At 62.2% G+C, this 52,306-nt stretch carries 49 protein-coding genes; 16 read left to right on the top strand and 33 right to left on the bottom strand.

Going from position 1 to position 52,306, the window contains the following annotated elements; genetic code table 11:
• Positions 1-543 precede the first annotated feature (543 nt).
• Positions 544-753: a DUF1059 domain-containing protein gene (locus tag ACTJLB_RS32015; RefSeq protein ID WP_020070665.1), complete on the top strand. Its 210-nt coding sequence runs from the start codon at positions 544-546 to the stop codon at positions 751-753.
• Positions 754-870: 117 nt separating this feature from the next.
• Here the strand turns inward: ACTJLB_RS32015 and ACTJLB_RS32010 are convergent, their stop codons facing one another.
• Positions 871-1,191 carry a hypothetical protein gene (locus ACTJLB_RS32010; RefSeq protein ID WP_013589753.1) on the bottom strand — a complete coding sequence of 107 codons (321 nt, stop codon included), beginning with the start codon at positions 1,189-1,191 and terminating at the stop codon, positions 871-873.
• A 384-nt stretch (positions 1,192-1,575) separates the two neighbouring features.
• Here ACTJLB_RS32010 and ACTJLB_RS32005 point away from each other — a divergent pair, with 384 nt between their 5' ends.
• Positions 1,576-2,418, top strand: coding sequence for a class I SAM-dependent methyltransferase (locus ACTJLB_RS32005; RefSeq protein WP_440785628.1), 843 nt, complete (start codon positions 1,576-1,578; stop codon positions 2,416-2,418).
• Position 2,419: 1 nt separating this feature from the next.
• Here the strand turns inward: ACTJLB_RS32005 and ACTJLB_RS32000 are convergent, their stop codons facing one another.
• Together ACTJLB_RS32000 and ACTJLB_RS31995 are read right to left on the bottom strand one after the other, a co-directional pair.
• Positions 2,420-2,974, bottom strand: coding sequence for a DUF1415 domain-containing protein (locus ACTJLB_RS32000; RefSeq protein ID WP_408424078.1), 555 nt, complete (start codon positions 2,972-2,974; stop codon positions 2,420-2,422).
• Positions 2,975-3,214: 240 nt separating this feature from the next.
• Entirely contained in the window at positions 3,215-3,883 is a 669-nt protein-coding gene (locus ACTJLB_RS31995; RefSeq protein WP_440785627.1) for a TetR/AcrR family transcriptional regulator, read from the bottom strand.
• Between the two features lie 151 nt (positions 3,884-4,034).
• On the opposite strand from ACTJLB_RS31995, the gene ACTJLB_RS31990 reads away from it, so the two are divergent.
• Positions 4,035-5,318, top strand: a complete 1,284-nt coding sequence (locus tag ACTJLB_RS31990; protein WP_440785626.1) for an MFS transporter — start codon at positions 4,035-4,037, stop codon at positions 5,316-5,318.
• 155 nt (positions 5,319-5,473) lie between these two features.
• The gene (locus tag ACTJLB_RS31985) at positions 5,474-6,067 is read left to right on the top strand and encodes a nitroreductase family protein (RefSeq protein WP_020070670.1); all 594 of its coding nucleotides are present in this window, start codon (positions 5,474-5,476) and stop codon (positions 6,065-6,067) included.
• A 70-nt stretch (positions 6,068-6,137) separates the two neighbouring features.
• Here the strand turns inward: ACTJLB_RS31985 and ACTJLB_RS31980 are convergent, their stop codons facing one another.
• Positions 6,138-7,613, bottom strand: a complete 1,476-nt coding sequence (locus ACTJLB_RS31980) for an MFS transporter (RefSeq protein WP_440785625.1) — start codon at positions 7,611-7,613, stop codon at positions 6,138-6,140.
• A gap of 221 nt (positions 7,614-7,834) precedes the next feature.
• Between ACTJLB_RS31980 and ACTJLB_RS31975 the strand changes: the two genes are divergently transcribed.
• On the top strand, positions 7,835-9,085 hold the full coding sequence (locus ACTJLB_RS31975; protein ID WP_440785624.1) for an Hsp70 family protein: 1,251 nt from the start codon (positions 7,835-7,837) through the stop codon (positions 9,083-9,085).
• Positions 9,086-9,199: 114 nt separating this feature from the next.
• Here the strand turns inward: ACTJLB_RS31975 and ACTJLB_RS31970 are convergent, their stop codons facing one another.
• On the bottom strand, positions 9,200-9,403 hold the full coding sequence (locus ACTJLB_RS31970; RefSeq protein WP_007180251.1) for a cold-shock protein: 204 nt from the start codon (positions 9,401-9,403) through the stop codon (positions 9,200-9,202).
• Positions 9,404-9,831: 428 nt separating this feature from the next.
• Here ACTJLB_RS31970 and ACTJLB_RS31965 point away from each other — a divergent pair, with 428 nt between their 5' ends.
• The gene (locus ACTJLB_RS31965; protein ID WP_440785623.1) at positions 9,832-11,427 is read left to right on the top strand and encodes an APC family permease; all 1,596 of its coding nucleotides are present in this window, start codon (positions 9,832-9,834) and stop codon (positions 11,425-11,427) included.
• A gap of 130 nt (positions 11,428-11,557) precedes the next feature.
• On the opposite strand, the gene ACTJLB_RS31960 is transcribed toward ACTJLB_RS31965, so the two are convergent.
• From ACTJLB_RS31960 to ACTJLB_RS31930, 7 genes are all read right to left on the bottom strand, one after another.
• Entirely contained in the window at positions 11,558-12,343 is a 786-nt protein-coding gene (locus tag ACTJLB_RS31960; protein ID WP_408424071.1) for a DODA-type extradiol aromatic ring-opening family dioxygenase, read from the bottom strand.
• Positions 12,344-12,558: 215 nt separating this feature from the next.
• Positions 12,559-13,158 (bottom strand): UbiX family flavin prenyltransferase, encoded by a 600-nt coding sequence (locus ACTJLB_RS31955; RefSeq protein ID WP_410802927.1) that lies wholly within the window; start codon positions 13,156-13,158, stop codon positions 12,559-12,561.
• Between the two features lie 40 nt (positions 13,159-13,198).
• The gene (gene grxD, locus ACTJLB_RS31950; RefSeq protein ID WP_006052757.1) at positions 13,199-13,510 is read right to left on the bottom strand and encodes a Grx4 family monothiol glutaredoxin; all 312 of its coding nucleotides are present in this window, start codon (positions 13,508-13,510) and stop codon (positions 13,199-13,201) included.
• 138 nt (positions 13,511-13,648) lie between these two features.
• Positions 13,649-14,518, bottom strand: a complete 870-nt coding sequence (prmC, locus tag ACTJLB_RS31945) for a peptide chain release factor N(5)-glutamine methyltransferase (protein ID WP_440785622.1) — start codon at positions 14,516-14,518, stop codon at positions 13,649-13,651.
• Positions 14,519-14,524: 6 nt separating this feature from the next.
• Entirely contained in the window at positions 14,525-15,607 is a 1,083-nt protein-coding gene (prfA, locus tag ACTJLB_RS31940) for a peptide chain release factor 1 (protein WP_027779442.1), read from the bottom strand.
• A 119-nt stretch (positions 15,608-15,726) separates the two neighbouring features.
• Complete coding sequence (hemA, locus tag ACTJLB_RS31935) at positions 15,727-17,013, bottom strand: glutamyl-tRNA reductase (RefSeq protein ID WP_088176509.1); 1,287 nt, start codon at positions 17,011-17,013, stop codon at positions 15,727-15,729.
• Between the two features lie 65 nt (positions 17,014-17,078).
• Positions 17,079-17,789 carry a response regulator transcription factor gene (locus ACTJLB_RS31930; RefSeq protein ID WP_020070679.1) on the bottom strand — a complete coding sequence of 237 codons (711 nt, stop codon included), beginning with the start codon at positions 17,787-17,789 and terminating at the stop codon, positions 17,079-17,081.
• A 201-nt stretch (positions 17,790-17,990) separates the two neighbouring features.
• Between ACTJLB_RS31930 and ACTJLB_RS31925 the strand changes: the two genes are divergently transcribed.
• Genes ACTJLB_RS31925 through ACTJLB_RS31915 form a run of 3 tightly spaced genes read left to right on the top strand, consistent with a single transcriptional unit; the run spans position 17,991 to position 20,761 of the window.
• Positions 17,991-18,254 carry a hypothetical protein gene (locus ACTJLB_RS31925; protein WP_440785621.1) on the top strand — a complete coding sequence of 88 codons (264 nt, stop codon included), beginning with the start codon at positions 17,991-17,993 and terminating at the stop codon, positions 18,252-18,254.
• 19 nt (positions 18,255-18,273) lie between these two features.
• Entirely contained in the window at positions 18,274-20,088 is a 1,815-nt protein-coding gene (locus tag ACTJLB_RS31920; RefSeq protein WP_440785620.1) for an aminopeptidase P family protein, read from the top strand.
• Between the two features lie 49 nt (positions 20,089-20,137).
• On the top strand, positions 20,138-20,761 hold the full coding sequence (locus tag ACTJLB_RS31915) for an HAD family hydrolase (protein ID WP_020070682.1): 624 nt from the start codon (positions 20,138-20,140) through the stop codon (positions 20,759-20,761).
• A gap of 125 nt (positions 20,762-20,886) precedes the next feature.
• Here ACTJLB_RS31915 and ACTJLB_RS31910 read toward each other — a convergent pair whose 3' ends face one another.
• From ACTJLB_RS31910 to ychF, 8 genes are all read right to left on the bottom strand, one after another.
• A complete protein-coding gene (locus ACTJLB_RS31910) occupies positions 20,887-22,011 on the bottom strand; it encodes a DUF748 domain-containing protein (RefSeq protein WP_440785619.1) in 1,125 nt (374 codons plus the stop codon).
• A gap of 302 nt (positions 22,012-22,313) precedes the next feature.
• Positions 22,314-23,981, bottom strand: a complete 1,668-nt coding sequence (ettA, locus tag ACTJLB_RS31905; protein WP_020070684.1) for an energy-dependent translational throttle protein EttA — start codon at positions 23,979-23,981, stop codon at positions 22,314-22,316.
• A gap of 293 nt (positions 23,982-24,274) precedes the next feature.
• Positions 24,275-24,574, bottom strand: a complete 300-nt coding sequence (locus ACTJLB_RS31900; protein ID WP_408174229.1) for a DUF3761 domain-containing protein — start codon at positions 24,572-24,574, stop codon at positions 24,275-24,277.
• A gap of 33 nt (positions 24,575-24,607) precedes the next feature.
• Entirely contained in the window at positions 24,608-25,696 is a 1,089-nt protein-coding gene (locus tag ACTJLB_RS31895; RefSeq protein ID WP_440785618.1) for a sn-glycerol-3-phosphate import ATP-binding protein UgpC, read from the bottom strand.
• 87 nt (positions 25,697-25,783) lie between these two features.
• Positions 25,784-26,629, bottom strand: a complete 846-nt coding sequence (gene ugpE, locus ACTJLB_RS31890) for a sn-glycerol-3-phosphate ABC transporter permease UgpE (protein WP_440785617.1) — start codon at positions 26,627-26,629, stop codon at positions 25,784-25,786.
• Positions 26,626-27,510, bottom strand: coding sequence for a sn-glycerol-3-phosphate ABC transporter permease UgpA (gene ugpA / locus ACTJLB_RS31885; RefSeq protein ID WP_440785616.1), 885 nt, complete (start codon positions 27,508-27,510; stop codon positions 26,626-26,628). Before ugpA ends, ugpE begins: the two co-directional genes overlap by 4 nt.
• Before the next feature lie 158 nt (positions 27,511-27,668).
• On the bottom strand, positions 27,669-29,003 hold the full coding sequence (gene ugpB / locus ACTJLB_RS31880; protein WP_440785615.1) for a sn-glycerol-3-phosphate ABC transporter substrate-binding protein UgpB: 1,335 nt from the start codon (positions 29,001-29,003) through the stop codon (positions 27,669-27,671).
• Positions 29,004-29,626: 623 nt separating this feature from the next.
• The gene (gene ychF, locus ACTJLB_RS31875; protein WP_440785614.1) at positions 29,627-30,721 is read right to left on the bottom strand and encodes a redox-regulated ATPase YchF; all 1,095 of its coding nucleotides are present in this window, start codon (positions 30,719-30,721) and stop codon (positions 29,627-29,629) included.
• A gap of 257 nt (positions 30,722-30,978) precedes the next feature.
• On the opposite strand from ychF, the gene ACTJLB_RS31870 reads away from it, so the two are divergent.
• The 4 genes from ACTJLB_RS31870 to ACTJLB_RS31855 all read left to right on the top strand — a co-directional run bounded on the left by ACTJLB_RS31870 (position 30,979) and on the right by ACTJLB_RS31855 (position 35,691).
• Positions 30,979-32,151: a UbiH/UbiF family hydroxylase gene (locus ACTJLB_RS31870; RefSeq protein ID WP_440785613.1), complete on the top strand. Its 1,173-nt coding sequence runs from the start codon at positions 30,979-30,981 to the stop codon at positions 32,149-32,151.
• A 177-nt stretch (positions 32,152-32,328) separates the two neighbouring features.
• Positions 32,329-33,054, top strand: coding sequence for a DsbC family protein (locus ACTJLB_RS31865; protein ID WP_087754940.1), 726 nt, complete (start codon positions 32,329-32,331; stop codon positions 33,052-33,054).
• A gap of 94 nt (positions 33,055-33,148) precedes the next feature.
• On the top strand, positions 33,149-34,939 hold the full coding sequence (locus ACTJLB_RS31860) for a M61 family metallopeptidase (RefSeq protein WP_440785612.1): 1,791 nt from the start codon (positions 33,149-33,151) through the stop codon (positions 34,937-34,939).
• Between the two features lie 155 nt (positions 34,940-35,094).
• A complete protein-coding gene (locus ACTJLB_RS31855; RefSeq protein ID WP_020070694.1) occupies positions 35,095-35,691 on the top strand; it encodes an FMN-dependent NADH-azoreductase in 597 nt (198 codons plus the stop codon).
• 177 nt (positions 35,692-35,868) lie between these two features.
• Here the strand turns inward: ACTJLB_RS31855 and ACTJLB_RS31850 are convergent, their stop codons facing one another.
• From ACTJLB_RS31850 to rpe, 8 genes are all read right to left on the bottom strand, one after another.
• Positions 35,869-36,711 carry a uracil-DNA glycosylase gene (locus tag ACTJLB_RS31850; RefSeq protein WP_440785611.1) on the bottom strand — a complete coding sequence of 281 codons (843 nt, stop codon included), beginning with the start codon at positions 36,709-36,711 and terminating at the stop codon, positions 35,869-35,871.
• A 93-nt stretch (positions 36,712-36,804) separates the two neighbouring features.
• Positions 36,805-37,431 carry a CYTH domain-containing protein gene (locus ACTJLB_RS31845; RefSeq protein WP_020070696.1) on the bottom strand — a complete coding sequence of 209 codons (627 nt, stop codon included), beginning with the start codon at positions 37,429-37,431 and terminating at the stop codon, positions 36,805-36,807.
• A 42-nt stretch (positions 37,432-37,473) separates the two neighbouring features.
• Positions 37,474-38,271, bottom strand: coding sequence for an indole-3-glycerol phosphate synthase TrpC (trpC, locus tag ACTJLB_RS31840; RefSeq protein ID WP_408193456.1), 798 nt, complete (start codon positions 38,269-38,271; stop codon positions 37,474-37,476).
• A 30-nt stretch (positions 38,272-38,301) separates the two neighbouring features.
• Complete coding sequence (trpD, locus tag ACTJLB_RS31835) at positions 38,302-39,333, bottom strand: anthranilate phosphoribosyltransferase (RefSeq protein WP_027779424.1); 1,032 nt, start codon at positions 39,331-39,333, stop codon at positions 38,302-38,304.
• A gap of 17 nt (positions 39,334-39,350) precedes the next feature.
• On the bottom strand, positions 39,351-39,944 hold the full coding sequence (locus ACTJLB_RS31830) for an aminodeoxychorismate/anthranilate synthase component II (RefSeq protein ID WP_020070699.1): 594 nt from the start codon (positions 39,942-39,944) through the stop codon (positions 39,351-39,353).
• A gap of 13 nt (positions 39,945-39,957) precedes the next feature.
• A complete protein-coding gene (trpE, locus tag ACTJLB_RS31825) occupies positions 39,958-41,451 on the bottom strand; it encodes an anthranilate synthase component I (RefSeq protein ID WP_020070700.1) in 1,494 nt (497 codons plus the stop codon).
• Positions 41,452-41,816: 365 nt separating this feature from the next.
• Complete coding sequence (locus ACTJLB_RS31820; protein WP_440785610.1) at positions 41,817-42,533, bottom strand: phosphoglycolate phosphatase; 717 nt, start codon at positions 42,531-42,533, stop codon at positions 41,817-41,819.
• Positions 42,534-42,545: 12 nt separating this feature from the next.
• Positions 42,546-43,229 carry a ribulose-phosphate 3-epimerase gene (gene rpe / locus ACTJLB_RS31815; protein ID WP_440785629.1) on the bottom strand — a complete coding sequence of 228 codons (684 nt, stop codon included), beginning with the start codon at positions 43,227-43,229 and terminating at the stop codon, positions 42,546-42,548.
• A 289-nt stretch (positions 43,230-43,518) separates the two neighbouring features.
• Here rpe and apaG point away from each other — a divergent pair, with 289 nt between their 5' ends.
• Both apaG and mltA read left to right on the top strand, forming a co-directional pair.
• Positions 43,519-43,893, top strand: a complete 375-nt coding sequence (gene apaG, locus ACTJLB_RS31810; RefSeq protein WP_440785609.1) for a Co2+/Mg2+ efflux protein ApaG — start codon at positions 43,519-43,521, stop codon at positions 43,891-43,893.
• A 150-nt stretch (positions 43,894-44,043) separates the two neighbouring features.
• Positions 44,044-45,276 carry a murein transglycosylase A gene (gene mltA, locus ACTJLB_RS31805; RefSeq protein ID WP_033379729.1) on the top strand — a complete coding sequence of 411 codons (1,233 nt, stop codon included), beginning with the start codon at positions 44,044-44,046 and terminating at the stop codon, positions 45,274-45,276.
• Positions 45,277-45,384: 108 nt separating this feature from the next.
• Here mltA and paaK read toward each other — a convergent pair whose 3' ends face one another.
• The 5 genes from paaK to paaN all read right to left on the bottom strand — a co-directional run bounded on the left by paaK (position 45,385) and on the right by paaN (position 51,250).
• Positions 45,385-46,689, bottom strand: a complete 1,305-nt coding sequence (gene paaK, locus ACTJLB_RS31800) for a phenylacetate--CoA ligase PaaK (protein ID WP_440785608.1) — start codon at positions 46,687-46,689, stop codon at positions 45,385-45,387.
• A 201-nt stretch (positions 46,690-46,890) separates the two neighbouring features.
• Entirely contained in the window at positions 46,891-47,379 is a 489-nt protein-coding gene (gene paaI, locus ACTJLB_RS31795) for a hydroxyphenylacetyl-CoA thioesterase PaaI (RefSeq protein ID WP_440785607.1), read from the bottom strand.
• 1 nt (position 47,380) lies between these two features.
• Entirely contained in the window at positions 47,381-48,172 is a 792-nt protein-coding gene (gene paaG, locus ACTJLB_RS31790) for a 2-(1,2-epoxy-1,2-dihydrophenyl)acetyl-CoA isomerase PaaG (protein ID WP_087754932.1), read from the bottom strand.
• Positions 48,173-48,225: 53 nt separating this feature from the next.
• Positions 48,226-49,428, bottom strand: a complete 1,203-nt coding sequence (pcaF, locus tag ACTJLB_RS31785) for a 3-oxoadipyl-CoA thiolase (protein ID WP_087754931.1) — start codon at positions 49,426-49,428, stop codon at positions 48,226-48,228.
• 121 nt (positions 49,429-49,549) lie between these two features.
• The gene (gene paaN, locus ACTJLB_RS31780) at positions 49,550-51,250 is read right to left on the bottom strand and encodes a phenylacetic acid degradation protein PaaN (protein WP_440785606.1); all 1,701 of its coding nucleotides are present in this window, start codon (positions 51,248-51,250) and stop codon (positions 49,550-49,552) included.
• A 131-nt stretch (positions 51,251-51,381) separates the two neighbouring features.
• On the opposite strand from paaN, the gene ACTJLB_RS31775 reads away from it, so the two are divergent.
• Positions 51,382-52,158 (top strand): enoyl-CoA hydratase, encoded by a 777-nt coding sequence (locus ACTJLB_RS31775; RefSeq protein ID WP_087754929.1) that lies wholly within the window; start codon positions 51,382-51,384, stop codon positions 52,156-52,158.
• Positions 52,159-52,306: the final 148 nt, after the last annotated feature.

Here is a 52,306-nt window from a genome sequence, read left to right as displayed (position 1 = left end):
CAAACGCCCAAACGCCCAAACGCCCAAACGCCCAAACGCCCAAACGCCCAAACGCCCAAACGCCCAAACGCCCAAACGCCCAAACGCCCAAACGCCCAAACGCCCAAACGCCCAAACGCCCAAACGCGCCCAAACGCGCCCAAACGCGCCCAAACGCGCCCAAACGCGCCCAAACGCCCAACGTCCGCAGCCCACAGCCGAAAAATGCGCTCAACCCTCAGCACCCCACAAGGCCCGCTATTTTCACACCGCATCCAGCGCGGAGCAAACGCACCTGTCGCCAACCGGGCGTCAGAACGCTACATTCAGGCGCGCTTGGTCCCACGGCTTGTCCGCTCCACGGCTTTGTTATTCAGCATCGCAAACTATAATTTTTGGACACCTTCCATTGGGCGCGTTCGTGTCATTCCCCGCGTCATTCCCGCGTCAGTACTAGCGACCGCGCTGTCCGGGCGCCGCGTGCCGTGGCATCGGGAGCGGTGCGCTTCGGTTTGAGCCTTGTGCCAGCGTGGATGGTCATACATATCGATCAAGGAGACTGCCATGACCCGCAAATACATCGACTGCCGCGAGTTCCCGAGCGAAACGAACTGCACGGTCGCCCTGTCGGCGGATAACGAAGACGAGCTGCTCAACGCAGCCGTGCAACATGCCGTCAGCGTGCACAAACACGACGACTCGCCCGAACTGCGCCAGCAATTGAAGTCGCTCTTCCACGAAGGCACGCCGCCGGTGGAAGCGCCGCGCGCATGAATCGAGTGTTCTGGAAGAAGGAGCCACCGCGGTGACTCGCAGGGGAGGCGAGCGGCAAATGGCCGTTCGCGCGAGTCGCCGTGTGGGTTCGATATGTCCGCGATTCCTCGCCGGACCTCAGCTCGGATAAGCCTCGTCTACCTTGAGGCCCGCAAGCTTGAAGATGACCCGCAACGTTTGCGGTTTGATATCGCGCCGTGAAGCCAGCGTCGTCATCACGAAGTCGAGCACTTTCGCGTATTTGAGCAATGTCAGACACGTTTCCATGTCGACGCTCCCGTCCCGCATGACTTCTGCAAGACGAAGCATTTCGGTGGAGATGTCGCGGGCCATCTCGAGTTCAAGCTGCTGCTTTTCCGACCAGGCGGGCATGGCGGTGAGCTTCGCCATCATTTCCTGGAACTTCTGTTCGACGTTTCCGTTGGGTACCGTATCCATTGCTGCCTCTTCTATTATCCGGGCGCACGTTCAGTTGAGATCGCGGCGCGCTGCCGGTGACGTAACGTTCGGCCCATGTCACTGGGCCGCCCTCCCCACTTGCATAAGATCGTGTGTCCGTTACCACGACCGACAGCTTATTGTTATAGGCACCACGGCTTACGTTCTTGGGACTCGGGCGGCGCGAATCGGTTTCTGCGCCGTGCGTAAATGTCCCGCGTCGTGCCTTTGTTAGCAGGAAGTGTTCCAAGATTGCTGCACTTCCTGCAGGTTTTTCGCGGCTCTTCGGTGAGCGGGCCGCGGTTTGGGTAAACTGGCAGCAACTTCTTCCTTTTTCCGTCACCTGACGCACGTTCGCGTCGCAATTGACGCCGGTCCCCCACGATGTCCAGCAAAACCCACGAAATCCGACCGAACCAGTCCATCGAATTGCTCAAGGAGCTCCACATCCTGACGCGCGACGGCAAGATGAACCAGGACAGCCGCCGCAAGCTCAAGCAGGTCTACCATCTGTTCCAGTTCATCGAGCCGCTCCTCAAGGATCTGAAGGACCGGCAGGGGGCAATCACCCTTGTCGATCACGGCGCGGGCAAGTCATATCTAGGTTTTATCCTGTATGACCTGTTCTTCAAGGAATTTCAGGATGCCGCAGGTGGGGCGTCGCACATTTACGGCATCGAAACGCGCCAGGAGCTTGTCGCGCGGTCGGAGGAGCTGGCGGCGCGCCTCGGCTTCAAGGGTATGTCGTTCGTGAATTTGTCGGTAGCGGAATCTATTACGTCCGACCGCTTGCCGTCGCGCATCGATATCGTTACCGCACTGCATGCCTGCAATACCGCAACGGACGACGCGATTCGATTCGCCCTCGAAAAGAACGCAAAATATATCGTGGTCGTGCCGTGCTGCCAGGCTGAGGTGGCGGGCGTTTTGCGTCAGAATAAAAGTAAATCGCTCGCCAGTGCGTTGACGGAAATCTGGCGGCATCCATTACATACGCGGGAATTCGGCAGCCAGATTACGAATGTGCTGCGCTGTCTTCAGTTGGAAGCGCACGGTTATCAGGTCAGCGTAACCGAACTGGTCGGATGGGAACATTCGATGAAAAACGAGCTGATCATCGCCCAATTCAAGGACCTGCCGCGGCGGCGCCCGGCGGAGCGGCTCAACGAGGTCATGCAGACGCTCGGTATCGAGGAATTGAAAGAGCGATTCTTCGTTCCTGCTTGAATCACGTTTTCATTAATTTATTCCAGCCGACGAGCCCGATTCGCCGAAGCGTTTCCTGATTGCGCTCATAAATAGCTTCCGGATCGGGAAATGCCTGGACTGCGCGTTCAATACTCTCTTCTCTGAGTAGATGAAAAATCGGATAGGGCGCGCGGTTGGTGTAATTCTCGATATCGTCGGGCTCGGTGCCTTCAAACTGATAAGCCGGGTGAAAGCTGGCAATCTGGATAATGCCAGTCAGGCGAAGCTGCTTGAGCATTCTTTCTGCGAAGAACAACGCGTCGTTATATTGCAAAAAATCTTCTAGCGCCTGAGGCACGATCAACAGCGTGGTATCCACCGCGGCGGGGTCGCTGGCGGCGAGACCGTTGAGTTCGGTTTCGAGGTCGGCTAGCACACCTTCCAGATCGGTCGCGGCGCTAACCGCGTAGCGGATTTGTCCCTTCACATGAACGGCCTTTGCGAACGGACACAGATTGAGCCCAATTACGGCTTCCGTCAGCCAGTGACGGGTGGCGGCAACGACAGCGTCGTGCGATTCGGAGGACAACGTCATGGCAGGCTGCGAAAAGGGAAAAGACGGCAAAGAGCCATTTTAACGGTGCGTGCGCCACGCCAGTGCGCGACTGCCTCGGGCAACGCTGCGGAACGAAGCGGGAGAGCAAACGGCAGAACGAAACGGCAGAACGAAACGGCAGAACGAAACGGCGCAACGAAACGGCACAACGAAGCCCCGAAACAGCCGGAAGCCGGGCCACACCCAAGCTAAACACCAGCCGAACCAACCCGCTGCCGACTAACGCCCCGTTTTCCCGCCACACGCAGCGGCGATAAGCTGCGCGGCGGCTTTCGGCGCGGCGAGCACCGGACTCGATCCAGCACGGTAGGTCTGACTCGCCGCATACACGCCCTCGATCAGCAAAGCCAGGGAACTGGCGAGCATCTCAGGATCGTCGGCGCCGGCGGCGGTTGCTAACTCCGTCAGGCGTGCCAGCAACCGCTCCTTGTTCCGGAACACGAATTGCCGTGCCGGATGCACGGTATCGGGGAACTCCACCGCCACGTTCACGAACGGACAGCCGCGATAGCCTTCCGCCGACGCCCGTGCGGCGAGATCGTCGAAATATTGCTGCAGCTGCTTTGCGGGGTCTCCGGAGTGTTTCGCGAAGCTCGTCTCGACGTAGCCGAAGAACTGAGCGTCTTTGCGCTCCAAATATGCCATCACCAGATCGTCTTTCGACGAGAACTGGCGATACAGACTCATCTTGTTCACGCCGGCGCGCTCGACGACCGCATCGACGCCGGCCGCGCGCACGCCTTCACGGTAAAACAGTTCATCCGCCGCGCGTAGCAGATGCTGTTGCGCCTCCGGCCCAGTTGTGTGGCCACCGCGTGCTCGCCGCGAGCGGGACGAAGCCGAACTCCCCACCGTAGAGCCTCGCTTGGAGCTTTCGCTGTCAGACATGGGTGCTCCCGAATTCAATTGACGCCTTGACATGTTACCGACCGGTAACTAACATCGCAACACTATTGTGACTGATCTGTCACAAGTCCCTTACCGAAACCGTAATAATGCGAACGGCGCGGCGAGTCTGACGACGCCGACAGGAGAGCCGATGAACTGGGCAGCGAGACTGATAGGCAGGCGTTTTCACTACGGCTGGTTGACCGTGGCCGTGGTGTTTCTGGTGCTTCTGGCGGCGGCGGGCACGCGCGCTACACCAAGCGTGATGATGGTCCCGCTCGAACATCAGTTTGGCTGGAGCCGCGGCACCATTTCGTTGGCAATCTCGGTGAACATCGCACTGTACGGGCTAATGGGGCCGTTTGCGGCGGCGGCGATGCAGCGTTTCGGCGTGCGCCCCACGATGCTCATTGCGCTCGGCACCATGGCGGCGGGCGTCGCTTTGTCGTCACTCATGACGCACCCTTGGCAGATGATCCTGATCTGGGGCGTGATGGTTGGCGGTTCGACGGGCGTGGCAGCGCTGTCGTTGTCGGCGACCGTCGTGACACGCTGGTTCACCACGCATCGCGGACTCGTCATGGGGATTCTGACCGCCAGTTCCGCGACCGGCCAACTCGTGTTTCTGCCGATGCTCGCGGCGATCGTCGAGCACTACGGCTGGCGCCAGGTGGTGTGGGTCGTCGCGGCGGTTGCGGCGGTCATGCTGCCGCTGGTTGCGTTCCTGCTCCCGGAGCGGCCGTCCGACGTCGCGCTGCGCCCTTATGGCGAGCCGCACGACGCGCCGGTGAGCGCGTCGGCGACAAAACAGAATCCGCTTGCGATCGCCTTCGGCACACTCGCGATGGCGAGCAAAACACGCGATTTCTGGCTGCTGTTCTTCAGCTTTTTCATTTGCGGGGCGAGCACGAACGGCTACGTCGGCACGCACCTGATTGCGATGTGCGGCGATTACGGCATGTCGGAAGTGCAGGGCGCGTCGCTGCTTGCCGCGATGGGCATCTTCGATCTGTTCGGCACGACGCTCTCCGGCTGGCTCTCCGACCGCTTCAATAGCCGCGTGCTGCTGTTCTGGTACTACGGTCTGCGCGGCTTGTCGCTCATGTATCTGCCGCACGCTTTCGGCATCGACTTTTTCGGATTGCCGCTCTTCGCTGTGTTTTACGGGCTCGACTGGATTGCGACCGTCCCGCCGACCGTGCGTCTCGCGACTGACGTCTACGGCAAGGAGGCGGCTCCCGTGGTGTTTGGCTGGGTGGTCGCCGGGCATCAACTCGGCGCGGCGTTCGCGGCGCTCGGCGCGGGCATGCTGCGCGCGAGCCTCGGCACCTACACCGTGGCGTCGATGATTTCCGGCGGTCTGTGCCTCGTGGCCGCCGTCATCGTGTTGCGTATCAATCGTCCCGCCAAGGCGCCGCAGCCGCAGGCGGCCTAGACCGGTTACACGGAAAGACGCGGCAGCGCCCGCGCCTTTCCACGCTACGGAAAATCTATCCGCTCGCTTCATGCAGCGCGCGCGCCGAACCCCGGATATGCTATGTGACCTTCGGGCAGCCGCCCGCGATCATGAATTTCTACCGAGAGAAGCGCATGGCCCACAAACCCGCCCCTTCCGCAGTTGCCATTCACGAGCTGATTGCCGGTCGCTGGAGCCCGCGCGCGTATTCAAGCGAGCCGGTGAGCCGCGAGAATCTGCACGCTGTGCTGGAAGCGGCACGCTGGGCACCTTCGTCGTATAACGCTCAACCGTGGCGTTTCCTTGTGTTCGATCGCAGCGTCGACGAAGTCGCGTTCAAGCAGGCGTTCGCCACCCTCGTGCCGTTCAACCAGGCCTGGAACGCGCCCGCGCCCGTGCTGATCGCCGTCACCACACTCACGCGCACGAGCAAGGGCGAGGTGAACCGCTGTGCTCAATACGACGCAGGCGCGGCCGCCATGGCTCTGGTGTTGCAGGCGCACGCGCTCGGCCTCGCCGCGCATCAGATGAGCGGCTTCGACCCGAACGCATTCCGCAAGGCGTTTGACCTGCCGAACGACGTCGAACCGATCGCCTTCATTTCGTTGGGCCATTTCGGCGATGTCGAGAAGCTCGATCCTGTTTTGCGCGAACGCGAAAAATCGGTGCGGCAGCGTCTGCCGTTGGCGGAAATCGCCTACGGCGGCGGCTGGAAGAAGGCGTTCTGAGCGAGTCTGTCAGCTGCAACCGTTTTACAGGAACGCGCGGCGCAGACCGCGCGTTTTTGCGTCGACGTGTCTACGGCGCGTCGTCGGTTACGCTCGAAAGCGGCGCCGCCACATGTTCGAGGGATTTGCGCTCCGCGTCCACACCCCACACCGCCGCGATCACGGCCGCCGCGAGCATCAGCGCCGACCCGACCAGATAGCCCGAAAACACTTCGCTGCGTTGATGCGTGTCGATCAGCCGTCCGAAGAACGCCGGCCCGGCAATCCCGCCGAGTGCCGTGCCGAACGCATAGAACACGGCAATCGCGAGCGCGCGGATCTCCAGCGGAAACGATTCACTGACTGTCAGATAGGCCGAACTTGCCGCGGCGGACGCGAAAAAGAATATCACCATCCACGCGATCGTCTGGGTGACGACCGTCAGCATGTGTTGCTCGAAAAGGTAGCCGCTGACTGTCAGCAGAATCGCCGAAATAGCGTAAGTCGACGCGATCATCTTGCGCCGCCCGATCACGTCGAAGAGCCGGCCAAGAAGCAACGGTCCGAGAAAATTCCCGAGCGCGAAAGGCAGCAAATACCAGCCGATGTGGTCGCCCGGCACGCCGTAGAAATCCGTCAGCACCAGCGCATAGGTGAAAAAGATCGCGTTGTAGAAAAACGCCTGCGCGGTCATCAGCGACAGGCCGACCAGCGCTCGCCGCCGGTGCACATTGAACAACGTGTGGAACACTTCGCGCAGCGGCGTGTGTCCGCGCGCGCGCAGGCGCAGACGCGCGAGGCCATGCGTGGAAAGCGTGTGGCCTTCGTTGCGAAAGCGCGTTTCGATTCCGTCGACGATTGCGTGCGCGTCCCGCTCGTTGCCGTGGGTGAGCAGCCAGCGCGGGCTTTCCGGCACCCAGATACGCATTGGCAGCACGATCAGCGCGAGCGCCGCGCCGATGAAAAAGCACGCACGCCAGCCCCAGTCACCGGGCACCACGTGAGGGTCGAGCAGAATTAGCGAGCCCGCCGCGCCGAGCCCGGCGCCGACCCAGAAGGTGCCGTTGATCGCAAGATCGACCCAGCCGCGCACGCGAGGCGGCGTGAATTCCTGGATCGTCGAATTGATTGCGGTGTATTCGCCGCCAATGCCCGCGCCCGTCAAAAAACGGAACAGCAGGAAACTGGCGAGATTCCACGAAACCGCGGTCGCAGCGGTCGCGGCTAGATACAGTCCCAGCGTAATGAAAAACAGTTTCCGACGGCCCAGCCGGTCAGTGAGCCAGCCGAAGCCGAGCGCACCAAGTACGGCGCCGGCGATGTAAGCGCTGCCGGCGAGGCCCACGTCCGCATTGGTGAAATGCAGCGCCGGGCTCGCCTTCAGCGCGCTCGCAACCGCCCCGGCTAGTGTCACTTCAAGTCCATCGAGCAGCCATGTCACCCCTAGCGCCAGGACGATCAGCGTGTGAAAACGCCCCCAAGGCAGCCGGTCGAGCCGCGACGGCAGATCGGTTTCGATGGTCGCTGTTGTTTTGCGCTCGGCATCGGCGACAGGCGGCGCGCTCATTGCTGGAGGTCTCCTTGATGGCGATATTTTGCGGCGACACTTTGCCGGTAGATCAGGTTGAGTCAGCGCCGAATCGGGCACTCAGGCAGCAGGAGGCAGCAATTTGTATTCCGCAACGGCCCGCTTGCGCTTCTATTGGCAAGTTGATGCTGATCCGGCTTTCGTGATACAAAGCCGCTCCCCCTTCCTGTCCGCGCCAGCCGTTAGCGGCGATTCCTGCCATGAACTATTGCGCGATTGACTTCGGTACTTCCAATTCGGCCGTAGCCGTTCCCGACGGCGCTGCGCTGAGGCTCGCGCCGGTCGAGGGCGCCTACACGACGCTGCCCACGTCCGTTTTCTTCAATACCGACGAGGACACGCGCGAATTCGGGCGCGCGGCGCTTGCGGCGTACATCGACGGTTTCGACGGCCGCCTGATGCGCTCGATGAAGAGCATTCTGGGCTCGCCGCTTGCCGACAACTCGACCGATCTCGGCGACGGCTCCGCGATCAAGTACACCGATGTGATTGCGATTTTCCTCGACCATCTGAAGCGCTCTGCGGAAAAAAGCGCCGGGGCGCCGATCGATCGCGCGGTGCTGGGTCGCCCGGTTTTCTTCGTCGACGACGATCCGCGCGCCGATCAGATGGCGCAAAAGCAGCTCGAAGCGGCGGCGCGCGCGGTCGGTTTGCGGGACATTCACTTTCAGTTCGAGCCGATCGCCGCCGCATTCGACTACGAATCGCGTCTCACGCGAGAAGGGCTGGTGCTGGTGGCCGACATCGGCGGCGGTACATCGGACTTTTCGCTGGTGCGCGTCGGCCCCGAGCGGATGAAGCGGGTGGAGCGTAAGGACGACGTGCTTGCTCACCACGGCGTGCACGTCGCGGGCACGGACTTCGACCGCCGCGTCGAATTAACGACCATTCTGCGCGAACTCGGCTATCAGACGCTCGATCCGGAGGGCCGCGAGATTCCGAACCGCGTCTATTTCGATCTGGCGACCTGGCATCTGATCAACACCGTTTATGCGCCGAAGCGCGTCAGCGAGCTGGGGCTCATGCGGCACCTGTTCACCGAGGTCAAGCACCATGACCGTTTGATGCGCGTGGTGGAGCGGCGCCTTGGGCATGCGCTCGCGGCGCACGCTGAAGAAGCGAAGATCGGCGTCGCGGCGGGCGGCGAAACCGTGATCGACCTCGACGAAGTGGAGGACGATCTGCGTCTCGCATTCGACGAAGCTCAGCTTATCGAAGTGGGCCAGGAAGAAACACGCCGCATCGTGGCGGCTGCGCGCGACACGGTGCAGGCGGCCGGTGTTTCGATCCGCGACGTGAGCGCGATTTACTTCACGGGCGGCTCGACGGGGCTCGCGTTCCTGTCCGGCGCATTGGCGCAGGCTTTTCCGGATGCAGAAGCAGTATTCGGCGATCGTCTTGCGAGTGTCGCAACGGGACTCGGTATTCACGCGCAACGCGTGTTCGGATAAGCGGGAATCACCGCTCGCATACTGCGAAGATAATCACCGTTTGCAATTGAGACTGATATAAAAAAACCCCGCCTTGGCGGGGTTTTTTGCGTCCAGAAGGAAGCAGCGTAGCGCTTACACCGGCTTGATGTTCGCAGCTTGCTTGCCCTTCGGGCCCGTCTTCACTTCAAACGTGACCTTTTGGTTCTCTTGCAGCGTCTTGAAGCCTTCCGTGCGGATTTCCGAGAAATGCGCGAACAGATCTTCGCCGCCGCCGTCAGGCGTGATAAAGCCGAAGCCCTTTGCGTCATTGAACCACTTGACGGTACCGGTTTCCATATTACTTGTTCCTAAAGATGGTAAATAAGGCCGAAGCCCAATGGGTGCATGAAAATCAAGGAAGGGGGTAATGGGACCAACCGGAGTACCGTTGATGGGCGAACTACGAAAGACCAATTCACTCGCCGCTTGAAATCCTGCCCGAACGTTATACGGCGATTTCGAGAGAAGGTCAACACTCGGGCGGCAACTTTACAAAAATTCGCGATAGCGCAATGAAAAGTTGCTTACAAACCTTGCTGGACGGGCGTCTTTTTTGCTAGGGAGAACCCTGAGTTTCACTGCAGGCTCCGGGTGCAACCGTTAAACTACGCGCCCGCGCCGGTTGCACCTATGGATAACCGCCGCGCATACATGCGTGTCACCCGTTTTCAGCGCCACGAGCGCCGGTCGTAGGGTGCCGACATGGTTCTGAAACAGGAGAAGACGTGAAAAGTTCTATACAACGGAACATCGGGCCGTTCGCACTCATGCTGACCGGCCTTGGTTCGATCATCGGCTCCGGCTGGCTGTTCGGCGCCTGGAAGGCCGCGAAGATCGCGGGCCCGGCATCGATCTGCGCGTGGATTATCGGCGCTGTCGTAATTCTCGCTATTGCACTGACCTACGCCGAACTCGGCGCCATGTTTCCGGAGTCCGGCGGGATGGTGCGTTACGCCCGGTATTCGCACGGCGCGCTGGTCGGTTTCATTAGCGCATGGGCGAACTGGATCGCCATTGTTTCGGTGATTCCGATCGAAGCCGAGGCATCCATTCAATACATGAGCACGTGGCCGTACGAGTGGGCGCACGCGTTATTTGTCGACGGCTCATTAACTACGAACGGGCTGCTGCTCTCGGCGGCCCTCGTGATCATTTACTTCCTGCTGAACTACTGGGGCGTGAAACTCTTCGCGCGCGCCAACTCGGCGATCACGATCTTCAAGTTCCTGATTCCGGGCGCGACGATTCTCGGCCTGATGCTGACCGGCTTTCACAAGGAAAACTTCGGTGAAACCAGCACGTTCGCGCCGTACGGCTGGTCGGCCGTGCTGACCGCGGTTGCGACGAGCGGCATCGTGTTCGCGTTCAACGGTTTCCAAAGCCCGATCAACCTCGCCGGTGAAGCGCGCAATCCGGCCAAGAGCGTGCCGTTTGCGGTGATCGGCTCGATTCTGCTCGCGCTCGTGATCTACGTGCTGCTGCAGGTCGCGTATATCGGCGCGGTGAGCCCTGCCGACGTAATGAAGGGCTGGAGCCACTTCAATTTCGCTTCGCCGTTCGCGGAACTGGCGATCGCGCTGAATCTGAACTGGCTGGCCATTCTGCTGTACGTCGACGCGTTCGTCAGCCCGAGCGGCACCGGCACGACCTACATGGCGACCACCACGCGCATGATCTACGCGATGGAGCGCAACAACACCATGCCGAAGATTTTCGGCAACGTGCATCCGTTCTACGGCGTGCCGCGGCCGGCGATGTGGTTCAACCTGCTGGTCTCGTTCATCTTCCTGTTTTTCTTCCGCGGCTGGAGTTCGCTCGCGGCGGTGATTTCCGTTGCGACCGTGATTTCGTACCTGACCGGCCCGATCAGCCTGATGGCGCTGCGCCGCGCGGCGACCGACCTCGAGCACCCGCTGCATATCCCGGGCATGCAGGTGATCGCACCGTTCGCGTTCGTGTGCGCATCGCTGATTCTCTATTGGGCCAAATGGCCGCTGACGGGTGAGATCATTCTGTTGATGGTCGTCGCGCTGCCCGTGTACTTCTACTTCCAGGCGAAGTCCGGTTTTGCCGGCTGGGGCCGCGATCTGAAGGCGGCATGGTGGCTGGTCGCCTATCTGCCGATAATGGCGATTCTGTCGCTGATCGGCAGCAAGGAGTTCGGCGGCCACGGCATCCTGCCGTACGGCTGGGACATGCTGGTCGTGATTGCGTTCTCGCTCGTGTTCTATTACTGGGGCGTGCACAGCGGCTACCGCTCGGAGTATCTGGAAGAGCGTCAGACGCACGACGAAGTGCTCGAGGGAATCGGCGCGCATTAAGGCGCTGCCCGGGCCGTTCAAGGTCCTGCATGACGTAAAAAACCCCGCCTCAGTTCTGCTCAGGCGGGGTTTTTCGTTTTGCAGCGGTTTGCCTGGTCTGCGCTTGCGGCGCACGCGGCCATGTCGCCGATCAGGCTGTTCCAAACACGTAGTTCGTCATGGCAAGCGAACGCTGATACGTGCCGAGTGATTGAACCGTCAGCGAATAATCGTCGTCGGCCGCGCCTAGCGCTGCGAACACCGGCAGGAGGTGCTCATCGGTCGGATGCATTAGCACCGCGTGCGGCGCCTGACGGCGGTAGTCGAGCAACGCGTCGATGTCATGCGCGGCGAGCCTCGCTTCGAACCAGTCGGTGAACTCGGCGACGCGCGGGTCGGCATCTTCGGGTCGCGCGGAGAAATCCGCGGCGCGCAGATTGTGCGTGATCTGTCCGGAGCCGATCACCATCACGCCTTGCTGCCTGAGCGAGCGCAGCGCGCGGCCGACGCGAAAGTGATGTTCGGCGTCCAGGTGCGGCTGGATCGACAACTGGGCGACGGGCACGTCGGCGTCGGGGAACATCAGCAACATCGGCACCCATGCGCCGTGATCGAGTCCGTGCGGCTGTACGTCGGCGTGAATGCCGCTATCGCCGAGCAAAACGGCTGCACGTCGCGCGAGATCGGGCGCGCCCGGCGCCGGATACTGAATCTCATACAGCTGGCGCGGAAAGCCGTAGAAGTCGTGGATGGTTTCAGGTTCTGTCGATGCGCTTGCGACCGGCTGCGCCGTGCCCCAATGGGCAGACAGCATCAACACGGCCTCAGGCCGCGCCAATTGCGAGCTGAGCACGCCGAATTCAGCGGACGGCAGCGATGGGTCGATCGGCAACGTCGGCGCGCCGTGGGAAAGAAAAAGCGACGGTAAGCGGTTCATGGCAGCAGGGCGCCGGGAGGCGCGCTCGAAAGTTCGGTTACTACCAATATAGAGCCGCACCGCTGTTTGATAAACGGCCCAAATGGGATTTGATTCTCTTCCAGCGGTTGGTAATGATCGACCGCAAGCGCTGCGGGCCGTCATTCGCGGCAAGCGTGTCTGGAATCGTGAAAAAGGTGCCCGCCGCATGCCCGCACGCGAAGGCCGGCCAGGAATTACTCGTCAGCGCCGCGCAGTCCCGCCCACGCAGGCGACAAGGCGGGCCCCAGCGCGAACAGATCGAGCACGCGGGAAACAGTGTGATCGACCATCTCGTCGATGGTGGCGGGTTGGTTGTAAAAAGCAGGCAAGGGCGGAAAAATCACGCCGCCCATTTCGGTGACCGCCGTCATATTGCGCAAATGCGCGAGATTGAATGGCGTTTCGCGCACCAGCAGCACGAGCCGGCGGCGCTCTTTGAGGGTGACGTCGGCGGCGCGGGTGATCAGATTGTCGGATAGACCGTGAGCGACGCTCGCGAGCGTTTTCATCGAACACGGCGCGACGATCATGCCGTCGGTCGCGAAAGAGCCGGACGCGATGCTCGCGCCGACGTCGCGCACCGAATGGACCACATCGGCGAGTGGATGGACATCTTGCTTGCCCAGCTTTAACTCATGCTGAATGTTGAGCCACCCGGCGCTGGAAATCAGCAGATGGCTTTCAACGCCGCCGAGCTTGCGCAGCGTCTGCAGCAGACGAACGCCGTAAATGGCGCCCGTCGCGCCGGTGATCGCGACAATCAGCCGGCGGGGCGCCGCAGCGCGTGTTTCCATGGCTCGCGGCGCCTTCCAGGATCGGCTTTGAAGCAGACGGTCAGGCAGCGGCAAACAGTTGCTGCAATTCACCCGATTCGTACATTTCCATCATGATGTCCGAGCCGCCGACGAATTCGCCCTTCACGTAAAGCTGCGGAATGGTCGGCCAATTCGAGAACTGCTTGATGCCCTGGCGGACTTCGTCGTCTTCGAGCACGTTGACCGTCTTGAATTCATTGACGTTGCATGCCTTCAGAATCTGGATTGCGCGGCCCGAAAAGCCGCACATCGGGAACTGGGCGCTGCCCTTCATGAAGAGCACGACGTTGTTTTCGTCGACGATTTGCTTGATGCGTTGTTGCGTATCCATGACTGACCTTGCGGTTCCGGTATGTGTAGGGAATAGGCTGAAATGATAGCGGAAATCGCTTGCGCCGACCGACGGCCGCTTTGTCCATTTGCTCGTCGCGGCTATTGCGACGGCTGTGGCGGCTGACGCCAGGCTTTGTCAGTCAGCGAGCCGACCGCCGGTTATCCGCTCGATGCCTGCGAGGTCGCGCTTCGATTGGACTTGCGTGAAACCTTGCGCGACCAGAAGCGCGCGCACGGCTTCAGCCTGATCGTAGCCGTGCTCTATCCACAGTACGCCGTTTGCGGCAAGACGACGAGGCGCGCCCGAGATGATCTCCCGGATCGCGCTGAGGCCGTCGGCTTCGTCGGTGAGCGCGCCGCGCGGCTCGTAGCGCAGATCGCCCTGCAAAAGATGCGGGTCGCCGCTCGCGATATACGGCGGATTGCTGACGATCACGTCGAACCGAAGTGCCGCGTCCAGCGAGTCGTACCAGTCGCTTTGTGCGAATGTCACAGCGCCGCCTGGCCGTTTCGGATCGAGCAGGCGCGCGGCGTTGCGCGAGGCGACGGCAAGTGCCTCCGCCGAACGGTCGAGCGCGCTGACTCGTGCGTCCGGACGCATCGACGCGATTGCCACCGCAATCACGCCCGTGCCGGTGCCGAGATCGAGCACGCGCGGGCGTACGAGGTTCTCCATCGCGACGAGTGCCGTTTCGACCAGCAATTCGGTTTCGGGACGGGGAATCAGCACATGCGGCGTGACCTCGAAATCGAGCCCGAAAAATTCGCGGACGCCGACAAGTTGCGCCACCGGCTCGCCCGCTACGCGACGCGTTTGTAATGCCAGATAACGCTGAACCGATTCGCTATCGAGCGCTTCGTCTGCGCGCGTGATCAATTGCGTTTGCCGCCAGCCGAGCACATGCGTGAGCAGAATCCGCGCTTCCAGCGACGGCAGCGGCGAGGCGCGCAACAGCGCGGCGGGCGTGGCCGCATTGTCGCGATCGGCTGGGGCGTTCGACGTCATGGGTGCTCAGTCCGCATCGCCAAGCGAAGCGAGCAACTCGGCCTGATGCTCGCTGACAAGTGCGCCGATCAGTTCGTCCAGGTCACCGTCCATAATCGCGTCGAGGCGATACAGCGTCAGATTGATCCGATGGTCTGTCAGACGTCCTTGCGGGAAGTTGTAGGTGCGAATCCGCTCGGAGCGATCGCCCGAGCCGATCAGGCTCTTACGCGTGGCGGCTTCCTTTGCCTGCTGCTCGTGCGACTGCTTGTCCTTGATGCGAGCCGCCAGCACTTTCAGTGCGCGGTCTTTGTTCTTGTGCTGCGAACGGTCGTCCTGACATTCGACGACGATCCCCGTCGGCAAGTGCGTAACGCGCACGGCCGAGTCCGTCTTGTTGATGTGCTGGCCGCCGGCGCCGGACGCGCGGAACGTGTCGATCCGCAGATCCGCCGGATTGATTTCAACCTCGCCGATTTCGTCCGCCTCCGGCATCACGGCAACCGTGCACGCGGACGTGTGAATGCGGCCCTGCGTTTCCGTTGCCGGCACGCGCTGCACGCGGTGGCCGCCGGATTCGAACTTGAGCTTCGAATAGGCGGCTTCGCCAGCGATTCGCACGATCACTTCCTTATAGCCGCCAAGGTCGGATTCGCTTGCCGACATCATCTCGACCTGCCAGCGATTACGCTCGGCATAACGCAGATACATGCGCAAAAGATCGCCGGCGAAGAGCGCGGACTCGTCGCCGCCCGTCCCCGCTCGAATTTCGAGGAAGATGTTGCGGTCGTCGTTCGGGTCTTTCGGCAGCAGCATTTTCTGCAGCTCGCCGCCGAGCTGTTCCATCCGCTCGCGGGCCGCGCGGATTTCCTCTTCCGCGAACTCGCGCATGGAAGCATCCGCGAGCAGTTCCTGCGCGGTGGCGGCGTCGTGCATGGCCTGACGCCAGAGCGCGTATTGCTCGACAACCGGTCCGAGCTCGGCGTGTTCGCGCGTGAGCTTGCGATACTGGTCGAGGTTCGCTGTGATGTCCTCTCGGCTCAACAGGTCGTTAAGTTCGGCCAGCCGGGTAGTCAGCTGGTCGAGCTTGCGTTGCATGCTCGTTTTCATCAGGCGGGTATCGGAGCGGACTCCGGCAAGGACGACAACTAGGAAGTGGGCGGATGCCCAAGGGTAGAAGCACGTCGCGGGCCACTTGCGGGTGGCGCGGACAGGCGGCACCCGCGCCGCTAACGCTCCGTGGAACCGGAGTGTTTGTAGAACCCGCTCATCAATTCGATGAGCGTGTCGCGGTTCTCGCCGCTCGCGCGGTTGAGCGCGTGGGTCGGACCGTGGATCAGTTTGTTGGTGAGCGCTTGCGAAAGCGCTTCGAGCACAGCGGCAGGATCGTCGCCACGCGCGAGCATTTTCTGCGCACGTTCGACTTCGGCCCGGCGCAGCACGTCGGCTTGCGTATGCATATGGCGGATCACCGGCACGATGCTGCGCGCTTCGAGCCACTGCATGAAGTTCTGCACGCGCGTTTCGATGATCGCTTCGGCCTGCGCCACGGCGGCCTGCCGCGACGCATTGCCTTCGCGGACGATCGCGCCGAGGTCGTCGACGGTATACAAGAACACGTCTTCAAGCTGACCGACTTCCGGTTCGATGTCGCGCGGAACAGCCAGATCGACCATGAAAATTGGCCGATGGCGACGCGCTTTCACTGCGCGCTCCACTGCGCCGAGACCGATGATCGGCAACGTGGAAGCCGTGCACGACACGATGATGTCGAACTCGTGCATGCGAGTCGGCAGGTCAGACAACGGAATGGCGCGTCCGTTGAAGCGCTCGGCGAGCCGCGTGCCGCGCTCAGCCGTGCGGTTGGCGACCACGAGTTCGCGCGGTTGCTGTGCGGCAAAGTGCGTGGCGCACAACTCGATCATTTCGCCGGCGCCGATAAAGAGCACGCGCTGGTTCGACACCTTGTCGAAAATGCGCTGCGCCAGCCGGACCGCGGCGGCGGCCATGGAAACGGATTGCGCGCCGATCTCGGTCGTGCTCCGCACTTCCTTCGCGACGGCGAACGTGCGCTGAAACAACTGGTTCAGATACGTGCCCAGCGCGCCGGCTTCAGATGCCGTGCGAACGGCGTCCTTCATTTGTCCGACAATTTGCGTCTCGCCCAACACCATGGAATCCAGTCCCGAGGCGACCCGAAATGCGTGGCGCACGGCTTCAGACTGCGGCAACGCGTAGACGTGCGGCGCGAGTTCCTCAATGGGCAGGTTGTGATAACGGGACAGCCACTGGATCGCGGCTTCACGCACGGCCTGGTCGTCGGTCGCGCAGTAGAGTTCGGTGCGATTGCAGGTGGACAGAATCGCCGCTTCAGGCGCGGTGCGGGCCGTGGCTCCCAGCCAGACGCTTTTGAAAGTGTCCAATGCGGGCTTGATCTGTTCGAGCGGAAACGCCACGCGTTCGCGCAAGGCGACAGGCGCAGTGTGGTGATTGATTCCGATCGTTAGGAGCTGCATTCTGGGGAGCTATGGTTTACCTCGATATTATAGCGTTTTCACGATTCTTACATTGTGACGCCCGCTCAGCCGGGCGCGGCGACTCCTTCCGGCGGGAATGCGTCCAGTTGATAGCCATAGCCGTAGAGCGGCGTTAGCGAATAGCCCAACTCCGGGCGCAGTTCCAGCTTTGAACGCACGCGCGACGCATGGGTGTCGACGGTGCGCGACTTTACGTCGCGGCGGCGCGCCCACACCGTTTCGAGGATGTGCGCGCGCGACACGGGCCGCGACAGATTGGAGAACAGCAGCAGCGCGAAGCGGAATTCCTTCGGCGTCAGCGTGACCGTGCGGTGACGGAATGTCACGGCGAAGTTTCCGGTGTCGAACGCATAGCCGCGGATTACGTCGTGCCGGCGATTGGGCGGCCGGCGCAGTCCCGCGCGCCGCAGTAGCGCGTCTACTCGCGCGAGCATCTCGGGGCCGCGGACCGGTTTGGTCACGCAGTCGTCGGCGCCCGCGTGGAGCACGGCGACGATCTGGCTTTCGCGCGGCTCCGTCATCAACACGATGACCGGCAGGCTCGGCAGGATCGCGCGGGCGTGCGCGATGACGTCTTCGGCTGAGTGATCGCCGGCCCAGTTTTCGGTGATCAGCAAATCGAAGAACTGATCTGCGGCCTGTGCAAGGAAGGGGACGCTCGTAGTGAAGTGCTGACACACGTGGCCGCCGGCGAAAACAAGCCGGGTGACCAGTTTGGCGTGACTTGTATCCGGCTCGATAAGGGCAATTCGCATGGGCGCGTTGAGCTCGACGACGGCCGGGAACCAGGCTTTTCCGTAAGGCCTATAGCTTGCCTAACGTCACCCCGACCCCTAAACTCAACCGCTGTGCGGAAAGCGCCGTGCTGATTTTTTTGAGAAAGAGACAAAAATGCTAGCTGTCGTCGAGCCTCGCGCCCATAAGACAAATCCGAAACTGCGCGAGATCGGCCGCTAATGGGCTGGCCCGGAATCGTCGTGTTGGGGGCAGCAATCGGTGTCGCGGGGTGGTGGTTGCATCCGCTGCGCCGCTTGAACCGCTCTAGCCGCGCCCGCTTGTGGGTGGCGGTGCTTGCCGGAATAGTGGGCGCGAGCGTCGCGCGCATGGCCGGCAATGTGATTGGCCTTTTCCACGACGGTGAGACGCTCGAATGGCCCGTTTGCACGGCCATCGCCATGATCGCCGTTGCCGTGACGGTCGGCTCGCTTTCCCGTCGATGAATATTTGCAGGTGACTTCCATGAATGCCCGACTTCCCCATACCTCTCCCATTCCCGAACGGCTCGCCACGTTGCGCAGCGCGATGGCACGCGAAGGCGTCGCCGCTTACCTCGTGCCGTCGGCGGATCCGCACTTGTCCGAATATTTGCCAGGGCGTTGGCAGGGGCGGGAATGGCTTTCCGGGTTCACCGGCTCGGCGGGCACGCTCGTCGTCACTGCAGACTTTGCAGGCGTCTGGACCGACAGCCGCTATTGGGAGCAGGCCAACGCGCAACTCGCGGGCACCGGCGTTCAACTCATGAAAATGACGGGTGGCCAGCAAACCGCGCCGCATTTCGATTGGCTCGCCCAGAACGTTGCGCCCGGTAGCGCGGTCGGCGTGGACGGCGCGGTGCTCGGCGTGGCGGCCGCGCGGGCCCTGACTCAGGCGCTCACGGCGCGCGGCGTAAAGTTGCGCACCGACGTCGATCTGTTCGACGCGATCTGGCCGCAGCGTCCGACGCTGCCGGTTGCCGCCGTGTTCGAGCACGCGGCGCCGCATGCAAGCGTCGCGCGTTCGGAAAAGCTGGCGCAGGTCCGCCGGGCAATGGCGGAGAAGGGCGCGCGATGGCACTTCATTTCCACGCTCGACGACCTCGCGTGGCTGCTGAATCTGCGGGGCGCCGACGTCAGCTATAACCCGGTCTTCGTGGCGCACGCGCTGATCGGCGAAAACCGCGCGTCGCTGTTCATTGCCGACGGCAAGGTGCCGCAGGCGCTCGCCGAGGCTCTTGCACGCGACGGCGTCAGCGTCGAGCCATATGCGAAAGCCGCGGAGGCGCTCTCTGCGCTGCCCGCCGGCACGACGCTGCTCATCGACCCGCGCCGCATTACATACGGCTCGCTGCAATCGGTGCCGTCGACGGTGAAAGTAGTCGAGGCAGTCAATCCGTCCACGTTCTTCAAGTCGCGCAAGACCGAGGCAGAGGCCAGGCACGTGCGCGAGACCATGGAGCAGGACGGCGCCGCACTCGCGGAATTCTTCGCGTGGTTCGAAGGCGCACTGGGCCGCGAGACGATCACCGAACTCACGATCGACGAACGTCTGACGGCGGCGCGCGCGCGTCGTCCCGGCTTCGTGTCGCTGAGCTTTGCGACCATTGCGGGCTTCAACGCCAACGGCGCAATGCCGCACTATCGCGCCACTAACGAATCGCATGCGGTGATCGAAGGCAACGGCCTGTTGCTGGTCGACTCCGGCGCACAGTACTTGAGCGGCACGACGGATATCACACGCGTCGTGCCGGTCGGCACCGTCAGCGACGAACAGCGGCGCGATTTCACGATCGTGCTGAAAGGCACCATGGCATTGTCGCGCGCCAGGTTCCCGCGCGGCATCCGTTCGCCGATGCTCGACGCAATCGCTCGCGCGCCGATCTGGGAAGCCGGCGCCGATTACGGCCACGGCACCGGTCATGGCGTCGGCTATTTCCTGAACGTGCACGAAGGCCCGCAAGTGATTTCGCACTACGCGCCTGCCGAATCGTGGACGGCAATGGAAGAAGGCATGATCACCTCGGTCGAGCCGGGCATCTACCGGCCGGGCAAGTGGGGCGTGCGCATCGAGAACCTGGTGCTGAACGTACCCGCTGGCGAGACGGAATTCGGCGACTTCCTGAAGTTCGAGACGCTAACGCTTTGCCCGATCGACACGCGTTGCCTCGACCTGTCGCTGCTGCGCGACGACGAGCGCGCGTGGCTGAACGACTATCACGAGACGGTGCGCGCGCGTCTGTCGCCGCATGTTTCCGGCGACGCCAAGGCATGGCTCGAGTTGCGTACCCAGCCGGTGTGAGCGCCACAACTGCAACTGCAACCGCAACCGCATAGCTAACGGAGAGCGCATGGCCATCAAGGCAGTCGTGTTCGATTTCGGCGGCGTGCTGATCGACTGGAGTCCCGAATATCTTTACAGGCAACTGATTCCCGACGAAGCCGAGCGACGCTGGTTCCTGACCCACGTCTGCTCGATGGATTGGGTGATTCGTCAGGACGGCGGTCAGCCGATCGTCGAGGCGACGGAAGAACTCGTCGCCCGGTTTCCCGATCACGAAGCGCTGATCCGCGCGTTCTATGAGCGCTGGCACGAGATGGTGGCCGGCGTGCTGGAAGACGGTGTAGCGATCATGGAAAAGCTCGAAGCCGCGGAAGTCCCGCTTTTCGGTCTGACGAACTGGTCGGCTGAGACGTTTCCGTATGCATGGGAGCACTATCCGGTGCTGCGGCGCTTTCGGGACATTGTCGTCTCCGGTCGCGTGGGGCTGGTGAAACCCGATCCGGCGATTTTTGCGGCAATGCGCGAGCGGATCGACGCGCAACTACCAGGCGTCGAGCCGGGCGAACTAGTGTTTATCGACGACAACCCGAAGAACGCCGCAGCCGCCACCGCACTCGGCTGGCATGGCGTGCATCACACGAACGCCGCGCAAACAGAAGCGAAGCTGCGGGAACTGGGTTTGCCGGTCTGACCAGGCGAGTGTCGCTCGCGCGTCACGCAGGGCGCGACATGTGTAGCCCGTCTTTGCCGCCGTGAGCGCATGGGTGCCAGTCTCACCCTCGCGCTTACAGTAACGCGCTTCTTGTTGCACGAAGTCTACTGCCCGAGCAAATTCTTCAAAGCATTACCCAAGCCCTTCACGGTTTCTCCCGCGCCTTTTGCCACCCCTTCCACACTGACGCCCAGCGCTTTCGCGAATCCGGCGGCAATGCGAGTCGTCAAACCTTCCTGCACTGAGAATTTCGGATCGCGCAAGTTACCGTCCAGCACGAAGTGCAGCGTGATGTCGCCGTTGCGAGCCTTCAGTGCGGCGACGGCGGCTTTCGTCGGAATCGACATGAATGTGTCGAGCGGACTGCCGGTGTCCGCGAGCTGCAACTGGTGAACCGTGATCGTGCCCGGCGCATGCAACTGATAGTTGCGCACCGACGACTCGACGCTCAGATCGACCGTGCCGCCCGTCACTCGCGCCTCGGCCCCGGCTTTCTTGACGAGATAAGGATCGAGCATCACGACGTCGACGCCGCGCAGCGTGCTCGTCGTTTGCGAGTCCTTGCTGGCGATCTTGATCCATCCGCCGAATGTGACTGTGCCCGTGTGCGACGGCCCTTTGATCGAGCCGCTGACACTGACGTTGGTGGGCTCGGTGAGGGCCGGCAGATGAACGTTGTCGACCGTCGCGTTCGCGTTGCTTACCGTCACCTTGTAGGCGGGCGGACCGACGGTCATGTCGTAGAAGTGGAACCGCCCTTGCTCCAGGCTGATGTGATCGACCTGTTTTTCGCGCGGCGTTGCGCCCGCGGCGGTACCGCTCGCGCCGTCGTTCGCGCTCGTGACCGACTGTCGCAAATTCGGAAGCAGGCGGATCGTACCGGTTTGAGTACGCAGCACCGCCATATCGAAACCGCGCACGACGACGCTGCGGACATGCATGCGCCGCGCGAGCAGGTCGCGAATATCCGGCGTGATAGTGATTTCGTCGGCTCTCAATGGATCGCCGGCCGGCCAGCCCGGCGGCGCCTTCAACAGCACGTTGGTGAGATGAACCGAGGTCAGGCCGACGTCGATGCTTTGCGCGCTGCCCAGTGGACCGAGCGCCGCCACCACGCGTTCTTTCACTTCACGCTGCGCGTACTGCAGCACACCGAGCGCAATGACGACGAGCACGACCAGCACGCTGCCCACGGCAACGATCCAGCGTTTGCCCTTCGACATTGCCATGCTGTGCTCCTCGGTGCCGTGTGCGCGGCGTGGCTGTAACGGATGCGCGCGTCGTGGACGCGTGGCGCGAAACGACATATAGCACGGCCAGGTAAGCAATGGCTGTGCCCTGTCGGCACGTCGCCGACATGTGGCGTGTGCGGCTGCTATAGAGCCGATGTTTGCAGTCAGGGGAAGTGGAGTGCTGCCGACGCAAGCCGTTAAAAGCGACCTGCAAGAAGCGACCTGCAAGAAGCGACCTGCAAGAAGCGACCCGCCCGTCTCCCGACGGGCAGGCCGCAGCTACTTTCTACGCGGCGAGTCTAGCGCGTAATCGGCTTGTAACGCAGACGTTTCGGACGCGCGGCTTCTTCGCCAAGGCGTGCACGCTTGTCCGCTTCGTACTCCTGGTAATTGCCGTCGAAGAACGTAACTTGCGAATCGCCTTCGAACGCAAGAATGTGCGTGGCGATGCGGTCGAGGAACCAGCGATCGTGCGAGATCACCATCACCGAGCCGGCGAATTCCAGCAATGCGTCTTCGAGCGCGCGCAACGTTTCCACGTCGAGGTCGTTCGACGGTTCGTCGAGCAGCAACACGTTGCCGCCCGCGATCAGCGTCTTCGCAAGATGCAAACGGCCGCGCTCGCCGCCTGACAGATTGCCGACGATCTTCTGCTGATCGCCGCCCTTGAAGTTGAAACGGCCGATGTACGCGCGCGACGGCGTTTCATACTTGCCGACCGTCAGCACATCCGCACCGCCGGAGATTTCTTCGAACACGGTCTTCGAAGGGTCCAGTGCGTCGCGGCTTTGATCCACGTAAGCGAGCTTTACCGTCGGGCCCTTCACGATCTCGCCCGAATCGGGTTCTTCGCGGCCGGTGAGCATGCGGAACAGCGTGGACTTACCCGCGCCATTCGGACCGATGATGCCCACGATCGCGCCCGCCGGAATCTTGAAGCTGACGTTATCGAGCAACAAACGGTCGCCATACGACTTGCTGACGTTCTTGAATTCGATCACTTCATTGCCGAGGCGGTCGCCGACCGGAATGAAGATTTCCTGCGTTTCGTTACGCTTCTGGTAGTCCTGGCTGTTCAGTTCCTCGAAACGGGCGATACGCGCTTTCGACTTCGCCTGACGGCCCTTCGGGTTTTGCCGCACCCACTCCAGTTCCTTCTTGATCGCCTTCTGACGCGCCGATTCCGACGACTCTTCCTGCTTCAGGCGTTCTTCTTTCTGATCGAGCCAGCTGCTGTAGTTGCCCTTCCACGGAATACCGTGGCCGCGGTCGAGTTCGAGAATCCACTCAGCCGCGTTATCCAGGAAGTAGCGATCGTGCGTGACCGCGACGACGGTGCCGGGAAAACGCGTGAGGAACTGTTCGAGCCAGTCGACCGATTCGGCGTCGAGGTGGTTGGTCGGCTCATCCAGCAACAGCATGTCGGGCTTTTCGAGCAGCAGCTTGCACAGTGCGACGCGGCGCTTTTCGCCGCCCGACAGGTGCTCGATTTTCGCGTCCCATGCCGGCAGGCGCAGTGCGTCGGCGGCGATTTCGATCTGCTGTTCGGCGCTGCCGCCGTCGGTTGTCGCGAGAATCGCTTCGTACTTGGCCTGCTCGGCAGCCAGCGCGTCGAAGTCGGCGTCGGGCTCCGCGTAGGCCGCGTAGATTTCATCGAGCTTCTTCTGCGCGTTGAACACATCGCCGAGACCTTCCTCAACGGTTTCGCGCACCGTCTTGTTCGGGTCGAGCTGAGGTTCCTGCGGCAGATAGCCGATGTTCAGGTTCGGCATTGGCGTGGCTTCGCCTTCGATGTCCTTGTCCACACCGGCCATGATGCGGATCAGCGTCGACTTGCCCGAGCCGTTCAGGCCGAGCAGGCCGATCTTCGCGCCGGGAAAAAAGGACAGCGAGATGTCTTTCAGGATTTGACGCTTGGGCGGCACGATCTTGCCGACCCGATTCATGGTGAAGACGTATTGGGCCATTTGCTTGCGAGACGTTGGCGACGCCGGCCGCAAGGGGGCGGGCAGTCGCGGGTGGAAAGGTAACCGGTGCCACGGCGTGTTACGGCGACGTCATGGCCGGGCGGAGCGCCCGGCGTTGGCCGGCGCGGTGTCGAGCGCGGTGTCGAGCGCGGTGTCGAGCGCGGTGTCCAGCGCAGTGTTCTGTCACCGACGGCCGCGCGCGGGCCGTGTGCAGATGGCATTGTACTTCGGCATGAGCGCGCGGCGGCGGTGAGGCATGCGCGGTTGCGGGTTGCTGCGAGGCTGTAGGCGGTCTATAGCCAGCTGGCTACGCCGCCGTGTCTCGAGCATGTGCCGCTGTGATGTCGGCTGAAACTGTAGCTGCCGTCGCGGCAGCGCGCCGTCGCGCCTTCAGGCGCCTTGCCCGACAGCGACTTGGCCGGCGCATGGACCGTGTTGCCGTCGCGATTGGTGTAGGTGTTGTGATTGCTGAGGTCGGCTTCGTTTGGCGTCGTACCCGGCGCGACATACGCGAAAGCCGGCGACATGCCGACCAGCAGCGCCGCCACGACTGCAACGCCGCAGCGAGCGGTTTTCAAGCCAATGCATTGCATCATTTTTATGGGTTGTTGTTGTGGCCGCGTCTGTCAGTTCACCCGCCGCCCGCTTGCCGGATCGAAGAAATGCAAGTGCCGGGCGGGCAGCGCGACCTGCAGCGCTTCGCCGGCCGCCGGCCGGTGCGCGTGCGGCAATCGCACTGTCACGTCATGCTTGCCCCACCGTCCGTGCGCGAGATTATCCGCGCCGAGCAACTCGCATGAATCGACGGTGAGCGTTGTATGCGGCGCATCGGCCTGCCCCGGGCTCATGTGTTCGGGACGAATGCCGAGCGTCCACTCGCGTCCTCTGGCGACTTCGCGGCCAATCGACGCGACGCCGGCGAGCGGCAGCTGCGGACCGTTGCCCGCCACATCGAAAGTCGAACCGTCGTCGGACACGCGGCCTTCCAGCAGATTCATGCCAGGCGAACCGATGAAGCCGGCGACGAACACGGTTGCGGGCCGCTCGTAGACTTCGGTTGGCGCGCCGATCTGTTCGGCGTGACCCTTGTTCATCACGATCACACGTTGCGCCAGCGTCATTGCTTCGATCTGATCGTGCGTCACGTAGAGGCTCGTGGTCGCGAGCCGAGCATGCAGCCGCTGGATTTCGAGCCGCATTTGCACGCGCAGACGCGCATCGAGATTGGACAGCGGTTCGTCGAACAGAAACACGGCGGGTTCGCGCACGATCGCGCGGCCCATTGCGACGCGTTGACGCTGTCCGCCCGACAGCTCACGTGGCTTGCGCTGCAGCAGCGGTTCGAGTTCGAGAATTTGCGCGGCGGCGTTCACGCGCTGCGCGATCTGCGCCCGATCGACGCCTGCGATCTTCAGCGCGTAGCCCATGTTTTCCGCCACGCTCATATGCGGATAAAGCGCGTAGTTCTGAAACACCATCGCGATGTTGCGGTCTTTCGGCTCCAGCTCGTTGACCACTTTGCCGGCGATCGAGATGGTGCCTTCGGAGATCCGCTCGAGCCCGGCGACCATCCGCAGCAATGTGGATTTGCCGCAACCCGACGGCCCGACCATCACGACGAACTCGCCGTCGTTCACGTCGACGTCGATGCCATGCAACACAAACTGTTTGCCGTCGTAGGTTTTTTTAACGCCTTGCAGTGTCAGTGCAGCCATGCGGTTTTAGCCCTTCGTTTCGTGTCGTTTATGTGGTGCCTGTGCGGCGTCAGTGCATTGATGCGTTGATGCGCTGGCGAGGCGCTTTCATTTTTCCGCATCTACGAGTCCGCGCACGAACCAGCGTTGCATGGTCAGCACGACGGCGAGCGGCGGCAGCATGGCGAGCAGCGTGGCCGTCGTGACCAGATGCCATTCCGTTGCGGTGTCGCCCGACGCGATCATGCTCTTGATGCCGACCACGGCCGTCGTCAGCGACTGCTGGCTCGTAATCAGAATCGGCCACAAGTATTGATTCCAGCCGTAAATGAACGTGATCACGAACAGCGCCGCCATGTTGGTTTTGGACAGCGGCAGCACGACGTCCCAGAAGAAGCGCATGGCGCCCGCACCGTCGATGCGCGCGGCTTCCATCAACTCATCGGGCAAGGTCATGAAGAACTGACGGAAGAGAAACGTGGCAGTGGCCGAAGCGATCAGCGGCAACGTCAAGCCGCTATAGGTATTGCTGAGGTGCATCGACGATACGACTTGCACGGTCGGAAAAATGCGGACTTCGACCGGCAGCATCAACGTGATGAAGATCAGCCAGAATGACAGATTGCGAAACGGAAAGCGGAAAAACACGATCGCGAAAGCGGAGATCATCGAGACGGCGATCTTGCCGATAGCAATAGCAAGCGCCATGACGAGGCTGTTGAACAGCATGCGGCCGAAGGGCGCCGCCGCGTTCCCGCTGCCGTGCGCCCAGACCGTCGTGACGTTTTCGAAGAGATGCGAACTCGGCACCAGCGAGAGCGGCACGGTGAACACTTCGCGCTCGCTCATGGTCGCCGCGCAGAACGCGACGTACACCGGAAACACCACCAACGCGACGCCGAGTATCAGCACCGCGTGGCAGAAGAGGTCGAAACCGCGGCGGTTTTCGATCATGAGTATTGAACCCTGCGTTCGATAAAGCGGAATTGCACGACCGTCAACGCGACGACGATCACCATCAGAACCACCGACTGCGCGCCGGAACTGCCGATGTCGAGTCCCTGGAAGCCTTCCGCGAAAATCTTGTAGATCAGCGTGCGCGTCGATTGCGCGGGACCGCCGCCGGTCGCTGCGTCGATCACGGGGAACGTGTCGAAAAATGCGTAGGTGATGTTGATGACCAGCAGGAAGAAGCTGGTCGGCGACAGCAGCGGCAGTGCGATGCCGAAGAAGCGTCGCACGGGACCGGCGCCGTCGATGGCCGCGGCTTCGATCAACGAGCGCGGAATCGCCTGCAAGCCCGCATAGAAGAAGAGGAAGTTGTAGCTGACCTGCTTCCACACCGACGCTAGCACGACGAGAAACATCGCCTGTCCCGCATTGAGCGCGTGATTCCACACGATGCCGTACTTTGCGAGCGCGAATGTGACGAGGCCGATACTGGGGTTGAACAGAAACGACCACAACACGGCCGCAATCGCCGGCGCGACCGCATACGGCCAGATCAGCAGCGTCTGATAAGCCTTCGCGCCGCGCGTAACGCGGTCGGCGCAAACGGCCAGCAGCAGCGAAATGACGAGGCCGGAAACGGTGACGAGCGCACAGAAAATCAGCGTCGTGTTGAACGATGACAGGTAGAGCGGATCGGCGAAGAGTTGGCGGAAGTTGGCGAGCCTGACAAATTCGCTCGATGTGCCAAATGCGTCCTGGCTTTGTGTGGATTGCCACAGCGCTTCGCCCGCGGGCCACAGAAAAAACAGCGCGGTGATCGCCAGTTGCGGCGCGACGAGCAGGTAGGGCAGCAGACTGGTGCCGAAGCGGGAGCGCTTTTCCATCGAAGATTCCCAAGGGTTGCTGCAAGCGGGTTTCGACGCGATTGCGTCGAAACCCTGCCGACTGGCTTTATGCTTTTATTGCGCCGGGTTGCGGTTGTTCACCGCTATTGCTGCATGAACCGCATGGTCTACACGAGCTGCGCAGACCGATACTGCGATTAGCTGCCGGCTTTTTCGAAGCGCCGCAGCAACTCGTCGCCACGCGAAACCGCCGAGTCGAGGGCCTGTTGCGGCGTTTTCTTCTCACCCCACACCTGTTCGAGCTCTTCGTCGATGATCGTGCGGATCTGCGGCATGTTGCCCAAACGCAGACCCTTCGTGTACGGCAGGGGCGGCTTGTTGAGCATCTGCTTGATGGCCGTGTCGCTGCCCGGGTTCTTCTCGTAGAAGCCCTGTTGTTGCGTCAACTGATAAGCGGCGGTCGTGACCGGCAGATATCCCGTGTCTTGATGCCACTTGGCGGCAACTGGCGCCGACGACAGATACGACAGGAATTTCGCCACGCCCTTGTAGACAGCCGGGTCTTTGCCCGCCAACACCCACAAGCTCGCACCGCCGATTATCGCGTTCTGCGGCGCGCCCTTCACGTTCGCGTCGTAAGGCATCATGCCGGTGCCGAAGTTGAACTTCGCGTACTTCTTGATGGTGGCAAGCGAGCCCGACGAGTTCGTGATGATCCCGCAATCGCCGCTGTAGAACTTCGAGACGGGTTCGTCCTTGCGGCCAACGTAGGTGAACGAGCCTTCCTTCTGCATGTTCTGCAGGAACTGGATGTGCGCGACCTGCAGCGGCTTGTTGAATTCGAGTTGCGCGTCGGCGCCGTCAAATCCATTGTTCTTCGACGCAAACGGCGCGCCATGCCAGGCGCTGTAGTTCTCCAACTGGATCCAGCTTTGCCAGCCCGATGAATAACCGCACGCCATGCCGGAGGCTTTGAGCTTCTGCGCGTCGACCTGCAACTCGGCCCATGTCTTCGGCGGCTGGTTCGGATCGAGGCCGGCTTTCTTGAACGCGTCCTTGTTGTAGTAGAGAACCGGCGTCGAGCTGTTGAACGGCATCGAGATCAACTGGCCGCTTTTGGCGTCGCTGTAATAGCTTGCGATGGTCGGCACGAACGCTTTCTCGTCGAGCGGCACGCCGGCTTGCTTGAACACTTCCGATACGGGAATGACAGCCTTCTTCGCCTGCATCATGGTCGCGGTGCCGACTTCGTAGACTTGCAGGACGGCTGGCGCGTTGCCGCTGCGGTAAGCGGCGATGCCGGCGGCAAGCGTCTGGTCGTAAGTGCCTTTGAACACCGGCACGATCTTGTAATCGGATTGCGACGCATTGAACGCGTTGGCGATATCGTTCAGACGTTCGCCCAGAGCGGCTTCCATTGCGTGCCAGAACTGGATTTCGGTGGCGGCCTGGGCCGTCTGGCTGGTGGCCATGATGCCCGCGCCCAGCACGGCGGCAGCGGAAAGCGAACGGAACAGCGGCTTCAAACTCATCGATTAGTCTCCTGTGTCGATGGGAGTTAGCGCTTGAGCGCTTACTCCCATCCCATGCAACGCGGTCGATGGGAGTTAGCGCTTGAGCGCTTACTCCCATCCCATGCAACGCGGTCGATGGGAGTTAGCGCTTGAGCGCTTACTCCCATCCCATGCAACGCGGTCGATGGGAGTTAGCGCTTCAGTGCCTACTCCCATCCCATGCAACGCGATCGATAGGAAGGAGTTAGCGCTAAAGCGCCACCTCCCGTCTCGGCAAAGCAGATGCGGAAAAGGGCGCAATTGCGAATCGCGCGATTCTATTTGTGTTCGATGACAGTCCGGCGTCGCTTTTACTGTGACGCCGAATGCCGCAATTTAACATCGCATGTCATGAAATTGAAACATTTGCGGTTGCATCGAATACTCGGCGGGTTGGGGTGAGCCAAGGGTGACACCTGCACCCGCGCACAAACCCGGCGCGCTCAAGATCGACCGCACAGCATTGCCAGCCACTTCCAAAGCCCGCAAAAAAGCACAAAGCCCGCGCGAAGCGGGCTTTGACAGATGTAATACAGGCGGGAGCCGCGCGTAGCGACGCGGCCAAGTATCAGCTGTTAGGCGCTCGAGGAAAGCGCCGCGAGTTACACGTTGAACAGGAAGTTCATCACGTCGCCGTCATGCACGACATATTCCTTACCTTCGGCGCGCATCTTGCCGGCTTCTTTCGCGCCTTGCTCGCCCTTATAGGCGATGTAGTCGTTGAAAGAGATGGTCTGCGCGCGAATAAAGCCGCGCTCGAAGTCCGTGTGGATCGCGCCCGCCGCTTGCGGCGCCGTGTCGCCCACATGAATGGTCCATGCGCGTACTTCCTTCACGCCGGCCGTGAAGTAGGTTTGCAAGCCCAGCAGCTTGAAGCCGGCGCGAATCACGCGGTTCAGGCCCGGCTCTTCCATGCCCATGTCGGCGAGGAACACTTCCATATCGGCTTCGTCGAGGTCGGCAATTTCCGCCTCGATTGCCGCGCAAACGGCGACAACCGGCGCGTTTTCCGACGCCGCGTACTTCGTCACCGCGTCCAGATGCGGATTATTTGTGAAGCCGTTTTCCTTCACGTTCGCGACGTACATCGTCGGCTTTGCCGTGATCAGGCAGAACGGCTTGAGCGTGGCCTTTTCTTCGTCCGACAGATCGAGCGCCCGGACCGGTTTGGCCTGATCCAGTTGCGCACGCACCTTTTCGAGCACCGCGGCGTTCTTGATGGCTTCCTTGTCGTTGCCCGACTTGGCGGCCTTCGAATAACGCGCGAGCGCTTTTTCGACCGTTGCGAGGTCCGCGAGCGCCAGTTCGGTGTTGATGACCTCGATGTCCGACAGCGGATCGATCTTGTTGGCCACGTGAATCACGTTTTCGTCTTCGAAGCAGCGGACAACGTGCGTGATCGCATCGGTTTCGCGGATGTTCGCGAGGAACTGGTTGCCGAGGCCTTCGCCCTTGCTCGCGCCCGCCACCAGACCGGCGATGTCCACGAATTCGACGACGGCCGGCAGAATGCGCTCGGGTTTGACGATTTCGGCGAGCGCCTTCAGGCGCGCATCCGGCACTTCGACAATGCCGACGTTCGGCTCAATCGTGCAGAACGGGTAATTTTCGGCGGCGATGCCCGCCTTGGTCAGCGCGTTGAACAGAGTGGACTTGCCGACGTTAGGCAAGCCGACGATGCCGCATTTGAGGCTCATGGAAATCCTTCAGTAATTCAGTAAATTGCGTGATGCGCTCGACGCTGTGTGCAGGATTCGGGAAGCCTTCGCGTTTGGCGGCAAAGGGAACGCAGCGGAGCGGGACGCGACGCCAGAGCGGGTGTTGCCTCGACGATTCTGGGCGAGTTCTGTCACGGAAAACGCAATTGTAACCCGTTCCAATCAGCTTCTTGACGTGGCTTCAGAAAGCTGCGCGCCCGATCCGTCCCTCGCAACCCCGCAGCTATAATGCGCGGATGAACGCACACCATCAGACTTTCGATGCCGCCGTGATCGGCGGTGGGCTGGTCGGCAAGACCGCGGCGCTTGCGCTCACGCAAGGCGGATTGCGCGTCGCGCTGCTCGCGCAGCCCTGCGCGCCGCTCGCCGCCGGCGCTTCGTTCGACTCGCGGGTGTATGCGTTGTCGTCGAGTTCGCAGGCGTTGCTCGAGCGCTTGCGCGTCTGGCAGGCGCTCGACTTGTCGCGGCTCGGTCCCGTCTACGACATGCGCGTCTACGGCGACGCCCACGCCGAACTGCATTTCTCCGCGTTTCAGGCTTCGGTGCCGCAACTGGCGTGGATAGTCGAGTCATCGGTGATCGAGCGCGCGCTCGATGCGGCGCTGCGCTTCCAGCCTAACCTCACGTGGATCGACAGCCGCGCGCAAGCGCTCGATTTCACCGCCGACAGCGCGAGCGTCGGTCTTGCGAACGGCAGCGTGCTCGCGGCGGATCTGCTCGTCGGCGCAGACGGCGCGCATTCATGGGTGCGCGCGCAGATCGGGTCGAAGATGAACCGGCGCGACTACCGGCAGACTGGCGTCGTCGCGAACTTCAAGGCCGAGAAACCGCACGGCGAGACCGCTTATCAATGGTTCAAGGACGGCGAGATCATCGCGCTGCTGCCGATGCCTGACGGTCACGTGTCGCTCGTGTGGTCGGCGCGCACGGAGCACGCCGAGCGGCTGATCGCGCTCGATCCGGCACAGCTCGCAGCAGAAGTGGAGCGCGTGACGGGCGGCCAGCTCGGCGGCCTCGACTGCGTGACGCCGGCACAGGGATTTCCGCTCGCGTTGCAAATTGTCGATCGCCTGGTGGCGCCGCGCGTCGCGCTGGTCGGCGACGCCGCGCATCTGATCCATCCGCTTGCCGGGCAGGGCATGAACCTCGGTCTGCGCGACGTCGCCGCGCTTGCCGATGTCGTCGCAGGCAAGGAGTCGTTTCGCGATCTCGGCGACATGGTCCTGCTGCGGCGCTACGAACGCGCGCGCCGCGAAGACATTCGTGCGCTGATGATCGCCACCGACGGTCTGCAAAAACTGTTTTCCGTGCCCGGCCCGCTGGCCAAGATCGTGCGCAATAGCGGCATGGCTTTCGTCGGTGCGCAGCCGTTCATCAAGCGCTGGCTCGTGTCGGCCGCGCTCGGCTGAAAGGCGGGCCGCATTACGGCTTCTACCCGACTCTAACCCGGCTCTAACCCGGCGCGGCATGCCGAACCGGTGAGACAGGTATCATGAACGCACAGTTGCTGCGGCCTTCCCAAGCAAAGGAGGGCAACGGCATGAACGCACAACGCGCGCAGCGCGCGATTGAATCAGGAATTCAGCATGAAACGAACCTTCCGCATGGCGACCGCCATGCTTGCGATTGCCGCTGTCACCATCGGCTGCTCCGCGCAAGCCGACCAGTCCACCGACAAACTCAAGGCCACGTTGCAAACGCGTCTCGCGGACGTGACGATCAAGAGCGTGACCAAGTCGCCGATTGCCGGCTTGTATGAAGTGAACCTCGGCAGCCAGATCGTGTACAGCGACGCCAACGGCGACTACGTGCTGCTCGGCGACATGGTCGACACGAAGACGCGCAAGAATCTGACCGAAGCGCGCCTGTCGGAAACCAACCGCATCGACTTCGCGAGCCTGCCTTTCGCCAACGCGGTGAAGGTCGTGAAGGGCAACGGATCGCGCAAGATCGCGGTGTTCTCCGACCCGAACTGCCCGTACTGCAAGCAGCTCGAAACCACGCTGAAGTCGATCGACAACGTGACGGTCTACACGTTCCTGTACCCGGTTTTGTCGCCGGATTCGACCGCCAAGTCGAAGTCGATCTGGTGCTCGACTGATCGCGCGAAGGCGTGGGAATCGTGGATGCAAGACCATCAGGCGCCCACGGCCGCCGGCACTTGTGACACCGCCGCGATCGACAAGAATCTCGCGCTGGGACATGCGATGAACGTGGAAGGCACGCCTACCGTGTTCCTCGCCGACGGCCGCCGCCTGCCGGGCGCGGTGCCGGCCGACCGGCTCGACAAGGAAATGGCAGCGGTGCACTGACACACGCGGCACTGACCACACCGAAGGAGGCGCAAATGGCGCCTCCTTTCGCATCAAGCCCCCAACAATCAGCCAAAACCACCAATCGCCGCCGATGAAGCCGATCCGCTACACCATCGTTCCCAAGCAACCCGCCGCTCACCTGTTCGAAGTCACCGTCACCGTTGCCGATCCCGATCTGGCCGGCCAGCGTTTCATGCTGCCGGTATGGATTCCGGGCAGCTACATGGTCCGCGAGTTCGCGCGCAACATCGTGACGTTGCGCGCTTTCAACGACGCGGGCCGCAAGGTGCGTGTCGAGAAAACGGACAAGCACACGTGGCAGGCGGCGCCGGTAAAAGGCGCGCTCACGCTGCGCTACGAGGTCTATGCGTGGGATCTGTCGGTGCGCGCCGCGCATCTGGACGACACCACGGGTTTTTTCAACGGTACGAGCGTGTTCCTGGCGCCGCTCGGCCACGAGGAAGCGCAGTGCGTGGTCGATATCCAGAAACCGGAGGGCGCGGCGTATCGCAACTGGCGCGTCGCGACGGCGCTGCCGGAAGCGCGCGGCACGAAGCGTTATGGCTTCGGGGAATATCGCGCGCAGAACTACGATGAGCTGATCGATCATCCGGTCACGCTCGGCCGATTCGAATTGGCGACATTCAACGCGCACGGTGTGCCGCACGACGTCGTGATCGCGGGGCGCGTGATCGGGCTGGACATGGCGCGGCTCAGCGCCGACCTGAAGCGCATTTGCGAAGCGCAAATCGCGCTCTTCGAGCCGAAGTCGAAGAAGGCGCCCGTGGATCGCTATGTGTTCATGACGCAAGCTGTCACGGACGGTTACGGCGGCCTCGAACACCGCGCGTCGACGGCGCTGATCTGCAATCGAGGCGATCTGCCCGTGCAAGGCCGCGATTCCCTGACGGAAGGCTATCGGACCTACCTCGGCCTGTGCAGCCACGAATACTTTCACACGTGGAACGTGAAGCGGATCAAGCCCGCGGTCTTTGCGCCGTATGACCTTTCCGTCGAGAACTACACGTCGCTGTTGTGGCTGTTCGAAGGCTTCACCTCTTACTACGACGACCTGATTCTCGTGCGCAGCGGCCTGATTTCAGTCGACGATTATCTCGGCCTGCTCGGCAAGGTGATCGGCGGCGTGCAGCGCGGCAGCGGGCGACTGAAGCAGAGCGTCGCGGAAAGCTCGTTCGACGCCTGGGTCAAATACTACCGGCAGGACGAGAACGCGCCGAATGCCATCGTCAGCTATTACACGAAGGGCTCGCTCGTTGCGCTTGCGTTCGACCTGGCGATCCGCGCGCAGACCAACAATCGCAAGTCGCTCGACGACGTGATGCGTCTGCTGTGGCAGCGCTTTGGCCGCGATTTTTACCGCGGCAAGCCGGTGGGCGTCGACGAACGCGAGGTCGAAGCGCTGTTTGCGGAAGCGACCGGCGTGCACCTGGGCGAGCTGTTTGCGGAAGCGGTGCATGGCACGCGCGATTTGCCGCTCGAAACACTGTTGGAACCGTTCGGCGTCACGCTCGCGCCGGAAATCGACAAGAGCGGCAAACCGTCGCTCGGCGTGCGGGTGCGCGGCGGCGCGGACTGTACGCTGACGGCTGTCCACGAAGGCAGCGCCGCGCAGAAAGCGGGGCTCTCGGCCGGCGACGTGCTGATCGCGCTCGACGGCCTGCGCGTGACGGGCTCGAATCTGGACACACTGCTCGCACGCTATCAGCCGGGGGCGAAAGTGGAAGTTCACGCATTCCGCCGCGACGAGTTGCGCACCGCGCAGCTCAAGCTGGAAGGGCCTGAAGTGTCACGCTACAAGCTCACCGTCGCCGACCAGCGACCCGCCCCCCGCAAGGCGCGCGAGCGCTGGCTGACAAGCTGATCGTAATCCGCGCCGACGTCAATTCGCGTCGGCAGGCGGCGGATTGTTCTACCACTGCAACAATCCGTCGCTGCCGGACGGCTTTTTCCCGGATCGGTAAAAAAACACAATGGCTCCACTCGCGCAACACAGCGCGCCCCCCACTGGAGTCAACCATGACCACGATCCTGCAAATCAACTCGGCAGCCCGCTCGCAAGGCGCGAACTCGACGCTGCTCCTCAACGAGCTGACCGAAAAGCTGCAACAATCGAATCCGGGCGCGCAAGTCGTCGTCCGTAACCTGCAAGCCGAACCGCTGCCGCATCTGGACGACGCCATTCTGGGCGCGTTTTTTACGCCGGCTGATCAGCGTACCCCCGAGCAAGCCGCGATCGCCGCGCGCAGCGAAGCGCTGATCGCAGAACTGCAAGCCGCCGACATCATCGTGATCGGCGCGCCGATGTACAACTTCGGCATTTCGTCGCAACTGAAGACCTATTTCGACTTCATCGCCCGCGCCGGCATCACGTTCCGCTACACCGCCAACGGCCCCGAAGGTCTCGTGACGGGCAAGAAGGTCTACGTCGTTTCGGCCCGCGGCGGCAAGTACGTGGGCACGCCGAACGAGAGCCAGACGCCGTATCTGAAGAGCTTCCTTGGCTTCATCGGCATGACGGATGTCAACTTCATTTACGCCGAAGGTCTGAATATGGGCCCGGACGCAGCGGGCGCGGCGCTGGCTGCGGCGCGCGAAGCGATCGCGGCTGCTTGAGCCGGCTGACGAGTTCGCGGCCCAGGTTCGCTGCCTGGTTCGCGACTTGTGGCTTGCTGCTGAGGTTCGCAAGTTAAGCCGATTGCGAGCGTTGAAAACTGGAACGCCACGGAAATAGATTCCGTGGCGTTTTTGTTTTTTGCCGCTGGTTCTGCCCCGGTTTGCAGACAGGAGCCGCTAAGCCAGCATTTGCGCTTCGTCGGGCAGGCGCCAGTCGATCGGTTGGCGGCCATGCTCCACGAGATACTCGTTTGCCTTCGCGAAATGTCCGCAGCCGAGAAAGCCGCGATGCGCGGACAACGGCGAAGGATGGGGCGCCTCCAGCACGTAATGCGACTTGCCGCCGAGCAGCGCGCGCTTCGCCTGCGCATGTGCGCCCCACAGCATGAACACGAGACCGTCGTGACGCATCGCGAGTTCGTGAATCAGCAAGTCTGTGCATTTTTCCCAGCCGCGCTTCGCGTGGCTGGCGGCTGAGTCGCGCTCCACGGTCAGCACCGTGTTCAGCAGCAGCACGCCTTGCTTCGCCCACGTGTCGAGGCAACCGTGACAGGGCGGTTCGTGGCCGAGGCTTGCCGCAATTTCCTTGAAAATGTTTCGCAGCGACGGCGGTATGCGCACGTTCGGCGCGACTGAAAATGCGAGCCCATGAGCTTGCGGTGTGCCGCGATCCTCGCCGTGATACGGGTCCTGGCCGAGAATCACGACCTTCACTTCATCGGGGCTCGTAAGCCGCAGCGCGCGGAACACGTCGGTGGGATAAACGGTTTTGCCGGCCGCGCGCTCACCGTCGACGAAACGGCAGAGCGGCGCGTAGGCATCGCTTTCAATGAAAGACTTCAGGTGCGCTCGCCATTCGGCCGGTAGCGCGGCGAACTGCTCTTCGAGCGTGGGCGGCGTGCCGGCTGCTTGCTGGGATTGCGGCTGCGGCTCGGCGGAAATAGTGCCGGCCGGCGCTGCGGCGTCGCCGAATAACGATGCTTGTGACGGCGCGGAGCGGGGGCGGGATGCAGTAGTCATGGCGCAGAAGTGTCGCAGCAAACGCGGTGTGACTCAAGCCGAGGCGGCGGCGCGCACTGTAAGCGGCTAGAACGCGCGGCGATGAACCCGCGCTCAGCCCGCGCGCAATTGATAGCCGCGCTGCGCCTTGCTGATGTTTTCGGGCGCGAGGCCGGCGATCTGCTTGCCGAGTTCGCTCGAAAGCGCGTGCAGCGCGGCTTCGTCGCCGGACTTCAGTTCGAGTTCGATTTCCGAAATAGGCGCGCGGCGCAATTCGCCGTTCACTTCGGCCAGCACGTTGCCCTGGTCGATTGCGGCTTCAACCTCGGAGCCGTCGACGTTCACTTGCCACAGCGTGCGTGTGAAGTCCGTGCGAAACAGTTCGATCAGTTGCGGCGCAGCTTCGCGCAACGCTTGCGCGGCGGCGGGCTCGTCGCACTCGCGCAGCAACGCGTCAATTTCGAGCGCTTCGCCCGCGACGGGCATTTCCCATTCGTGACGGCTGTGCAAGCCGTTTGCCGCACTGCCTACCGTCTTGAACGTCTGCAGCCAGCCGTCGGGTGTATGGCGCAGGCGCAACGCGCTCTTCGAGGCTGCCAGCGTGAGTTGCGGCGTGTCGAAGTAGATATTCGACAGCTTGATCGCGCGGCCCTCGTTGCCAGTGCGCGCGACGAACCACTGCCCGGCCGCTTTCACTTGCGCGGCCGGCAGCAGCAACTTGATCTCGCGTTCCATGGCCATGTCGTGCTCCGCTGTGTGTGCGTTACATGAGCTGCGGTGTGCTCACGCCGCGCCCGGGAAGAACATGCGAGCAAGCTCCACGCCCGGCTCGTCCGCGCGCATGAATGCCTCGCCGACGAGGAACGTGTTCACGTCCATCGCGCGCAGCCTTTCGACATCGACGCGCGACAGAATGCCCGATTCCGTTACCACGATGCGGTCGTCGGGAATCGCTTCGAGCATGCCGATGGTGTTTTCGATCGACGTCTCGAAAGTGCGCAGATTGCGATTGTTGACGCCGATCAGCGGCGTTTTCAGCGTGAGCGCCTGCATCAGCTCGTCGCTGTCGTGCACTTCGACGAGCACCGCGAGGCCGAGCGAATGCGCAAGCGCTTCGAGGTCCTGCATCTCAGAAGTTTCCAGCGCGGCGGCGATCAATAGAATCGCGTCGGCGCCCATCGCGCGTGCTTCGACAATCTGGTACGGATCGACGATGAAGTCTTTGCGCAGCACCGGCAACTGGCACGCGGCGCGCGCCTGCTCCAGATACGCGACGCTGCCCTGAAAGAACTGCACGTCGGTCAATACCGACAGACAGGCCGCGCCGTGAGTTTCATACGAACGCGCGATTTGCGCAGGGACGAAGTTCTCGCGCAGAACGCCTTTGGACGGGCTCGCTTTCTTCACCTCGGCGATCACTGCGGCGAGACCGGCCGCATGTTTTGCGCGCAGAGCGCCGACGAAATCGCGAATATCGCGCGACGACGCTTCGAGGCGCAGCTCTTCGAGCGGCGCGCTTTGTTCAGCGGCGCGGACTTCTTCGCGTTTGACCGCGATGATACGGTCGAGGATGTCGCTCATATGAATCTCGCTACGTTGGTTGCTGCGTGATTAGTGCTTGAATTGCTGCGTGAAGCGGATCAGTTCGTCGACTTTTGCGCGAGCCTTGCCGCTGGCGATGGCTTCGCGCGCAAGCTCGATGCCGTTCGCGATCGACGACGCCACATTCGCCGAGTACAGCGCCGTGCCCGCGTTCAGCGTAACGATCTCGCGCGCGACGCCCGGCTTGTTGTCGAGCGCTTCGAGCAGCATTGCTTTCGATTCCGTGGCGTCCGCCACTTTCAACGTTCGATTCGACACCATCTGCATGCCGAAGTCTTCCGGATGGATCTCGTACTCGCGCACTTCGCCGTCACGCAACTCGCCGACTTGCGTGGCCGCGCCGAGCGACACTTCGTCCATGCCGTCCATACCGTACACCACGAGCACGTGCTTTGCGCCGAGGCGCTGCATCACGCGAACCTGAATGCCGACCAGGTCCGCATGGAACACGCCCATCAGCTGATTCGGCGCGCCGGCCGGATTCGTCAGCGGACCCAGAATGTTGAAGATGGTCCGCACGCCGAGTTCACGGCGCACCGGCGCGATGTTTTTCATGGCCGGGTGATGATTCGGCGCGAACATGAAACCCATGCCGGTTTCGGCAATCGACGCTGCGACTTGTTCCGGCTGCAGGTCGATATTCACGCCGAGCGCTTCGAGCACATCTGCGCTGCCCGACTTGCTCGACACGCCGCGATTGCCGTGCTTCGCGACTTTCGCGCCGGCTGCGGCGGACACGAACATTGTCGCCGTCGAGATATTGAAGGTATGCGAACCGTCTCCGCCGGTGCCGACGATATCGACGAAGTTCGAGTTGTCCTGCACCTCTACGTGCCGGGCAAATTCACGCATCACCGTGGCGGCGGCGGTGATTTCGCCGATGGTCTCTTTTTTGACGCGCAAGCCGGTAATGATCGCGGCCGCCATGACCGGCGAAAGTTCGCCGCGCATGATGAGCCGCATCAGATGCAGCATTTCGTCGTGGAAAATCTCGCGGTGCTCGATGGTCCGTTGCAGCGCTTCTTGCGGCGTGATTGTCATGATGGTATCTCGCTTCATCAGGCGGTGCGTTGGGCCGGCTTCGCTTTTGACTGCTTCACGAAGTTCTCGAGCAGCGCGTGGCCGTGTTCGGAAAGAATCGATTCCGGATGGAACTGCACGCCTTCGACGGCCAGTTCCTTATGACGCACGCCCATGATTTCGCCGTCTTCGGTCCATGCCGACACTTCGAGACAGTCCGGCAGCGATTCGCGTTCGATCGCGAGCGAGTGGTAGCGGGTCACGACGAAATGCTTCGGCAAATCCGCGAACACGCCTTTGCAATCGGTCTCGATCGTGCTGACCTTGCCGTGCATGATGGTTTGAGCGCGCACGACGCGGCCGCCGAACGCTTCGCCGATCGCCTGATGGCCGAGGCACACGCCGAGAATCGGCGTCTTGCCCGAGAACTCGCGCAGCACGTCGAGCGTGATGCCGGCGTGTTGCGGATTGCTCGGGCCGGGCGACAGGCAGATGCGCTCGGGGTTGAGCTTCGCGATTTCGTCCAGCGTGATTTCGTCGTTCCGATAGGTGCGCACGTCTTCGCCGAGTTCGCCGAAGTACTGCACCAGGTTGTAAGTGAACGAGTCGTAGTTGTCGATCATGAGCAGCATGGTGTGTCTCCGGTCAGAAGTCGCTATCGAGGCCGTCTTGAACCTGTTCCGCCGCGCGCAACACGGCGCGCGCCTTGTTCTCGGTCTCTTGCCATTCGGATTCCGGCACCGAATCCGCGACGACACCCGCCGCCGCCTGCACATACAGATTGCCGTTCGCGATCACGCCGGTGCGAATTGTGATCGCCAGATCCATTTCGCCGGTGAACGACAGATAGCCGACTGCGCCGCCGTAGAGGCCGCGCTTCACGGGTTCGAGTTCGTCGATCAATTCCATCGCGCGGACTTTCGGCGCGCCCGACAGCGTGCCGGCCGGGAAAGTGGCGCGGAGCACGTCGAAATTAGTCGTGCCGGGCTTCAGCTTGCCTTCAACCGAACTCACGATGTGCTGCACGTGCGAGTACTTTTCGATCACCATCTTGTCGGTGACGACCACCGAGCCGATCTGCGCGATGCGGCCCACGTCGTTGCGCGCGAGGTCGATCAGCATGACGTGCTCGGCGATTTCCTTCGGGTCGTTCAGCAGTTCAGTGGCGAGTTCGGCGTCGCGTTCCGGTGTGTTGCCGCGCGGACGCGTGCCGGCGAGCGGACGAATCGTGACGATACGATCTTCGCCGCGCTTTTCCTGGCGCACGAGAATTTCCGGCGACGCACCCACCACGTGGAAGTCGCCGAAATTGTAGTAGTACATGTACGGCGACGGATTGAGCGAACGCAGCGCGCGATACAGCGACAGCGGGTTGTCGCGATAGGGTTTCGTCAGACGTTGGCCAACCTGCACCTGCATCAGTTCACCGGCGGCGATGTATTCCTTCGCCTTGCGCACGGCGGCGAGATAGTCGTCTTTCGCAAACTCGCGGTATGTCTCGGTGCGCACACTCGCCGAGGTGACCGGCGGCTCGACCGTTGCGCGCAAACGCTGACGCAGTTCGCGCAGACGCTGCTTTGCCTTCGTGTAAGCCTCGGGCTGCGTCGGGTCGGCGTAGATCACGAGGTACAGCTTGCCCGCGAGGTTGTCGATCACCGCGACTTCCTCGGTCAGCAACAACTGGATGTCCGGCAGATTCAGATCGTCTTTCGGCGCGCTATGCGCGAGCTTTTTCTCGATGTAGCGCACCGCGTCGTAGCCGAAATAGCCCGCGAGGCCGCCGGCGAAACGCGGCAAACCCGGCCGCTGCGCGACCTTGAAACGGCTTTGAAACTGCTGGATGAACTCGAGCGGATCGCCCTCGTGCGTTTCGACAACCTTGCCGTCGCGTACCACTTCCGACACGCCGTTGCGCGTGCGCAGCAGCGTGCGCGCCGGCAGGCCGATGAACGAATAGCGGCCAAAGCGCTCGCCACCCACTACCGACTCCAGCAGGAACGAGTTAGCGCCGTTGCGCTCGGGTTGCGCGAGCTTCAGATACAGCGAGAGCGGCGTTTCGAGGTCGGCGAGCGCTTCGGCGATCAGCGGAATACGGTTGAAGCCCTCGTTGGCGAGGGACTGGAATTCGAGTTCGGTCATGTTCCGATCCTGTACGTAGGTCCGGCGGCAGCGTGCGTCGGACAAAGCGGGGCATTGCGCGGCCGGTCAGGCGTTCGTGCGTTTTTTCGATGATGAACCGACCGGCGCGATTTTCCCATCGACGCGAGCACGGAGTTCCAGCCACGCACGTACTTTGCAGGTACACGCAGGCGGAATCAGCCGATGCAGCGAAACAGAACGATGGAAAAACGCGTGAGCGCAGCGAAGTAAAAAACGGTTGCCGAAGACGAGCTTCAGCGTACCTCAGGCGAGGTTAGCGCGACCAGCGACGCCAGGGCCAGGCTCCCCGGTCGATGCTAATCAGACTCCGTTTTTTATTCAGAAACATGAGGATGAAGGACTTTTCAAGTCGTGGATTGGTGCGCTGCGATCGCCTTGGCGGCGTCCAGCAGCGAGGCAACTATACCATCGGATTTTATTGTTTGTATAGCTTGCCCATGGTTGTAGCCATAGGGCACGGTGAGCGTCGCCATGCCTGCCGCGCGGCCCGCCAGCGCGTCGTTTTCCGAATCGCCGATGGCAACCGTGGCGCGCGGTTCCACTCCGAGTTGCGCGGCGGCGGTGAGCATGGGCAGCGGGTCCGGCTTCTTTTTCGGCAGACTGTCGCCGCCGAGCACGACGCTGAAGTAGTGTGCGAGCCCATATTGCTGCAGCAGTTCGAGCGCGAAGCGATGCGGCTTGTTGGTCACGCACGCCAGCTTCAGACCGGCGTCGCGCAGCGCGGCGAGGCCGGCTTCCACATCTGGATAAAGGCGTGTGTGCAGGCCGTTGATCTTCGCGTACTCGGCCTGATAAATGGCGAGCGCTTCGTCAAAACGGTCCTGCGCGTGCTCTGCTTCGAAGCGCGGCGCCAGCACGCTGCGGATCAGATGCTCGGAGCCTTTGCCGACATAGCCGACCACTTCTTCACGCGACGTTTCGACTGCGTCGAGTTGCGCGAGCATGCCGTTCAGGCCGGCGGTGAAATCGTCGGCGGTGTCGACCATCGTGCCGTCCAGGTCGATGATCGCGGCTTGCAGGCGCGGGCCGTTGACAGTCGGGGCAGGGAACGAAGCGGTCATGTGGCGCGAGTGTCAGTGCTGAATGTTGGCGAGCGCGCAGCGCATCTTGTCGATCACGACCTTGTGATCCGGCTGGCCGAAAATGGCCGAGCCAGCCACGAAGGTATCCGCGCCGGCCGCCGCGATTTCGGCGATGTTGTCTACTTTCACGCCGCCGTCCACTTCCAGATGAATCTCGCGGCCGGTGCGCTCCTTGTACGCGTCGATACGCTTGCGCGCTTCGCGAAGCTTGTTCAGCGCTTCCGGAATGAACGACTGGCCGCCGAATCCCGGGTTGACCGACATGATCAGCACGAGGTCGAGCTTGTCCATTACGTGATCGAGGTAATTCAGCGACGTGGCGGGGTTGAACACGAGGCCCGCCTTGCAGCCGTGGTCGCGAATCAGCGACAACGTGCGGTCGATGTGGTCCGAGCCTTCTGGGTGGAAGCTGATCAGATTCGCGCCCGCTTTCGCGAAGTCCGGCACGATGCGGTCGACGGGACGCACCATCAGGTGCACGTCGATCGGCACGTCCACGTGCGGACGGATCGCCTCGCACACGAGCGGACCGATGGTCAGGTTCGGCACGTAGTGGTTGTCCATCACGTCGAAATGAATCCAGTCGGCGCCGGCGACGACGACGTTGCGCACTTCTTCCCCGAGGCGGGCGAAGTCGGCGGACAGAATGCTGGGAGCGATTCGGAATTGCGTCATGGCGGCGGGCGGATGCAAGCGGGAAAGCGTCATTTTACCGTGTTGTGTCGCGCACGCGCGAAGCGGCGGGCGGGCGCCGGAACGACGCGCGGCGCAGCCTCGGGCTTGGGCCGCGAGGATGGCAAAACGCCTTAAGCGTCCCTGGCCAAAGGATATGTCCGGTTGCGGGCATGTCGCGCATGACGCAGAATGCCAATCCATGGCGCTGCGTCGCCAATGACCGCTTAAGCCATTGGCACTCGGGCTTTCCAGCGATTTTGTCGCCCCGTTTCACCAGATTGGAATCAGGATGAGCCAGTACGAATTCAGCGTGTCGGCGCAGGTGCAATTCCTGCCCGAAGAGTCGGTCCCGGAGCGCCGCCAGTATGCGTTCGCCTATACGCTGACCATCCGCAACACCGGTCAGGTGCCTGCACAATTGATCGCGCGGCATTGGGTGATCACGGACAGCGACAAGACCGTGCAGGAAGTGAAGGGTTTGGGCGTGGTCGGGCACCAGCCGTTGCTGAAACCCGGCGAGCAGTTCGAATATACGAGTTGGGCGGTCATTGCGACGCCGGTCGGCACGATGCGCGGGGAGTATTTCTGCGTGGCCGAAGACGGCGAGCGTTTCGACGCGCCGGTGCCGGAGTTCATTCTGCGCATGCCACGCACATTGCATTGAACCGTGAGCGCGGTTCACGGTCTTTAACGGTTCTATGCGCGCCGTGGAATGCGTGAATCGGCGCCGCTTCAGCGCGGTTCTTGCGGCTTCTGTGTTTCCTTGCTGCTGGCGCGCGCCGCTTTCTTTTTACCAGACGACGTCCACACAACGATGAACACGAGCAGGAACAGCGCGAGAAGCGATTCCAGCGCGAAGATGAGCATCGGGTATTCGTCGAACAGATCAGACATGGCGGTTTCCATTAAGAACGAACATTGTAGGCGTTTTGTCCGCGCGACCGGAGCCTGGCTCAGCGCGCTTTCAGTGGCGGCGATTCTCGCCGCTTGCGGTGGCGGCGGTGCGGTTCGCCCTGTGGTTTCGCCGCCCACGGGCGCGGCGATCATTCCCGGCCAGATCTCGGCGACGCGGCTCACGCCGGTGGCGTGGCAGCAGGTTCCTGGCTGGCAGGACGATTCTCTGATCGGCGCCACAGCGGCGTTGCGGCAGAACTGCGTGAGGCTTGCGCGCCAGGCGAACTGGGCGCGGGCATGTGCGGCGGCGGCGCAACTCGACGATCTCGACGCCACCAGCGCCCGCGCATTCTTTGAAGCGTATTTCACACCCTTTCAGCTAGCGAATACCGACGGCACGCTCGACGGACTCGTCACCGGTTACTACGAGCCGTTGCTGCGTGGCTCGCGCACTCGCCACGGCGTGTATCAGACGGCGCTTTATCGTTGGCCTTCCAGCTATCGTCCTGGCGCGGCGATGCCGCCGCGGGCGCAGCTCGAACGCATGGGCGTGCTCAACGGCAATGAACTCGTGTGGGTGGACGACCCGATCGAAGCGTTCTTCCTGCAAGTGCAGGGTTCCGGGCGCATCGTGATGGAAGATGGCAGCGTGATGCGCCTCGGTTTTGGCGGCACCAACAACCAGCCGTATAAATCCATCGGACGGTGGCTCCTGGATCGCGGCGAACTCACGCCCGCGCAGGCCACCATGCAAGGCATCAAGGCATGGGCGCGCGCGAACCCGAATCGGGTCGATGCGCTGCTCGATACGAACCCGCGTTTCGTGTTTTTCCGCGAGATGCCGTCGGCAGAGGGCGTGTCCAAAGCCGGCGCCGATGGTCCTATCGGCGCTTTGGGTGTGCCGCTGACGCCAGAGCGTTCCATTGCCGTCGATCCGACCTCGATCCCACTTGGGACACCGGTGTTTTTGCAGACCACGCGCCCGCTGACGAACTCGCCGATGAACCGTCTCGTGTTTGCGCAGGACACCGGCTCCGCGATCAAGGGCGGAGTGCGCGCAGACTACTTCTGGGGCCTCGGCGACGACGCCGGCGATCTCGCCGGCAAAATGAAGCAGGGCGGCCGGATGTGGTTGCTGCTGCCGAATTCCTGATCTGGACTACGGCGCGCGAAGCCTTGCCGGAGGTGGCTGTCGCGCGGCGGTCCGGCTTGACCGCCGCTCCTGGCGCGGCGCAGCTTTGTGCGATTCCCGACGCTCGGCTTAAAGCCGCGACTTGCGCTTATCGACTACCCGGCGCGCCTTGCCTACCGAGCGTTCAATCCCGTTCACCGCAAGCACATTCACCACAGCGCTGACGCCGATCAGCGCTTTGATGTCGTAGGCCAGCGCCTGCTTGGCCGTGTTCAACACGGACGTGTCCGGCGCCGTTTCCGGACAAGGCTCCACGTTCAGCGTCAAAACGTCGAGCGGGCCTTCCCTGGTGAGTACGATCTGATAGTGAGGCGCGAGCGCGTGCTGCTTGAGCAGCAACTCCTCGATCTGCGTGGGAAACACGTTGACCCCGCGCACGATCATCATGTCGTCTGAGCGGCCGGTGATCTTTTCCATACGACGCATGGTGCGCGCGCTGCCCGGCAAGAGACGCGTGAGGTCGCGCGTCCGGTAACGGATGATCGGCAACGCCTCTTTGGTCAGCGACGTGAACACCAGTTCGCCCAGTTCGCCGTCCGGAAGCACCTCGCCCGTTTCGGGATCGATGATTTCTGGGTAGAAATGATCTTCCCAGATGGTCGGGCCGTCTTTTGTCTCGACGCATTCCGACGCCACGCCGGGGCCCATCACTTCCGACAAGCCGTAGATGTCGACAGCGTCGATGCCCATGCGCTTCTCGATTGCGTGACGCATGTCGTTGGTCCACGGCTCCGCACCGAAGATGCCTATGCGCAGCGAACAACTGGCCGGGTCGACGCCCTGGCGTTCGAGTTCGTCGGCGATCGAGAGCATGTAGCTCGGCGTCACCATGATGATGTCGGGCCGGAAGTCCTGGATCAGTTGCACCTGTTTTTCAGTCTGACCGCCGCCGAACGGGATGACGGTGAGGCCTGCGCGCTCTGCGCCGTAATGGGCGCCGAGGCCGCCCGTGAACAGGCCGTATCCGTAGCTCACGTGAACTTTGTCGCCGGGTTTGGCGCCCGCGGCGCGGATTGAACGCGCAACCAGATTCGCCCACGTGTCGATATCGCGCGCGGTGTAGCCCACCACAGTGGGCTTGCCGGTCGTGCCCGACGAAGCATGAATGCGTGAAATTCGGTCTTGCGGCACAGCGAACATTCCGAACGGATAGCTGTCACGCAAATCTTTTTTCGTCGTGAATGGAAAGCGGGCGAGGTCCGCAAGCGTGGTCAGTTCGCTCGGGTGGACGCCAGCTTCGTCGAACTTGCGACGATAGACCGGCGAGTTCTCATAAGCGTGGTTCAGCGACCATTTGAGCCGTTCAAGTTGAAGCGCACATAGCTCGTCGCGGCTGGCGGTCTCGATGGGGTCGAGGGGAAGGGCGGTGGTCATCGAATGTCTCCTTGCTGCTTCAATGCTCAGGTCTGATATGCGTTGCGCTCACGCGCGAAACCAGGTGCGGCGTTCGCCGACCGCGCCCTCTGCGGGGGCTCGGTTGCCGGTGTCACCGATCAATGGCGCTTTGGACTGGCGACTCTTGCGAGGAGCGTCTTGCGTGCGCCTCTTTGCCGGTCATGCCGACACTCCTGCGTCTTAGTCCGGTGACGCCCCTGCCGTGCGGGATGCTATCGGCGGGATCACATTGCCTTTGATCTGCGCCGATTTGCCGCGAAACATCGCGATCGTATCGCCCGCACGATTGGTTACTCGAATATCGTAAATGCCCGTGCGCCCGCTCAATGTCTGCTCGACCGCCTCTGCGGTGAGCACGTCGCCACCATGCACGGGTCGCAGGAATTCGATCGAGCATCCTGACGCGACGGTGTTCAGGTTGTACGAGTTGCAGGCGAACGCAAAGGTCGAATCGGCGAGCGTAAATATCAGGCCGCCATGGCAGATTTGATGGCCGTTCAGGAAGTCGTCCCGTACGGCCATGCGCAAACGCGCGTAGCCGGCGCGCACTTCCATGATTTCGAGACCGAGCGCGCGGCTGCACGCATCGTTTTCGTACATCGCGGCGGCGGTTGCGCGGGCGAGTTCGTCGGGCGTCATTTCGGCGGGATACAAAGGTTGCGTCGACATATCAGCGGCCCTCGAAACGCGGTGAGCGTTTTTCGACGAAGGCTTGCACGCCCTCTGCATAGTCGTGCGAGGCACCCAGTTCGCGTTGCAGATCGCGTTCGAGATCCAGTTGCTGATCGAGCGTCTGAGTTGCGCCGGCGCGCATGGCCTGCTTAATTGCGGCGATGGCGCGCGTCGGTTGCTGCGCGAGTTGCGCCGCCAGTTTGGCTGCGGTGGCCGCCAGTTCCTGATCGTCCACCGTTTGCCAGATAAGTCCCCAGCTTTCGGCTTTTTCGGCGCTGAGTTTGTCGCCGGTAATGGCGAGTCCTAATGCGCGTGCCATGCCGACACGCTGTGGCAAGAACCAGGTGCCGCCCGAGTCCGGCACGAGGCCGATCTTCACGAATGCCTGGATGAAACTGGCCGAACGAGCCGCGAGCACGATGTCGCAAGCGAGCGCAAGGTTTGCGCCGGCGCCCGCAGCTGTCCCGTTGACTGCCGCTATGACGGGCAACGGCAACGCTTGCAGTCGGCGGATCAAAGGGTTGAAGTGCAAGTCGATCAATTCGCCCAGATCGGTCATCGCGCCGGGCGTGAAGTCGAGGTCGGCGAGGTCTTGTCCTGCGCAGAATCCGCGCCCCGCGCCGGTCAGAACGAGAGCGCGGGCACCTGAGGTTTCGACCTCGTTGAGCGCCGCGTTCAGCTCCTGATGCATCGCGCGCGTGAAGCTGTTCAGCTTGTCCGGGCGGTTTAGCGTGATGGTTGCTACGCGGCTCGCTGCGTCGATGTCGAGGCCGATCGCTTCATATGCCATTGGGTGTCTCCTCAAAGTCTCTTTTTGCCAGGCTGCAGCGCTTACGTAAGGGGTCAAAGCCGTTCGATTACGAGCGCGATGCCCTGGCCGACGCCGATGCACATCGTGCAGAGCGCAAATCGGCCGTTGCTGCGTTCCAACTGATGCAGCGCGGTCGTGACAAGGCGTGCGCCCGATGCACCCAGCGGATGGCCGAGCGCAATTGCTCCGCCGTTGGGATTGACGCGCGGGTCGTCGTCGCGCAGGCCGAGCATGCGCAGAACCGCGAGGCCTTGCGACGCGAACGCCTCGTTCAACTCGATCACGTCCAGCTGATCGAGCGTCATGCCCAGTTGCCTGAGCAGCTTTTGCGTGGCAGGTGCCGGCCCAATGCCCATGATTCGCGGTTCGACGCCCGCCGTTGCCATGCCCACCACGCGTGCGCGACGGCGCAGGCCATATTGGTCGGCCGCCTGTTGACTGGCAATGAGGAGTGCGCAAGCGCCGTCGTTCACTCCCGACGCATTGCCTGCGGTTACGGTGCCGTCGGGGCGGACTACGCCCTTGAGCTTGGCCAGGCTTTCGAGCGATGTTTCGCGCGGATGTTCGTCGAGCGTCACACGAATCGCATCGCCCTTTTTCTGCGCGATTTCCACGCCGACGATCTCCTGTGCGAGCGTACCGTCGCGTTGCGCGCGGGCAGCCTTCTGCTGGCTGGCCAACGCGAATGCGTCCTGATCGGCGCGGCTGATCCCAAACTGCTCAGCCACATTCTCCGCGGTCTCAGGCATTGAATCGACGCCGTACTGACGTTTCATTAGCGGATTGACGAAACGCCAGCCAATCGTCGTGTCGTGGATTTCCGCCTGCCGCGCGAATGCGCTCGCCGCCTTGCCCATGACGAACGGCGCGCGAGTCATGCTTTCGACTCCGCCGGCGATCATCAACTGCGCTTCACCTGCCTTGATTGCGCGCGCGGCTGTTCCGACGGCATCCATGCCAGAGCCGCACAGACGGTTTATTGTCGCGCCGGGCGCGTCTGCCGGCAGTCCCGCGAGCAGCGCCGACATGCGAGCGACGTTACGGTTGTCTTCGCCGGCCTGATTGGCGCAGCCGTAGATCACGTCGTCGACGGCACGCCAGTCCACGCCAGGATTGCGCTCGATCAATGCCTTGATCGGCACGGCGCCGAGGTCGTCGGCCCGGACATCTTTCAGGGCGCCGCCGTAGCGGCCGATGGGAGTGCGAATCGCGTCGCAGATATAGGCGTCGTTCATAAGGTTCCTGCTGGGAAGACCGGCGCGCGGGCCGATCGGATGTCTCATGTTAGTTGGCGCGCACGGCGTGGTCCATTCGACCAAACGGCATAGGACACGCCGTGCGTTTGTCTTATGACGTTCAGCCAGCTACCGCCGGCGCGGCTTTCGGTTCAACATGAACGCGGCTCTGAATTACACGGAAGCGATTCGCGACGAAGGCCGCATCGGCGAGCGCGGCATTTGCAGCCGGATTCGCGCCGGTGCCATGAAAGTCAGAGAAGGCGGCCGACTGATTGACGAACACACCGCCCGTCAAATTGATCGATAGCGCGACGCCGCCGCGAATCGACGCCTCGTGTGCCTGGTCGAGCACGGCTTCGTCGGTGCTGTAGACGGACAGGGTGAGTGCGCCGTGCTCGGCTGCGATGGTGCCGGCGAGATCGAGGGAATGAGCGGTCGAGTCGGCGGCGATAACGAACGATATCGGGCCGAACCATTCCTTGGTGAACTGCTCGCCGTCGGTTGCAGCGTCGAGTTGCAGCACGAGCGGAGTGCGCACGCGGGCACCGGCGAAAGCCGGGTGCTCGAGCGCCTGGCTTTCCACCAGTACGCGGCCGAGCCTGGTAGCTTCGTCAACGCGCTGGGCGACGCCTTCGTTCTGAATGGCGCCCAGCAGTTCCACGGCGCGGGCTGGGTCGGCAACCAGTTTCTGCACGGCACCGGCAATGGCCTGAGCGACTTCGTCGAAGCTGAGCGTGCCTTCCGCAGTCTGGATGCCGTCGCGCGGCACGTAGATGTTTTGCGGCGCGGTGCACATCTGGCCGGAATAGAGCGCGAGCGAGAAGGCAATGTTGCGAGCAACGGCTTTGATGTCGTCAGCCGAATCGATCACGATCTGATTCACGCCGGCTTTCTCGGTGTAGACCTGCGCCTGATGCGCGTTGCGCTCGAGCCACGTGCCGTTTTGCGTGCTGCCGGTGAAATCGATCAGTTTGATCTCCGGGCGCACGGCGAGGCTCTGGACGATCGCGCCGTCGTTCGGTTCAGTTGCTAGCAGCGTGACGACGTTTGGATCGAAACCGGCTTCGCGTAGAACGTCCCGCGCAATTCGCACGGTCACGGCGAGCGGCAGAATTGCGCCGGGATGTGGTTTGACGATCACGGCGTTGCCGGTTGCGAGGTCGGCGAACAGACCCGGATAGCCGTTCCACGTCGGGAACGTGCAGCAGCCGAGAACGAGCGCGGTGCCTCGCGGTACGATCGTGTAGCGCTTCTGCATGGCGAGTGGAGGGTTCTTGCCTTGCGGTTTTTCCCAGTGGGCGTCGGCGGGGATGCGGCGCAATTGGTCCCACGCGTACACGACGGCTTCGAGCGCCCGGTCCTGCGCGTGCGGGCCCCCGGCCTGGAAGGCCATCATGAAGGCCTGGCCGGTTGTGTGCATCACGCTATAGCCGATCTCGAAGCTGGCTCGATTCAAGCGCGCGAGAATTTCGAGCGATACGCCGATCCAGGCTTGGGGGCCTGCAGCGCGCCAGTCGCGTTGCGCTTCCGCAGCGGCCGCCAGCAGCGCGTCGGGATCCGATTTAGGGTATCGAATGCCGAGCGGAAATCCGAACGGTGATACTTCGGCGCCAACGGTTTCTCCGGTCGACGGTTGGTCCAACTCGAACGTGGCGTTCAGATGCGCTTTGAACGCGGCTTCGCCGTCCGCGTTGGCTGTTTCCCCGTACACTTTCGGGCTGGGCATTTCAGCGAAAGGGCTCCAGTAACCGCGCGTTTCGACCGCGGCGAGCGCCTTTTGCAGCGTGTCTTCGTGCTTGGTGAATAACGGATGTGTCATGGCAGAGGGCTTGGTGTACGTTGGGGAAAAGCCTGTCTAATAATTGACCGACCGGTTGGTTGGGGAATGTTAGCATTATTAAGATGGCTGCGCGAAGCGTTTTCGCGCTCGATTAACCACTAGGAGGCGGCATGGTTTACGAGAACATTCTGGTCGAAACGCGCGGGCGGGTCGGCCTCGTCACGTTGAATCGCCCTAAAGCGCTGAATGCTTTGAATGATGCTTTGATGGACGAGCTCGGAGCGGCACTGCGCGAGTTCGATGCAGACGACGCGATTGGCGCGATCGTGTTGACGGGCAGCGAAAAGGCGTTTGCGGCGGGAGCCGACATCGGGATGATGTCGACCTACTCCTATATGGACGTCTACAAAGGCGACTACATCACACGTAACTGGGAAACGGTTCGCTCCATTCGTAAGCCGATCATTGCAGCGGTGGCGGGGTTTGCGTTGGGCGGCGGCTGCGAACTGGCGATGATGTGCGACATGATCTTCGCCGCCGACACGGCGAAGTTCGGCCAGCCGGAAATCAAATTAGGAATCATGCCGGGTGCCGGCGGCACGCAGCGCCTGCCGCGCGCGGTCTCAAAGGCTAAGGCAATGGACCTGTGCCTGACGGCGCGTTTTATGGACGCCGCTGAAGCAGAGCGCGCCGGATTGGTATCCCGCGTGATTCCCGCCGCGTCTTTGATTGACGAATCGATCGCCGCGGCCGCGACTATCGCCGAGTTTCCGCTGCCGGCAGTCATGATGGTGAAGGAGTCGGTCAATCGCGCGTACGAAACGACGCTTGCCGAAGGTGTGCATTTCGAGCGTCGCCTCTTCCATTCGCTCTTTGCCACGGAAGATCAAAAAGAGGGGATGGCGGCGTTCGTCGAAAAGCGCAAACCGGTTTTCAAGCACCGTTAATACGCTTGTCAAAATAACGCTTGCAAGGCGCTGGCCGGCTCGCTAGAATCTCGCTCTTTCGTGCTCCGGACGCCGGGGCACGGGAAGCGGGAAAGCCAGTAGTGGCAAGGCTTCGAGCGGTGGCAGCAGGTTCAGGCAGTAACAGAAA

Source organism: Paraburkholderia sp. 22098 (assembly GCF_052045935.1).
Lineage (GTDB): Bacteria > Pseudomonadota > Gammaproteobacteria > Burkholderiales > Burkholderiaceae > Paraburkholderia > Paraburkholderia caledonica.
This window is presented reverse-complemented; position numbering and strand designations above follow the sequence as displayed.

Bases quoted from the DNA above. Each gene is read 5' to 3' on its own strand.
- ACTJLB_RS32015 (WP_020070665.1), top strand. From the start codon at position 544: ATGACCCGCAAATACATCGACTGCCGCGAGTTCCCGAGCGAAACGAAC.
- ACTJLB_RS32010 (WP_013589753.1), bottom strand. From the start codon at position 1,191: ATGGATACGGTACCCAACGGAAACGTCGAACAGAAGTTCCAGGAAATG.
- ACTJLB_RS32005 (WP_440785628.1), top strand. From the start codon at position 1,576: ATGTCCAGCAAAACCCACGAAATCCGACCGAACCAGTCCATCGAATTG.
- ACTJLB_RS32000 (WP_408424078.1), bottom strand. From the start codon at position 2,974: ATGACGTTGTCCTCCGAATCGCACGACGCTGTCGTTGCCGCCACCCGT.
- ACTJLB_RS31995 (WP_440785627.1), bottom strand. From the start codon at position 3,883: ATGTCTGACAGCGAAAGCTCCAAGCGAGGCTCTACGGTGGGGAGTTCG.
- ACTJLB_RS31990 (WP_440785626.1), top strand. From the start codon at position 4,035: ATGAACTGGGCAGCGAGACTGATAGGCAGGCGTTTTCACTACGGCTGG.
- ACTJLB_RS31985 (WP_020070670.1), top strand. From the start codon at position 5,474: ATGGCCCACAAACCCGCCCCTTCCGCAGTTGCCATTCACGAGCTGATT.
- ACTJLB_RS31980 (WP_440785625.1), bottom strand. From the start codon at position 7,613: ATGAGCGCGCCGCCTGTCGCCGATGCCGAGCGCAAAACAACAGCGACC.
- ACTJLB_RS31975 (WP_440785624.1), top strand. From the start codon at position 7,835: ATGAACTATTGCGCGATTGACTTCGGTACTTCCAATTCGGCCGTAGCC.
- ACTJLB_RS31970 (WP_007180251.1), bottom strand. From the start codon at position 9,403: ATGGAAACCGGTACCGTCAAGTGGTTCAATGACGCAAAGGGCTTCGGC.
- ACTJLB_RS31960 (WP_408424071.1), bottom strand. From the start codon at position 12,343: ATGAACCGCTTACCGTCGCTTTTTCTTTCCCACGGCGCGCCGACGTTG.
- ACTJLB_RS31955 (WP_410802927.1), bottom strand. From the start codon at position 13,158: ATGGAAACACGCGCTGCGGCGCCCCGCCGGCTGATTGTCGCGATCACC.
- grxD (WP_006052757.1), bottom strand. From the start codon at position 13,510: ATGGATACGCAACAACGCATCAAGCAAATCGTCGACGAAAACAACGTC.
- prmC (WP_440785622.1), bottom strand. From the start codon at position 14,518: ATGACGTCGAACGCCCCAGCCGATCGCGACAATGCGGCCACGCCCGCC.
- prfA (WP_027779442.1), bottom strand. From the start codon at position 15,607: ATGAAAACGAGCATGCAACGCAAGCTCGACCAGCTGACTACCCGGCTG.
- hemA (WP_088176509.1), bottom strand. From the start codon at position 17,013: ATGCAGCTCCTAACGATCGGAATCAATCACCACACTGCGCCTGTCGCC.
- ACTJLB_RS31930 (WP_020070679.1), bottom strand. From the start codon at position 17,789: ATGCGAATTGCCCTTATCGAGCCGGATACAAGTCACGCCAAACTGGTC.
- ACTJLB_RS31925 (WP_440785621.1), top strand. From the start codon at position 17,991: ATGGGCTGGCCCGGAATCGTCGTGTTGGGGGCAGCAATCGGTGTCGCG.
- ACTJLB_RS31920 (WP_440785620.1), top strand. From the start codon at position 18,274: ATGAATGCCCGACTTCCCCATACCTCTCCCATTCCCGAACGGCTCGCC.
- ACTJLB_RS31915 (WP_020070682.1), top strand. From the start codon at position 20,138: ATGGCCATCAAGGCAGTCGTGTTCGATTTCGGCGGCGTGCTGATCGAC.
- ACTJLB_RS31910 (WP_440785619.1), bottom strand. From the start codon at position 22,011: ATGGCAATGTCGAAGGGCAAACGCTGGATCGTTGCCGTGGGCAGCGTG.
- ettA (WP_020070684.1), bottom strand. From the start codon at position 23,981: ATGGCCCAATACGTCTTCACCATGAATCGGGTCGGCAAGATCGTGCCG.
- ACTJLB_RS31900 (WP_408174229.1), bottom strand. From the start codon at position 24,574: ATGCAATGCATTGGCTTGAAAACCGCTCGCTGCGGCGTTGCAGTCGTG.
- ACTJLB_RS31895 (WP_440785618.1), bottom strand. From the start codon at position 25,696: ATGGCTGCACTGACACTGCAAGGCGTTAAAAAAACCTACGACGGCAAA.
- ugpE (WP_440785617.1), bottom strand. From the start codon at position 26,629: ATGATCGAAAACCGCCGCGGTTTCGACCTCTTCTGCCACGCGGTGCTG.
- ugpA (WP_440785616.1), bottom strand. From the start codon at position 27,510: ATGGAAAAGCGCTCCCGCTTCGGCACCAGTCTGCTGCCCTACCTGCTC.
- ugpB (WP_440785615.1), bottom strand. From the start codon at position 29,003: ATGAGTTTGAAGCCGCTGTTCCGTTCGCTTTCCGCTGCCGCCGTGCTG.
- ychF (WP_440785614.1), bottom strand. From the start codon at position 30,721: ATGAGCCTCAAATGCGGCATCGTCGGCTTGCCTAACGTCGGCAAGTCC.
- ACTJLB_RS31870 (WP_440785613.1), top strand. From the start codon at position 30,979: ATGAACGCACACCATCAGACTTTCGATGCCGCCGTGATCGGCGGTGGG.
- ACTJLB_RS31865 (WP_087754940.1), top strand. From the start codon at position 32,329: ATGAAACGAACCTTCCGCATGGCGACCGCCATGCTTGCGATTGCCGCT.
- ACTJLB_RS31860 (WP_440785612.1), top strand. From the start codon at position 33,149: ATGAAGCCGATCCGCTACACCATCGTTCCCAAGCAACCCGCCGCTCAC.
- ACTJLB_RS31855 (WP_020070694.1), top strand. From the start codon at position 35,095: ATGACCACGATCCTGCAAATCAACTCGGCAGCCCGCTCGCAAGGCGCG.
- ACTJLB_RS31850 (WP_440785611.1), bottom strand. From the start codon at position 36,711: ATGACTACTGCATCCCGCCCCCGCTCCGCGCCGTCACAAGCATCGTTA.
- ACTJLB_RS31845 (WP_020070696.1), bottom strand. From the start codon at position 37,431: ATGGCCATGGAACGCGAGATCAAGTTGCTGCTGCCGGCCGCGCAAGTG.
- trpC (WP_408193456.1), bottom strand. From the start codon at position 38,271: ATGAGCGACATCCTCGACCGTATCATCGCGGTCAAACGCGAAGAAGTC.
- trpD (WP_027779424.1), bottom strand. From the start codon at position 39,333: ATGACAATCACGCCGCAAGAAGCGCTGCAACGGACCATCGAGCACCGC.
- ACTJLB_RS31830 (WP_020070699.1), bottom strand. From the start codon at position 39,944: ATGCTGCTCATGATCGACAACTACGACTCGTTCACTTACAACCTGGTG.
- trpE (WP_020070700.1), bottom strand. From the start codon at position 41,451: ATGACCGAACTCGAATTCCAGTCCCTCGCCAACGAGGGCTTCAACCGT.
- ACTJLB_RS31820 (WP_440785610.1), bottom strand. From the start codon at position 42,533: ATGACCGCTTCGTTCCCTGCCCCGACTGTCAACGGCCCGCGCCTGCAA.
- rpe (WP_440785629.1), bottom strand. From the start codon at position 43,229: ATGACGCAATTCCGAATCGCTCCCAGCATTCTGTCCGCCGACTTCGCC.
- apaG (WP_440785609.1), top strand. From the start codon at position 43,519: ATGAGCCAGTACGAATTCAGCGTGTCGGCGCAGGTGCAATTCCTGCCC.
- mltA (WP_033379729.1), top strand. From the start codon at position 44,044: ATGAACACGAGCAGGAACAGCGCGAGAAGCGATTCCAGCGCGAAGATG.
- paaK (WP_440785608.1), bottom strand. From the start codon at position 46,689: ATGACCACCGCCCTTCCCCTCGACCCCATCGAGACCGCCAGCCGCGAC.
- paaI (WP_440785607.1), bottom strand. From the start codon at position 47,379: ATGTCGACGCAACCTTTGTATCCCGCCGAAATGACGCCCGACGAACTC.
- paaG (WP_087754932.1), bottom strand. From the start codon at position 48,172: ATGGCATATGAAGCGATCGGCCTCGACATCGACGCAGCGAGCCGCGTA.
- pcaF (WP_087754931.1), bottom strand. From the start codon at position 49,428: ATGAACGACGCCTATATCTGCGACGCGATTCGCACTCCCATCGGCCGC.
- paaN (WP_440785606.1), bottom strand. From the start codon at position 51,250: ATGACACATCCGTTATTCACCAAGCACGAAGACACGCTGCAAAAGGCG.
- ACTJLB_RS31775 (WP_087754929.1), top strand. From the start codon at position 51,382: ATGGTTTACGAGAACATTCTGGTCGAAACGCGCGGGCGGGTCGGCCTC.